Source organism: Helicobacter burdigaliensis, assembly GCF_003670295.1.
Taxonomy (GTDB): Bacteria; Campylobacterota; Campylobacteria; order Campylobacterales; family Helicobacteraceae; genus Helicobacter_D; species Helicobacter_D burdigaliensis.
On the sequence record NZ_QXJG01000003.1, the window covers coordinates 1 to 57,671 of the forward strand.

At 33.0% G+C, this 57,671-nt stretch carries 52 protein-coding genes and 1 tRNA gene (1 of these 53 running past the window's edge); 20 read left to right on the top strand and 33 right to left on the bottom strand.

Annotation, left to right across the window (positions count from 1 at the left end):
• Positions 1–584: 584 nt before the first annotated feature.
• Both groL and groES read right to left on the bottom strand, forming a co-directional pair.
• Entirely contained in the window at positions 585–2,225 is a 1,641-nt protein-coding gene (gene groL / locus EBF09_RS02260) for a chaperonin GroEL (protein WP_121763529.1), read from the bottom strand.
• A gap of 16 nt (positions 2,226–2,241) precedes the next feature.
• On the bottom strand, positions 2,242–2,502 hold the full coding sequence (groES, locus tag EBF09_RS02265) for a co-chaperone GroES (protein WP_121763530.1): 261 nt from the start codon (positions 2,500–2,502) through the stop codon (positions 2,242–2,244).
• 265 nt (positions 2,503–2,767) lie between these two features.
• On the opposite strand from groES, the gene EBF09_RS02270 reads away from it, so the two are divergent.
• Entirely contained in the window at positions 2,768–3,928 is a 1,161-nt protein-coding gene (locus tag EBF09_RS02270; RefSeq protein WP_121763531.1) for a pyridoxal phosphate-dependent aminotransferase, read from the top strand.
• Between the two features lie 64 nt (positions 3,929–3,992).
• Positions 3,993–4,493, top strand: coding sequence for a hypothetical protein (locus tag EBF09_RS02275; RefSeq protein WP_121763532.1), 501 nt, complete (start codon positions 3,993–3,995; stop codon positions 4,491–4,493).
• A 640-nt stretch (positions 4,494–5,133) separates the two neighbouring features.
• Here the strand turns inward: EBF09_RS02275 and EBF09_RS02280 are convergent.
• The 4 genes from EBF09_RS02280 to EBF09_RS02295 are packed head-to-tail and all read right to left on the bottom strand — an operon-like array spanning position 5,134 to position 8,169.
• Positions 5,134–5,889 (bottom strand): SDR family NAD(P)-dependent oxidoreductase, encoded by a 756-nt coding sequence (locus tag EBF09_RS02280; protein WP_121763533.1) that lies wholly within the window; start codon positions 5,887–5,889, stop codon positions 5,134–5,136.
• Between the two features lie 12 nt (positions 5,890–5,901).
• Entirely contained in the window at positions 5,902–7,239 is a 1,338-nt protein-coding gene (locus EBF09_RS02285; protein ID WP_121763534.1) for a tetratricopeptide repeat protein, read from the bottom strand.
• Positions 7,208–7,588 (bottom strand): YkgJ family cysteine cluster protein, encoded by a 381-nt coding sequence (locus EBF09_RS02290; protein WP_121763535.1) that lies wholly within the window; start codon positions 7,586–7,588, stop codon positions 7,208–7,210. The genes EBF09_RS02285 and EBF09_RS02290 overlap by 32 nt, the downstream gene beginning before the upstream one ends.
• Positions 7,582–8,169 (bottom strand): tRNA1(Val) (adenine(37)-N6)-methyltransferase, encoded by a 588-nt coding sequence (locus EBF09_RS02295; RefSeq protein WP_232817625.1) that lies wholly within the window; start codon positions 8,167–8,169, stop codon positions 7,582–7,584. Before EBF09_RS02295 ends, EBF09_RS02290 begins: the two co-directional genes overlap by 7 nt.
• A 239-nt stretch (positions 8,170–8,408) precedes the next feature.
• Between EBF09_RS02295 and EBF09_RS02300 the strand changes: the two genes are divergently transcribed.
• The 9 genes from EBF09_RS02300 to EBF09_RS02340 all read left to right on the top strand — a co-directional run bounded on the left by EBF09_RS02300 (position 8,409) and on the right by EBF09_RS02340 (position 20,226).
• The gene (locus tag EBF09_RS02300) at positions 8,409–9,863 is read left to right on the top strand and encodes a hypothetical protein (protein ID WP_121763536.1); all 1,455 of its coding nucleotides are present in this window, start codon (positions 8,409–8,411) and stop codon (positions 9,861–9,863) included.
• A gap of 68 nt (positions 9,864–9,931) precedes the next feature.
• On the top strand, positions 9,932–11,029 hold the full coding sequence (gene hisC / locus EBF09_RS02305; RefSeq protein WP_121763537.1) for a histidinol-phosphate transaminase: 1,098 nt from the start codon (positions 9,932–9,934) through the stop codon (positions 11,027–11,029).
• 12 nt (positions 11,030–11,041) lie between these two features.
• Complete coding sequence (fliF, locus tag EBF09_RS02310; RefSeq protein ID WP_121763538.1) at positions 11,042–12,766, top strand: flagellar basal-body MS-ring/collar protein FliF; 1,725 nt, start codon at positions 11,042–11,044, stop codon at positions 12,764–12,766.
• A complete protein-coding gene (gene fliG / locus EBF09_RS02315) occupies positions 12,766–13,800 on the top strand; it encodes a flagellar motor switch protein FliG (protein WP_111230457.1) in 1,035 nt (344 codons plus the stop codon). Before fliF ends, fliG begins: the two co-directional genes overlap by 1 nt.
• The gene (gene fliH / locus EBF09_RS02320) at positions 13,793–14,659 is read left to right on the top strand and encodes a flagellar assembly protein FliH (protein ID WP_121763539.1); all 867 of its coding nucleotides are present in this window, start codon (positions 13,793–13,795) and stop codon (positions 14,657–14,659) included. Before fliG ends, fliH begins: the two co-directional genes overlap by 8 nt.
• A 1-nt stretch (position 14,660) precedes the next feature.
• Positions 14,661–16,526, top strand: a complete 1,866-nt coding sequence (gene dxs / locus EBF09_RS02325; RefSeq protein ID WP_121763540.1) for a 1-deoxy-D-xylulose-5-phosphate synthase — start codon at positions 14,661–14,663, stop codon at positions 16,524–16,526.
• Positions 16,526–17,218: an MlaA family lipoprotein gene (locus EBF09_RS02330; protein WP_121763541.1), complete on the top strand. Its 693-nt coding sequence runs from the start codon at positions 16,526–16,528 to the stop codon at positions 17,216–17,218. Before dxs ends, EBF09_RS02330 begins: the two co-directional genes overlap by 1 nt.
• 1 nt (position 17,219) lies before the next feature.
• The gene (locus EBF09_RS02335; protein WP_121763542.1) at positions 17,220–17,801 is read left to right on the top strand and encodes an MlaC/ttg2D family ABC transporter substrate-binding protein; all 582 of its coding nucleotides are present in this window, start codon (positions 17,220–17,222) and stop codon (positions 17,799–17,801) included.
• Complete coding sequence (locus EBF09_RS02340; RefSeq protein WP_121763543.1) at positions 17,770–20,226, top strand: efflux RND transporter permease subunit; 2,457 nt, start codon at positions 17,770–17,772, stop codon at positions 20,224–20,226. Before EBF09_RS02335 ends, EBF09_RS02340 begins: the two co-directional genes overlap by 32 nt.
• A 132-nt stretch (positions 20,227–20,358) precedes the next feature.
• On the opposite strand, the gene pdxA is transcribed toward EBF09_RS02340, so the two are convergent.
• The 15 genes from pdxA to EBF09_RS02415 all read right to left on the bottom strand — a co-directional run bounded on the left by pdxA (position 20,359) and on the right by EBF09_RS02415 (position 35,653).
• The gene (gene pdxA, locus EBF09_RS02345; protein WP_121763544.1) at positions 20,359–21,291 is read right to left on the bottom strand and encodes a 4-hydroxythreonine-4-phosphate dehydrogenase; all 933 of its coding nucleotides are present in this window, start codon (positions 21,289–21,291) and stop codon (positions 20,359–20,361) included.
• The gene (locus EBF09_RS02350; protein WP_121763545.1) at positions 21,288–21,827 is read right to left on the bottom strand and encodes a DUF2393 family protein; all 540 of its coding nucleotides are present in this window, start codon (positions 21,825–21,827) and stop codon (positions 21,288–21,290) included. The genes pdxA and EBF09_RS02350 overlap by 4 nt, the downstream gene beginning before the upstream one ends.
• 11 nt (positions 21,828–21,838) lie before the next feature.
• On the bottom strand, positions 21,839–22,531 hold the full coding sequence (hisIE, locus tag EBF09_RS02355) for a bifunctional phosphoribosyl-AMP cyclohydrolase/phosphoribosyl-ATP diphosphatase HisIE (protein WP_121763546.1): 693 nt from the start codon (positions 22,529–22,531) through the stop codon (positions 21,839–21,841).
• Positions 22,531–23,598, bottom strand: a complete 1,068-nt coding sequence (locus EBF09_RS02360; RefSeq protein ID WP_121763547.1) for a prohibitin family protein — start codon at positions 23,596–23,598, stop codon at positions 22,531–22,533. Before EBF09_RS02360 ends, hisIE begins: the two co-directional genes overlap by 1 nt.
• 22 nt (positions 23,599–23,620) lie before the next feature.
• Positions 23,621–24,538, bottom strand: coding sequence for a branched-chain amino acid transaminase (locus tag EBF09_RS02365; protein ID WP_121763548.1), 918 nt, complete (start codon positions 24,536–24,538; stop codon positions 23,621–23,623).
• 55 nt (positions 24,539–24,593) lie between these two features.
• A complete protein-coding gene (locus tag EBF09_RS02370) occupies positions 24,594–25,439 on the bottom strand; it encodes an RluA family pseudouridine synthase (protein ID WP_121763549.1) in 846 nt (281 codons plus the stop codon).
• An 11-nt stretch (positions 25,440–25,450) separates the two neighbouring features.
• Positions 25,451–26,659: a lipid IV(A) 3-deoxy-D-manno-octulosonic acid transferase gene (gene waaA / locus EBF09_RS02375; protein ID WP_121763550.1), complete on the bottom strand. Its 1,209-nt coding sequence runs from the start codon at positions 26,657–26,659 to the stop codon at positions 25,451–25,453.
• Positions 26,660–26,664: 5 nt separating this feature from the next.
• A complete protein-coding gene (locus tag EBF09_RS02380; RefSeq protein WP_121763551.1) occupies positions 26,665–27,378 on the bottom strand; it encodes a zinc ribbon domain-containing protein in 714 nt (237 codons plus the stop codon).
• A 20-nt stretch (positions 27,379–27,398) separates the two neighbouring features.
• Complete coding sequence (locus EBF09_RS02385) at positions 27,399–28,145, bottom strand: Nif3-like dinuclear metal center hexameric protein (protein WP_121763552.1); 747 nt, start codon at positions 28,143–28,145, stop codon at positions 27,399–27,401.
• The gene (gene glyQ, locus EBF09_RS02390) at positions 28,126–29,010 is read right to left on the bottom strand and encodes a glycine--tRNA ligase subunit alpha (RefSeq protein WP_121763553.1); all 885 of its coding nucleotides are present in this window, start codon (positions 29,008–29,010) and stop codon (positions 28,126–28,128) included. The genes EBF09_RS02385 and glyQ overlap by 20 nt, the downstream gene beginning before the upstream one ends.
• The gene (gene thrC / locus EBF09_RS02395) at positions 29,011–30,486 is read right to left on the bottom strand and encodes a threonine synthase (protein ID WP_121763554.1); all 1,476 of its coding nucleotides are present in this window, start codon (positions 30,484–30,486) and stop codon (positions 29,011–29,013) included.
• A gap of 57 nt (positions 30,487–30,543) precedes the next feature.
• A complete protein-coding gene (flgH, locus tag EBF09_RS02400) occupies positions 30,544–31,242 on the bottom strand; it encodes a flagellar basal body L-ring protein FlgH (RefSeq protein ID WP_121763612.1) in 699 nt (232 codons plus the stop codon).
• Between the two features lie 140 nt (positions 31,243–31,382).
• Positions 31,383–32,798 carry a C4-dicarboxylate transporter DcuC gene (gene dcuC / locus EBF09_RS02405; protein ID WP_121763555.1) on the bottom strand — a complete coding sequence of 472 codons (1,416 nt, stop codon included), beginning with the start codon at positions 32,796–32,798 and terminating at the stop codon, positions 31,383–31,385.
• Positions 32,799–32,895: 97 nt separating this feature from the next.
• A complete protein-coding gene (nrdG, locus tag EBF09_RS02410; protein WP_121763556.1) occupies positions 32,896–33,402 on the bottom strand; it encodes an anaerobic ribonucleoside-triphosphate reductase activating protein in 507 nt (168 codons plus the stop codon).
• A complete protein-coding gene (locus EBF09_RS02415; RefSeq protein WP_121763557.1) occupies positions 33,374–35,653 on the bottom strand; it encodes an anaerobic ribonucleoside triphosphate reductase in 2,280 nt (759 codons plus the stop codon). Before EBF09_RS02415 ends, nrdG begins: the two co-directional genes overlap by 29 nt.
• A gap of 307 nt (positions 35,654–35,960) precedes the next feature.
• Here EBF09_RS02415 and EBF09_RS02420 point away from each other — a divergent pair, with 307 nt between their 5' ends.
• Positions 35,961–36,644, top strand: a complete 684-nt coding sequence (locus tag EBF09_RS02420) for a metallophosphoesterase (protein ID WP_121763558.1) — start codon at positions 35,961–35,963, stop codon at positions 36,642–36,644.
• An 11-nt stretch (positions 36,645–36,655) separates the two neighbouring features.
• On the opposite strand, the gene polA is transcribed toward EBF09_RS02420, so the two are convergent.
• The 8 genes from polA to purD form a co-directional block, all read right to left on the bottom strand.
• Complete coding sequence (gene polA, locus EBF09_RS02425) at positions 36,656–39,328, bottom strand: DNA polymerase I (protein WP_121763559.1); 2,673 nt, start codon at positions 39,326–39,328, stop codon at positions 36,656–36,658.
• A 2-nt stretch (positions 39,329–39,330) separates the two neighbouring features.
• Positions 39,331–40,077, bottom strand: a complete 747-nt coding sequence (locus EBF09_RS02430; protein WP_121763560.1) for a TerC family protein — start codon at positions 40,075–40,077, stop codon at positions 39,331–39,333.
• A 224-nt stretch (positions 40,078–40,301) separates the two neighbouring features.
• Positions 40,302–40,796, bottom strand: a complete 495-nt coding sequence (locus tag EBF09_RS02435; protein ID WP_121763561.1) for a c-type cytochrome — start codon at positions 40,794–40,796, stop codon at positions 40,302–40,304.
• A gap of 57 nt (positions 40,797–40,853) precedes the next feature.
• Complete coding sequence (locus tag EBF09_RS02440) at positions 40,854–43,031, bottom strand: polyribonucleotide nucleotidyltransferase (RefSeq protein WP_121763562.1); 2,178 nt, start codon at positions 43,029–43,031, stop codon at positions 40,854–40,856.
• Between the two features lie 9 nt (positions 43,032–43,040).
• Complete coding sequence (locus EBF09_RS02445) at positions 43,041–43,727, bottom strand: phosphoribosyltransferase (RefSeq protein ID WP_232817626.1); 687 nt, start codon at positions 43,725–43,727, stop codon at positions 43,041–43,043.
• 8 nt (positions 43,728–43,735) lie between these two features.
• A complete protein-coding gene (locus EBF09_RS02450) occupies positions 43,736–45,889 on the bottom strand; it encodes an LPS-assembly protein LptD (protein WP_232817627.1) in 2,154 nt (717 codons plus the stop codon).
• Positions 45,873–46,340 (bottom strand): RDD family protein, encoded by a 468-nt coding sequence (locus EBF09_RS02455; protein ID WP_121763563.1) that lies wholly within the window; start codon positions 46,338–46,340, stop codon positions 45,873–45,875. Before EBF09_RS02455 ends, EBF09_RS02450 begins: the two co-directional genes overlap by 17 nt.
• Positions 46,337–47,608 (bottom strand): phosphoribosylamine--glycine ligase, encoded by a 1,272-nt coding sequence (gene purD / locus EBF09_RS02460; protein ID WP_121763564.1) that lies wholly within the window; start codon positions 47,606–47,608, stop codon positions 46,337–46,339. The genes EBF09_RS02455 and purD overlap by 4 nt, the downstream gene beginning before the upstream one ends.
• A gap of 462 nt (positions 47,609–48,070) precedes the next feature.
• Here purD and EBF09_RS02465 point away from each other — a divergent pair, with 462 nt between their 5' ends.
• From EBF09_RS02465 to EBF09_RS09050, 3 genes are all read left to right on the top strand, one after another.
• On the top strand, positions 48,071–48,400 hold the full coding sequence (locus EBF09_RS02465; protein ID WP_121763615.1) for a F0F1 ATP synthase subunit C: 330 nt from the start codon (positions 48,071–48,073) through the stop codon (positions 48,398–48,400).
• Between the two features lie 46 nt (positions 48,401–48,446).
• Positions 48,447–48,530, top strand: a tRNA-Leu gene (locus EBF09_RS02470).
• Between the two features lie 403 nt (positions 48,531–48,933).
• Positions 48,934–49,203, top strand: coding sequence for a hypothetical protein (locus EBF09_RS09050; RefSeq protein ID WP_157978158.1), 270 nt, complete (start codon positions 48,934–48,936; stop codon positions 49,201–49,203).
• Between the two features lie 240 nt (positions 49,204–49,443).
• On the opposite strand, the gene EBF09_RS02475 is transcribed toward EBF09_RS09050, so the two are convergent.
• Genes EBF09_RS02475 through dnaJ form a run of 3 tightly spaced genes read right to left on the bottom strand, consistent with a single transcriptional unit; the run spans position 49,444 to position 52,368 of the window.
• The gene (locus EBF09_RS02475; protein ID WP_232817628.1) at positions 49,444–49,899 is read right to left on the bottom strand and encodes a methylated-DNA--[protein]-cysteine S-methyltransferase; all 456 of its coding nucleotides are present in this window, start codon (positions 49,897–49,899) and stop codon (positions 49,444–49,446) included.
• A gap of 8 nt (positions 49,900–49,907) precedes the next feature.
• The gene (locus EBF09_RS02480) at positions 49,908–51,254 is read right to left on the bottom strand and encodes an SLC13 family permease (protein ID WP_121763565.1); all 1,347 of its coding nucleotides are present in this window, start codon (positions 51,252–51,254) and stop codon (positions 49,908–49,910) included.
• Position 51,255: 1 nt separating this feature from the next.
• Entirely contained in the window at positions 51,256–52,368 is a 1,113-nt protein-coding gene (dnaJ, locus tag EBF09_RS02485) for a molecular chaperone DnaJ (RefSeq protein WP_121763566.1), read from the bottom strand.
• 80 nt (positions 52,369–52,448) lie between these two features.
• Between dnaJ and recR the strand changes: the two genes are divergently transcribed.
• The 5 genes from recR (at position 52,449) to EBF09_RS02510 (ending at position 56,472) form a co-directional block, all read left to right on the top strand.
• The gene (gene recR, locus EBF09_RS02490; RefSeq protein ID WP_198672516.1) at positions 52,449–53,030 is read left to right on the top strand and encodes a recombination mediator RecR; all 582 of its coding nucleotides are present in this window, start codon (positions 52,449–52,451) and stop codon (positions 53,028–53,030) included.
• Between the two features lie 62 nt (positions 53,031–53,092).
• A complete protein-coding gene (locus EBF09_RS02495; protein ID WP_232817629.1) occupies positions 53,093–53,932 on the top strand; it encodes a hypothetical protein in 840 nt (279 codons plus the stop codon).
• The gene (locus EBF09_RS02500) at positions 53,910–54,677 is read left to right on the top strand and encodes a TIGR02757 family protein (RefSeq protein WP_232817630.1); all 768 of its coding nucleotides are present in this window, start codon (positions 53,910–53,912) and stop codon (positions 54,675–54,677) included. Before EBF09_RS02495 ends, EBF09_RS02500 begins: the two co-directional genes overlap by 23 nt.
• Before the next feature lie 120 nt (positions 54,678–54,797).
• On the top strand, positions 54,798–55,526 hold the full coding sequence (locus EBF09_RS02505) for a hypothetical protein (protein ID WP_121763568.1): 729 nt from the start codon (positions 54,798–54,800) through the stop codon (positions 55,524–55,526).
• A gap of 4 nt (positions 55,527–55,530) precedes the next feature.
• A complete protein-coding gene (locus EBF09_RS02510) occupies positions 55,531–56,472 on the top strand; it encodes a hypothetical protein (RefSeq protein ID WP_121763569.1) in 942 nt (313 codons plus the stop codon).
• A gap of 51 nt (positions 56,473–56,523) precedes the next feature.
• Here EBF09_RS02510 and flgK read toward each other — a convergent pair whose 3' ends face one another.
• Positions 56,524–57,671, bottom strand: partial view of a flagellar hook-associated protein FlgK gene (flgK, locus tag EBF09_RS02515; RefSeq protein ID WP_121763570.1) — the 3' portion only. 670 nt of this gene lie beyond the right edge of the window; 1,148 of the gene's 1,818 nt are visible here — the last part of the coding sequence; its start codon lies beyond the right edge, outside the window; its stop codon occupies positions 56,524–56,526.

Below are 57,671 nucleotides of genomic sequence, written 5' to 3' on the forward strand. Positions count from 1 at the left end.
TCTTAATGGTTTTTTTTTAAAAAATTAAAAAACATTAAAAATAAAAATTAATTTAAATTTTTTTTTTTTTGTTTCATTTTTACCCCCCCGTTTGTTTTTTAAACTTAAAACCCCCCCCCCCCCCGCACCTAAAATAGTTCCGAGTTAGGTTAGATAAATTGTAGTATTAGTATATAACTCCTAGCTTTAAAATAATATAAGATATGAACTATTTTTATATAAAATATAATTTAAATACTAAAAACTTATATAATTTTTATAATTTTAGATATTTTAAAACAATAAGATTCTTTCTTTAAAACTTATATATTAAGATTTATCATAGAAACTACCCTATTTTTCAAAACTTTATCCATTGCTAAAATATTACAATAATCAGTAAAACTAAAATTTATTTTTAAGTAGCTACATATGAATAAATAAAATTTGAATCAATTTCTATCTTATACAAATTTGCCTAAATAATTCTAGAAACAAAAGGATAATTTATTGTAAAAGTATAATGGATAAAATTTTAAGAGATTAATTTGCTTAACAGCTTTAAGAAAGATAAAAAAAGAAAAAGGCAAAAGCGGGAGGGGGAATTACATCATTCCACCCATACCGCCCATTCCACCCATACCGCTCATATCTGGCATAGCTGGTTTATCTTCTTTAATTTCATGCACTGTTGCTTCTGTGGTTAGAAGTAGGCTTGAAACAGATACTGCATTTTGCAATGCGATTCTTGCTACTTTTAGTGGATCAATAATTCCTGCTTCAAACATATCTACATAATTTCCACTTGAAGCGTCAAATCCATTATTTGCATTTGAATCTTTTTCTACATTATTTACCACTACACCATCATCAAATCCTGCATTTGTAGCAATTTGCTTAATAGGAGCTTTGATTGCTCTTTTGATGATTTCATATCCAATTTTCTCATCACCGCTTAAGTCTAAATTCACCTTAGCAGCCGCTCTAATTAATGCAGCTCCACCACCGATGATAATTCCTTCTTCAACAGCAGCTTTTGTAGCTGAGAGTGCATCATCTACTCTATCTTTTTTCTCTTTCATCTCTACTTCACTTGCAGCACCTACTTTGATAACTGCTACACCACCGCTTAGCTTTGCTAATCTCTCTTGTAGCTTTTCTTTATCATAATCGCTTGTTGTGCTTTCAATTTGAGTTTTGATTTGTGCAATTCTAGCTTCTACTGCACTTTTCTCACCCGCACCATCTACGATAGTTGTGTTATCTTTGTCAATTACAATTCTTGCAGCTTGTCCTAGATCTTCAATGCTTGCATTTTCTAGCGTTTTGCCAAGTTCTTCGCTAATTACTTCACCACCTGTTAAAGTAGCAATATCTTTTAGCATTTCTTTTCTTCTATCACCAAATCCTGGAGCTTTAACCGCTGCTACATTTAGCACACCTCTTAGTTTATTTACTACTAAAGTTGTTAATGCCTCTCCTTCAATATCTTCTGCGATGATTAAAAGTGGCTTACCACTTTTCATTGTAGATTCTAAAAGTGGAAGAATATCTTTCATAGAAGTGATTTTCTTATCTGTCAAAAGAATATAAGGGTGCTCTAATTCTGCTTCCATTTTATCACTATTTGTAACAAAATAAGGACTTAAATAACCTCTATCAAATTGCATTCCTTCCACAACGCTTAATTCATCATTAATACCCTTAGCTTCTTCAACAGTGATAACACCATCTTTACCTACTTTTTCCATAGCTTCAGCGATTAAATCACCTACTTTAACATCAGAGTTTGCAGAGATTGAAGCAACTTGTGCAATTTCTTTTTTACCTGAAACTGGTTTTGACATTTTCTTTAGCTCTTCTGTGATAGCTTCAGCTGCTTTATCCATACCTCTTTTAACTTCTACTGGATTTGCACCTGCAGTGATATTTCTTAAACCTTCTTTAAAAATGCTATATGCTAGAACTGTTGCAGTTGTAGTTCCATCACCTGCCGCATCTGCAGTTTTACTTGCTACTTCTTTTACAAGTTGTGCTCCCATATTTGCAATAGGATCTGCTAATTCGATTTCTTTAGCAACTGATACACCATCTTTTGTGATACTTGGAGCACCAAAGCTTTTTTGGATTAGTACATTTCTTCCTCTTGGCCCCATTGTTACTTTAACAGCATCACTTAATTGTTTTACACCTTCATATAATCTATTTCTTGCGTTATCTGAAAAATTAATTTCTTTACTTGCCATATTTTACTCCTTAAAATTAAGCTAAAACACCTAAAACATCTTCTAATTTTAAAATCAAATACTCTTTTCCATCTAGTTTTACTTCTGTTCCAGAATATTTTCCAAATACAATTTTATCATTTACATTTACTTCTTTTACTTCACTTCCGATAGCTTTTACTACACCCATTAGTGGCTTTTCTTTAGCGTTATCAGGAATGATAATTCCAGAAGCAGTTTTTGTATCTTCTTCAAGTCTTTCTACTAAGACTCTTTCTCCAAGTGGTTTGAAATTCATAGGATTCCTCCATAAAAATTTATTTTGTTAAAACGCTTGAAATTATAGTTAGTTTTTTTTCTTTTGTCAATACTCTAAGTAAAAAAATTCATTATATCTTAGTCTAAATGACTAAAGTTTCATAAGCTTAATAAGCTAATATTAGAAACTACTCACTTTTTAAATGTTTATTTAAAAGAGTTGCGTATTATTTTTATTTTTAATAAATAAAAAAGTAAAAAAGGATTATATTTTCAATATTTTAAGTATATTTTTGGAGTTTTCTATGTATTCAAAACGCGTTAGCAATCTATCTTCATCTATTACCATAGCCATTAGCACACTAGCCCGTGAGCTAAAAGCACAAGGCAGGGATATTTTATCTTTTTCAGCGGGTGAGCCTGACTTTGACACACCACAAGTCATTAAAGATGCTGCTATAAAAGCCTTGCAAGAGGGTTTTACAAAATACACAGCAGTCGCTGGAATCCCAGAACTTTTAGATGCGATTAGAGAAAAGTTACAAAGAGAAAACAATCTTAGCTACTCTAATGATGAGATTATAGTAAATAATGGTGCTAAACATTCCCTCTTTAATGTCTTTCAAGCTTTAATTGATGAGGGTGATGAAGTGATTATCCCCTCTCCTTATTGGGTAACTTATCCTGAACTTGTTACTTATAGTGGAGGTAAAAATGTCTTTATCCATACCAAAGAAGAAAATAAATTCAAAATCACAAAAGAGGAGTTAAAAGACGCAATCACTCCTAAAACAAAAATACTTGTTTTAACTACCCCATCAAATCCTACGGGTATGGTTTATTCTAAAGAGGAGCTTTTAGAGTTAGCAGAAGTGCTAAAAGGAACTAATATTTGGGTAGTAAGTGATGAGATTTATGAAAAGCTAGTCTATGATGGTGAATTTACTTCAAGTGCGAGTGTAAGTTCTGATATGCTAGAGAGAACTATCACTATCAATGGCTTAAGTAAAGCAGTAGCAATGACAGGTTGGCGTATAGGCTATCTAGCTACAAAAGATAAAAAATTACGCTCATTCATCAATAATCTTCAAAGCCAAAGCATTTCTAATATCAACTCCATCACTCAAAAAGCCTCTATTTTAGGACTTAATGGAAGTGCAGATTCTGATATTGAAAAAATGAGAATCGCTTTTAAACAAAGACGGGATATTGCAGCAAAAAAATTCAATGCAATTAGCGGACTTAATGTAATTGTGCCTGATGGTGCTTTTTATCTTTTTGTAAATTGTTCTAAAATAGAACAAGATTCTATGAAGTTTTGTAAAGAGCTTTTAGAAAAAGAAGGGGTTGCGGTAGTTCCTGGCATTGGCTTTGGTATGGAAGGATATTTAAGATTCTCTTTTGCTACGGATTTAGCAAGCATAGAAAAAGGGATTGAAAGAATTGCAAATTTCTGCTCCCATTAAAATTTAAATTTTGGAATACATTTTGCTTATCTTGTAACAACAAACCAAAACAAGGTAGGCAAAAATGAATGTAAATAACCAAAAAGGAATGTTTGGACTTCTTAGCCAAGCATATGACAATCAATACAACAATAAAGACAATAATATTTCAGGCTACCCTAAGCAAAATAGCAACTCTGCTTTTAATATAGAAGAAGCCTCTAATGTTAGCGAAACTTCAAGTCTCTTCTCTACAAATGGAACCTTTTTTAACCCAAGCCTTATTCAAGATAGCTTTGAAAGTAGCAATGAGCTTTCAAAAATTCAAAGTTTTGCTTCTAGCTTTGATGAAGAAATTAAAGATTTAGGGAGTGCTAAAAAGCTCGGTGAGGCTATGTATGACAATGGCATTTTAAACCAACAAGAAAAAATGGGATTTGACTTACTGGCTAAACTCAATCCTACTTTAGATTCTAATATTACTAACAATCTCATTCAAAACTCAAATCTAAGTAGTGAAAATGCAAAACTTCTTAGCAATGTAGATAAAAAGATTGGTGCAGTAAGATATTTTGGTGGATTTTAACCTTATATTATTTAAATAGCTAAAATTTACATATTGCCACTTATCTTCACAAAGCAAGCTTATCTATTCTATGGCAATCTAAAAAAGGTTGCTATAGATTTACACACACTTTATTTACACCAAAAAAATCGGCTACTTTAGCAGTAAGATAAAAGGCTTTACCCATAAACTAGGCAAACATTACATTTTATTCACGATAACAAATACAAAAAATATAAGTTTTACAATGATATAAAGACAAGAAGTATTCTTTATTGTAAAAAATTCTCGTGGCATAAGACAAAATGCTTGCAGTTTTAGAGTTTCCCATTTATCATCTAAATTTACTTAAAAACAAAGAGCTTAAAGGAGTATTTATTTTACACTCACAAAAAGCAATAAAACTTTATATAAAAAGATTTTGTGCGTGGCAATAAAGCTTCAAGCAAACTCTTAAGAGAGCACTCTTAAAATACTTTTTTATGAAGCAAAGATAAAAAGATTTTGCAATGATTCTATAAATAGTTTAAATTTGTTGGCAATTTTTTCTTAGATTTACGCTGCACTTGTTGGACAACAAAAAGCTTTCAACAACACATAGAGCTAACTAATTTTATTCATACAAACAAGATTACAAACCTTGCAAAGCTCATCATAAATCTTACCCTCTAAAAACCGCCAAAGGAGAAAAGCTTTGAGAAGTTGGCATCATTTCTAGCATATTTATATTCACATGCTTTGGTAAGTTTGCAACCCAAAATACAGCCTTAGCGACATCTTTTGGTTTTAGTGCATTAGAATCTTTATAAAGCTCTTCTACTTTTTTACCATCCCCTTTAAAACGTACATAAGAAAACTCGCTATCGCTCACAAGCCCTGGTTCAATATCACACACCCTCACATTGCTTCCTGCTAAATCTGCCCTCAAATTTAAAGAAAACTGCCTAGTAAATGCCTTCGTCGCACCATATACATTTCCACCCGGATAAGGATAACGCCCAGCAATTGAACCCATATTTATAATATGCCCCTCTTTTCTTTTTACCATTTGAGGCAAAATAAGATTTGTTAGAAAGCACAATGCACTAACATTTACATCAATCATTCTTTGCCAATCATTAAAATCACATTCATTTGCACTCTCTAATCCTAAAGCCAATCCTGCATTATTAACCAACACATCAATATTTGCAAACTCTTTAGGTAAAGCTTCTATTTCTTGTTTAATTTTCTCATAATCAGCAATATCACACGCAATAATATGGCATAAAATCCCTTTTGCATTCAATTCTTGTTTTAATGCTTCTAATCTCTCTTTGCGTCTTGCAATAGCGATAATTTTATTTCCTTCTTTTGCAAACTCTCTTGCAATCTCTAAACCAATTCCTGATGAAGCACCACTAATGCAAATAACCATCTTTAACCTTTCTTATATTTTGCATTTTGAAATCACTTCATAGTGATCTTTAATCTCTTGTTCTTTTTGGCGTTCATCTTTTGGAATCTTCTCCATAATCTCTTTTGCATTTTGACAATCTTTCATTTTATAAAAACCCCAAGCTAGAGAATCCAAATAATAAATATTATTAGGTTCTATCTTTAAAGCTCTTTGCACATAATTTATCCCGCTTTTAATATCTAAAGAATGATCAATTAACAGATAACCAAGATAATTTGCATACAAAGCATTATCAAGATGCTTTAAAGAAGTTTTTAGTTTTTGGCTAATAATTTCTAAAGATTTTTTATCCTTTTTACCACTTTCATAAAGATAGATTGCCTCTTGTGCCAGATAATCATAATTACCTGTTTTTGCAAAAAGCTTTTGCAACATTGCAATTGCCTTTTGATGATCCTTTTGATAACGATAAATATCCAATAACATCTCTTCTTGCTTTGGCATATTAGGATATTTTTCTATAAATTTTTGTGCTAAATTAATATCTTTTAGCTCAAAATAAATTTGCAAAACAGCCCGAATATACTCTTCTTTATTTGTCTTGACATAGCTCATCTCATAAACTTTAGCGGCTAATTTATATTGTTTTTGCTCCAAATACAAAATAGCTAAGCGTTTTGCTGCTCCCTCATCATATCCCCTCATTTTTAAATGTGCTTCATAATAACCCACTGCTTTTTGTCTATCATTTAAAAACAACACATAAATAGAAGCGAGCCTATCCAAAAGTTCCACACTATAAGTTTTATGATAAGCTTTTTTCAAAAATTTAACAGCATTTTCATAATCTTTTTGCAAAAAATATACAGAAGAAACAATTTCAAAATTTTGCGCTGAAGGGCTTTGCGCAATCAGTCTTTTAGCAACTCCTAATGCATTTTTAAAATCTTTTTGACTAGAATAAATACCAATAAGTGCTTGTTGCATATCCTCATCTTTGGGATATTTCTTAAGATATTTTAATGCCACTTCTTTAGCATTTGTATAATCTTTTTGTAGCACCATAATCCCTACAATTTCTTTGAGATATTTATAATCACTACTAATTTTAAAAGCCCCTTTAAAGCCCTCTTTAGCACCCTCTAAATCTTTATTATCCAACGCATTATATGCTTGAAAAATAAAAACATCTTCTAGTTGATTTAAAACCGCCTTTTGCTTACTTTTTTCCGTATTAGTCTTTACTTGTTTAGCTCCACTTTGAAGCTCTTTAGCAGAGAAACAACCCACAAATGTAAAAAACGCCAATAAACCAAAACTCACAAAAATAAATCTTTTATATCGCATCAACAATTCCCATACATTCATTTTTTAACTCACTATAATCTTGCTTAAATCCCTTCCAGAATGGAAATGTCCTACACTGCCATGGACGCACTTTATAAATTTCACATTCTCCTTTTTCTTCATCTAAGAAAATACAAGCATACCCTTTACCCTCTTTCTCCTTTTTCTCTAGTAAAGAATATCCATCCACTACTTTTCTAATGTATTTTTGCGTAAATTCCACAAAGTCCATCCCTAAAAAATCTGCAATGTTTTGCATCTCTTCTAACCTAAGATATACATATCCACTCTCACCCTTACAGCACTTTCCACCACATTCTTTACATTTACTCTCATCAAATGAGAATTTAAAACCCTCTTGTTTTAGCATTTGATACTATAAGTTCCTCCCTTTTTATAAATTTCTTGCACTTCTTTGCTAAACTCTCCATTAATATGTGTAAATAATGGAGGTAAAATTTGCGTTTGGCTTTTAGAATCCTTTTTAGCTCTACACAAAAATAGCGTAGAATCCTTTAAATCATTAGGATGCACAAACCGCACACAAAGGGGACGCATTTTACAAGCATAAAGCATACCAAAAATTTTATGAAATTGTTTAGAATCATAACAAAAAATAAATTCCCCTTGTGGTTTTAACACCTTATAAACTTTTTTTAAAAAAGCTTCAAAGGGTAAATTTTCTTCATATCTAGCACAAAAAATATCATAATTTTTACTTTTTATCACACCCTCATAATAAAAAGGAGGATTACTAAGCACAATATCAAACCCCCCTTCTATAAAGGAAGTTTCTAAAAAATCTCCCAAAATAACATTAGATTTAATTTGATTAATTTTAGAATTAATCAAACTTAATTCTGCCATTTTAGGATTCTTCTCTACCATAGTTAAATCAATCTGAAAATCTCTTGCACACAGCAATCCTAAAATCCCACTTCCTGAACCCACTTCTAAAACCTTTTTTTTTAGATCTTAGAAATTTTGTGCAAAAATCATATAAAAATAATGTATCGCTATTATAACAATATCCATCTTTTGGCTGATAAATCTGCAATTTCTCTCAACTTTACTATAAAAATTTATATCCATTATAACAAGTTTATTTTAACTCTTGATTATAAATAAAGTGCAAACTTATAAACTTTTGCTATAATTTATACTTATTATATAAAGTAAATGGGAATGAAATGTTTGGATTTTTGATAGGTTTAAATGCTAAAACAAAAAAGGGTTTGATTGAACAAGCTCACAATAAACGCCATTTTGAATTTGACCTTACAAAATGGGAAGGAAGCTTAAAAGAATTACAGCCCAACTTAGAAGTGGAGTTTGAACTCTCTTCTTCTAAGGAAGTAATTTCAGTAAAAGCAAAGCCAATGCCCAAAACTGGAGATTTCAAAATCCATCAAACACGAAGCATTAAAGAATGTATTTATAATTATTTTGGCAGTGTAGAAAACCTAATCACTCAATATCAAGATTCCATAAAATCCGATAAAAAACTAGATTTTTTAAGGATTAAACGCTTTTTATTTACAGCCTATAATGATCTTTTTGAACTTGATAGCACCATTCCTAATATGGCATTAAGCAATTTAAAATCCGAAATTATAGCCCTTGATAAAGAGTTTGAAAGCTTTAGCAAAAAATCTTCTTATCCACCTGAAAACTCTTATGAAAAAATCTTTCTTGCACGCCAAATAGAATTTGTCAAAAATGAAGAACTCATAGAAACAACACGCTCTATTATAAAAAGTGCCTCCATACAACAAGCCTCTATGGGTTCTACACTAAAAAATATGGAAGAAAACTTTTTAAAACGCCAAGACAAAGGAAGCCTAAACTATCTACAAGCTCAAACACAACTTAAGCATTTTAGAAAACGCTATGTAGATTTACTCCACTATCTTTCCTTGCAAAAAGAAAAACTTGCAAAAATCACAAAAGCTGGAGAAGATTTTGAGGAGGAATTTTTTGAACCTTTTTTAAAAAGCTATATTCCTTTAATCAAAGAATTAAAAAGAGATTTTATAGAGCTTTTAAACACCAAAGCTTATGATCTTGATAAACTTTTATGGCAGAGGGCAAAAAGAAGTCTAAGTGTGCGAAGATTTTTCATAGAAGCAGGAATTACAGGAACTTATAGCTCCAAAACTTTTTTAAAATATTTTCTAAGAAGCCTTGATACAACAAAAATCCGCAAAGACACTAAAGAACTCTTTGATCTTTTGCATTATTTAGAGAGCTTTTCTAAAAAGAATATTCTTTTAATCCAGCAATCCTTAAATGACTTAAAGCATTATAGAGAATATCTTAGTAATTTTGATAATGATCTAGTCGTAAGCATTTCTAACAATCCAACAGAATGCATTATCAATAAAAGTGCTTCCCTTAATGAAAATAAAACTGATATGTGTTTTAATGTTATCATTATGGAATGGCAAGTAAGTCAAATGAATATTTTAGAATTCAAACAAAAATATACAGAAATTGACAAAACCAAAGAAACAGAATTTTGTGCAATTATAGATAAAAGTATCTCTAAGCAAAATATTCAAGAAGCTAAAGATTTAGGCATTAAACACTTCATACCCAAAAACGAACCTGAGCAATTTATAGATATGATGCGCTTAATTTTATAAGACTTATTGAAATTTTTGCTATAATATGCACCATAACTTTAATATACCACCTAAGGATAGGGCGTTTTATGAAATTTAATCCTATTTTAGATACATTGCAAACCTATGAAGCAGGAAAGCCTATTGAGCTTGTAGTGCGTGATTTTGGACTAAGTGCTGATAGTATTATCAAATTAGCTTCTAATGAGAATCCTCTTGGAGCAAGCAAAAAAGTTATTCAAGCTCTAAAAGATAACGCACATTTAGTACATCTTTATCCTGATGATTCTTATTATGCTTTAAAAGAGGCTCTTTGCTATCATTATAGTATCTTAGCTCAGGAGATTATCATAGGAGCTGGAAGTGATCAGATTATAGAATTTTGTATTCACGCTAAAGCTCCTAGCAAAGTTTTAATGGCTAAAACTACTTTTGCTATGTATGAAATTTATTCTAAAAGTATAGGTGCTAAGATTTTAAAAACAAAAAGCGATTCCCATAATCTTAGTGAATTTTTAGAACTCTATAAACTCCACAATCCCGAGGTCATCTTCTTATGTATTCCTAATAATCCTTTGGGGGAATGCCTAGATAAAAAAGAGGTTTTTAGCTTTTTAAAGCAAATCTCTAAAAATACTTTAGTAATCGTTGATGGGGCTTATCAAGAGTATGCAGCCTTTAAAGATGGAAACAAAGAAATAAAACCCAAAGAGCTAATAGAGCAATTTCCAAACTGCATTTATCTAGGAACTTTTTCCAAAGCTTATGGACTTGGGGGAATGCGTGTGGGATATGGTATTGCAAAAGAGGAAATCATCTCTCATCTTTTAAAAATTCGCCCTCCTTTTAATATCACCACCCTTTCTTTATGTGCTGCAACAATAGCTTTAAAGGATAAGGAACACATTCAAAAGACTTTACAAAACAATTTTTCGCAAATGCAAAGCTATGAGGAATTTGCTAAGCAAAACAAAATAGATTTTATCCCCTCTTTTACAAACTTTATTACTTTTCTTTTAGAGAGAATAGATTCTAATGCTCTTGCAGATTTTCTTTTAAAAAGAGGTATTATTATTAGAAACCTAAAAAGCTATGGCTTAAATGCTGTGCGTATCACAATAGGTACTAAAGAACAAAATCAAAAGCTTTTTAAAGCATTTGAAGAATTTTTAAAAGCATCAGTATAAGGATAGGAAAATTTGGATTTAAAAGCACTTTTTGAACAAATTAGAAATCTTTACAAAAGACTAAACAAGAAGCAAAAAATTGTTATTTTAGCAACAATCGTTGCTATTGTTGGCTTTATTTCTGCACTCATTGTTTGGAATTCTATTAACAATAAAGGTAGCGGAATATATCCGGGTTATGCAGTGCTTTTTGAAAATGTTAGCGGAGAAGATGGAGCACTTATTATCCAACAACTCCAACAAGATAAAATCCCCTATAAAATTCCAAAAGACAATACTATTTTAATCCCACAAGAGTTTGTTTATGAACAAAGGATGAAGCTTGCTAGCAATGGAATCCCAAAAAGTAGCAAGGTAGGCTTTGAAATTTTTGATATTAAAGATTTTGGTGCAACAAGTTTTCAAGAAAAAATCAAACTCTTAAGGGCATTAGAAGGAGAATTAGCAAGAACCATTGAAAGTCTTGCTCCCATAGAAAAAGCTATCGTGCATATTGCCATGCCAGAAAAAACCGTCTTTGTAAGCGAACAAGAGCCTTCTACTGCCTCTGTTACCCTTTCTATAAAACCTGGACAAACACTCACTCCAAAACAAGTTTTGGGGGTAAAAAATATCGTAATTTCTGCAGTTCCTGGACTTTCTATACAAAATGTTACGATTGCAAATAGCAATGGAGAACCATTAAGCGAGTTAGATGAATTAGGAGGTGCTAGAGAATTAGCCTTAGCACAACTCCGCTATAAAGAAAACTTTGAAAAAGCATTAGAAGAAAAAATCGTCAATATCCTAGCCCCTATTGCAGGAGGAAGCGAGGGTGTAGTAGCAAAGGTTACTGCAGAATTTGACTTTGCTCAAAAAGAAAGCACACAAGAATACTATGATCCAAACAATGTCGTAAGAAGTGAGCAAAACCTAGAAGAAAAAAGAGAAGGATTCCCACCAAAAGAAATTGGTGGAGTTCCAGGAGTAGTTAGCAATATTGGTCCCACACAAGGTTTAAATGATGAGGGCGCTAAAGAAAAATATGAAAAATCCCAAACTACAACCAATTATGAAATTAGCAAAACTATCTCTAATATAAAAGGAGAATTTGCTACAATCCGCAAAATTTCAGCGGCTGTCGTGGTAGATGGTAAGTATAAAAAAACTATTGATGAAGCAGGAGTAGAACAGCTTGAGTATATCCCTCTTAGCGAAGAAGCTATGCAAAATATTACCTCTCTTGTAAGAGGATCCATTGGCTACACTCAAGCAAGGGGTGATGAAGTTTCTGTAAGCAATTTCCAACTCAATGGACAACTCTCTGGCTTTAAAGCTAGAACCCCACTAGAACGCTTTTTGGCTTCCACTAAGGAACTCTTAGAACCTTTTATGCCACTTTTAAAATATGTGATTGTGGGAATTATCCTTTATTTCTTCTACAAAAAGGTTATCTTGCCCTTTAGTGAGCGAATGCTTGAGGCAAAACCTGATGAAGAAGAAGAGATTGAATCTTTATTAAAAATTGATGAAGATGAAGAAGAAAATGATGATCGCCTCAATGAAATGCGAAGACGCATTGAAGATCAACTTGGCTTTAGTGGTTCTAATGAAGATGAGATTAAATATAATGTTCTATTAGAAAAAATCAAAGAAGTCGCCACAGAAAAACCGGAAGAATTAGCAAGTCTTTTCCAAACTCTTGTCCATGATGAGCTTGGAATTGATGGTTTTAGCTCACAAAAAGGGAGAAATTAATGCCTTCAATTTCTTTAAATCCAAAGCAACAAGCACAATATGATGAATTTTCAATGGCAGAGAAAATTGCCATTTTACTCATTCAACTTGGAGATGAGATTACAGGAGAAATTTTCTCACATTTAGATTTAGATTCTATTACAGAAATCTCAAAATACATCGCACAAAACTCCGGAATTGACAAAGCGGTTGCGGGTGCAGTTTTAGAAGAATTTTATGCGATTTTTCAATCTAATCAATACATCTCTACAGGTGGTTTTGAATATGCTAAAGAGCTATTATACCGCACACTAGGTCCAGAAGCCGCTAAAAAAGTTTTAGACAAGCTTGCAAAATCTATGCAAAGCTCCCAAAACTTTGCCTATCTATCGCGTGTGCGTCCCCAACAGCTTTCAGACTTCATTATCCATGAGCACCCACAAACAATTGCTTTAATCCTAGCACATATGGATCCTACAAATGCAGCTGAAACGCTAAACTTCTTCTCTGATGATTTAAGGGCAGAGATTGCTATCCGTATGGCAAATCTAGGAGATATTTCTCCAAATGTTGTAAAACGTGTTTCCACAGTGCTAGAAAACAAGCTAGAATCTCTTACAAGCTATAAAGTAGAAGTAGGAGGCATTAGAGCAGTGGCTGAAGTATTTAACCGCCTTGGACAAAAGGCAGCAAAGGCAACCATTGCTTATATTGAGCAAATTGATGATCAACTAGCCGCCGCAATTAAAGAAATGATGTTTACTTTTGAAGATATTGAAAAGCTTGATAATAACGCTATTAGAGAAATTTTAAAAATAGTGGATAAAAAAGATTTGATTTTAGCTTTAAAAGCCTCTCCTGAAGAGCTAAAACAAAAATTTATGTCTAATATGAGTCAAAGAGCGGGAGAGCAATTTTTAGAAGAAATGCAATTTTTAGGTGCTGTGAAAGTCAAAGATGTAGAAGCAGCCCAAAGACGCATCGTTGAAAGTGTGCAATCACTCTCTGAACAAGGCGTAATTCAAATTGGCGAACAAGAGGATACCATTGAATAATATAAACGAACACGAAAATGTAATTACTGGCGAACACAAAAATAGGCACGATATTAAAAAGTATAATTTTCGCAATATGGAAGTTTCTAAAAATACACAAAATGCCCCCCAAAGCTCTACTTCTAGCAATACACAAAGCATTATTGAAGAAGCCCCTATTGCCAAAGAGCAACCTTTAGAAGCTACCCCTCTTCCAGTAGAAACCCCCGCTGCTCCACAGCCTATGATAGATGCTCCTGCTTTAAAACTTTTTGAAGCAGAAGTTGTGGATAAAATTTTACAAAAAAGTGATGTTTTAGCACAATCTTTGCAAAAGCTTCAAGAGCAATTTGACAAGCAAGAACAAGAAATCGCAAGCAAAGTAGCTAATGCAGAAAATAAAGCGAAAGAAGCAGGATTTAGCGAAGGCTATTCTAAAGCAAAAGAAGAACTAGAAGCTTCTATTAATGCGCAAAAAGAACTTTATGCCTTAAGCATTACGCGTTTAAATCAAAATATTGAAGATTCTAAAAACCATATTTTAAAATTAGAAAAAGAATTAAGCTCCATTGCACTAGATATAGCAAAAGAAGTAATTTTAAGCGAGGTTAGCTCTAATAGCTCTAAAATCGCTTCTTCTTTAGCTAGAGCACTTCTTAGCAATGTCGCACAAAACTCAAATATTACCCTAAAAGTTTTTCCCGGAGATTTTGAAAGCTTAAAAGAAACCTTGCAAGATTTAACCCATATTAAAATAGAAGCCGATAAAGCAATTGCTAAGGGTGGCGTAGTTATTATGAGTAATGAGGGCAACATTGATGGAGATTTGCACTTGCGTTTTGAAACTTTGAAAAAATCCATTCTTGAAAACAAGGATTAATATGCCATTACCGCAAATTTATTTGGATATTTTAGCCAAAAGAGATTTTAATGAAGAATCTCTTTTAAAACTCAATGAATTAGCTACTTTAATCCGCTCTAGAATCTTAGAAGTCGTTTCTAAAAATGGGGGACATTTAAGCTCTACTTTAGGTGCTGTGGAGCTTATTATTGGAATGCATGCTGTATTTAATAGCCCAAAAGATCCTTTTATTTTTGATGTTTCTCATCAAGCATATGCACATAAACTCTTAACAGGGCGTTGGGATTCTTTTGCCAGCTTGCGACAAAGCGGTGGGATTAGCGGTTTTACAAAGCCAGATGAAAGTGAGCATGATTATTTTATCGCAGGACATAGCTCCACTTCTATCTCTCTTGGTGTGGGAGTAGCTAAGGCAATCTCACTTAATAATGAGGATAAGATTCCTGTTGTATTAATCGGCGATGGTGCTATGAGTGCAGGTTTAGCTTATGAAGCATTAAACGAGCTAGGCGATAGAAAATATCCTATGGTAATTATCCTCAATGATAATGAAATGAGTATTGCTGAACCCATTGGTGCAATTAGCAAATATCTCTCTCAAGCAATTGCTGGAAAATTCGTCCAAAGCATTAAAAACAAGCTTGGTAATATTATAAGCAATGCCCCAAATGCAACCTATTTAGCTAAGCGTTTTGAAGAATCTATAAAACTCATTACCCCGGGTATGCTTTTTGAAGAGCTTGGCTTAGAATACATAGGACCTATTGATGGACATAATATTAAAGAAATCATCAATGCCTTAAAAATTGCAAAAAATATTAAAAAACCTATCGTAATCCACGCCCAAACCCTAAAAGGCAAAGGATACTCCCCAGCTGAAGGGCATTTAGAGGCTTGGCATGGAGTAAGCCCTTTTGATATGAAAATAGGCAAAACAATCTCTAAAGCAAGCACCCCCTCCCCTACACAGGTTTTTGCAAACACTCTTTTAGAAATTGCTAAAGAAGATTCTAAAGTCGTAGGAATTACTGCTGCTATGCCTAGTGGAACAGGACTAGATTTACTCATTAAAGAAATGCCAAATCGCTTTTGGGATGTGGCAATCGCAGAACAACACGCAGTAACACAAAGCTCCTCTTTGGCAAAAGAAGGTTTTAAGCCCTTTGTAGCAATTTATTCTACCTTTTTACAAAGAGGATATGATCAAATCATTCACGATGTAGGCATTTTAAAAACCCCTGTGAAATTTGCTATTGATAGAGCAGGAATCGTAGGTGAAGATGGGGAAACACATCAAGGAGTATTTGATATTAGCTTTTTAAAACCTATCCCAAATTTTACAATTTTTGCACCGCGTGATAATGCTACACTAAAAGAAGCAATCCATTTTGCAAACTCTTACAATGAAGGTCCCTGTGCTTTTAGATACCCACGAAAATCTTTTAAACTAAAAGAAAATATTTTCACACCCACCCCCTTTAAGCTTGGCAAACTAGAAGAACTACAAAAAGGAGAAAAAGTCTTGCTTATCGGTTTTGGCAATGGAGTGGGAAAAGCATATGAATGTGCTAATGCCTTAAAAGAAATTGCCAAATTAGAATGTGGTATTATTGATTTACGCTTTATTAAGCCATTAGATACAGAAAACTTAGCTAAAATTGGCACAAACTACCCTTATTGGTTTGTTTTTAGCGATAGTGTAAAAATTGGAGGAGTTGGGGAGAGCCTTTGTGCTTTTGTAAATGAATCTAATTTAGATGTAAAGGTGCATTCTTTTGAATTTAGAGATGAGTTTATCCCCCATGGAAAAACTGAAGAAATTGAAGAAAAGCTAGGTTATAGCAACCACGCACAAACTATTTTAAATTTACTAAAGGTTAAATAATGAGATTTTTACTAGCATTTATTTTATGCTTTACACTCACACAAGCAGAAGAAATTGACTATTTAGAGTTTGAAGAAGAATTTCAAACTCCTATCATCAAAGACCCTTTTGAAAGTTATAATCGGGCTATGACAAATTTTAATTGGAAAGTTTATGATTATGTGCTTAGCCCCACCTTAAATGCATATAACACAATAACGCCAAAAGGCTTAAGACTTGGAGTAAATAACTTTTTTGACAATCTTGGCGCTCCGCTTCGTTTTGTTACGCATTTATTACAACTAAGAGTTAAAAATGCTTTTGATGAGCTTGGAAGATTCGCACTTAACTCTACCTTTGGACTTGGAGGAGTGCTAGATATTGCTACTCCAAATGGATTGTATTTAAAAGAATCTGATTTTGGTGTTATGCTTAATACTTGGGGTGTTGATGGAGGCTTTCATATCGTATTACCCTTTCTTGGACCAAAAAACTTTAGAGATGTTTTGACAATGCCTCTTAATGCTCTTGCCTATCCTGTAAGCTATGTAGAGCCTTTCTGGGCTTCTTTTGGAATCTATACCTATAAAGAACTAAATTATATAGCAATTCACAAAAAAACTATTGAAACTTTTAGAAATGATAGTTTAGATTCCTATATTCTTTTGCGTAATAGCTATGAGCAAAATAGAAATTCACTCTCAAAGGATTAATATGCGTTTATTTTTACTTTTTTTATGCTGTTTAGGTTTTAGCTTTGCTTTACCCTTTAACCAAATTGATACACAAATGACACAAAGGATTGATAAAACTATCCAGCTCTTGCAAAATTCAGAAAATAAAGTGGCTGTATCTAGCGAGATTTTCAAACTCTTTGATGAAATTTTTGATTATCCTTTAATGGCAAAACTTTCATTATCCAAAGAATTTAAGAAGCTAAATACCAAAGAAAAAGAGGAATTTATTAAAATATTTGAAGAAAATCTCAAAAAAAGTTTTGCAAGCAAATTACGCCTTTACAAAGATGAGAAAATGCTTGTTTTGGGAGGAGATTTAATTAAAGAAAATCGTTACAACCTAAAAACTTCACTGATTTATGATGGCAAAGAAAATTACATTATTTTTAAATTTCATAAACTCAATAATGACTGGAAAATTTATGATGTGGATATTCTAGGAATCAGCGTTATTCAAACTTATAGAAATCAATTTTTAGATATTTTAACAAAAAGCAATTTTGAAACTCTAATCCAAAAACTCCAAAATGAAATTACCTTTGATACCAAACAAAAATAGCCTTATTTTTCATTTATTTAAGGCTATCATTAATTCCCCTTTTTATTTTTTGGGGATACTTTTTGCATTTTTTGTCTTTTTTGCATTTTTTGCTTTAAAACTGCCTATTAATGCGAGTGCAGATAGCTTCATTTTAGAAAATGATAAAGATTTACAAACTTACCAAAGGATAGCAAAAGATTTCAAGAGTGAAGATTTTTTACTTCTTGCATTTGTGCCTAATGATGGTGATATTTTCTCCAAAAGCTCATTAGAAACACTCCAAAATATCACAAAAGATTTAGAAAAAATTCCAAATATCAAACAAGTAATTAGTATTTTAAATGTTCCCCTTTTAAAAAGCACCAAAGGTTTAGAGCTTAAAGAGATTTTAGATAAAAATCTAACTTTACTTAGCAAAGAAGTTGATTTAAATTTAGCAAAATTAGAACTTATCCATCACCCTTTTTATAAAGAAAATCTACTCTCTTTAGATGCCAAAATTGCAGGGATTTTAATCTATTTGCAAGAAGATAAAACTCTCATTGCTTTAAAAGAACAAAAAAAGCTTGCCAAAGATGACAAACAAAAAGAACTTCTCTCTTTGCAAATACAAGAACAACAAAGCAAGGCTCAAGAATTAACAAGCAAAACCATTCAATCCATAAAGGATTTAAAAAACAACTATCAAGATAAGCTCTATCTTGGCGGCATGAGCATGATAGCCTCTGATATGATTTCTTATGTGAAATCCGATATTATCACTTATGGAGGAATGCTAGCTTTTATTTTGTGCCTTATGCTGTGGTTTTTCTTTAGGGTTTATAGGTTTATTCTTTTAACCTTTATTGCCTGCCTTAGCACACTCATCATTAGTAGTGGGATTTTTGCATTTTTTGGATATGAAATCACGGTGGTTTCTTCTAATTATGTTTCACTCTTGTTGATTATTAATATTTCTTTGCTTATCCATTTACTCACTACCTATTTAGAAAATCTCAAAAAATTCCCAAACTCAAAATCTAAAAACATACTTCTAGCAACCATGCTCTCTAAAGCCACTCCAAGCTTTTATGCAGTTTTGACAACTATTATTGGCTTTTTAAGCTTAGTTTTTTCAAACATAGAGCCTATTATTAAGCTTGGCATTATTATGAGTATAGGTGTTAGCATTTCACTTTTTTCTACTTTTATTGTTTTTGGTGCTTTTAACTCTCTTTTTCCTCTCAAACATTTTCCCAAAAATATGCCAAACTGGAATATATTATGGCTAAAAACTTGCGCAAAAATAGCAATCTTTCATAGAAAAAAAATCTATTTTATTTCCTTTTTAGTGATTGTATTTGCCCTTATAGGGATTTTTAATCTAAGAGTAGAAAATAGTTTTGTGAATTATTTTAAAGATAGTAGTGATATTAAACAAGGACTTTTAGTGATTGATAACAATCTAGGTGGAACAGTGCCTTTAGAGATTATACTCACCTTTAAAGAAAAGCCCTCTAACACGCAACAAGATGAACTTAGCGAATTTGAAGAAGAATTTGAAGAACTCTCTCAAAACGAAATCTATTGGTTTGACACCCAAAAACTAAGAATCGCAAAAAGCGTCCATCAATACTTAGAAAAATTAGAAAATGTAGGAGCCATCTTAAGCCTAAATAGCCTCTTAGAACTCACAAATGGATTAAAAATAGATAGTAACGAATTTCTTATTCCTTTCTTATATCAAAATTCTAATGAAACCTTAAAATCGCAGCTTTTCTCACCCTATGTAAATATACAAAATAATGAACTTAGATTTGTTTTAAGAACAATTGATTCAAGTCCAAACTTGCATCGCAATGCTTTTATTAAAACACTAGAAAAAGACCTAAATACACTCTTAAAAGATGAAAATGTAAGCATTACAATCAATGGTGCTATGGTGCTTTACAATAATCTCTTGCAAACTCTAATAAGCTCTCAAGTAGATACTTTAAGTCTTGTAGTTTTTGTAATATTTTTAGTCTTTTTGATAGTTTTTAAAAATCTGCGCTATTCTTTTATTGCTCTTTTTAGCAATCTCATTCCACTTGGGATTATTTTTGGGATTATTGGGGTGGCTAAAATCCCTTTAGATTTAATGGGAGTAACTATCGCTGCAATCTCCCTTGGTATAGGAGTTGATAGTGCTATCCACTACATTCATAGATTTAAAGAAGAAATAAAATATAAAAACAAAAAAGAAGCTATTATTGCTACACACATCTCTATTGGCAGTGCAATTTATTACACCACTTTAATGATTGTTGTTGGCTTTTGTGCTATGATGAGTAGCAACTTCATTCCCACAATCTATTTTGGCTTTCTAACAACACTTGTAATGCTTTGTATGTTAGCCTCTTCACTCTTTTTGCTACCTAGTTTGCTACTCACCTTCTATAAAAACCCAAAAGAAAGGCTATAAATTTTCCCAAATGGGTCAATTTATGCTCCTACTTTACTTATATTGCATGAATGCAAAAAAGCTTATAATATTTAATTTAAGTAGTTAATAAACATAACTTTAGCTTTTAAAAAAAATCTTGCAAATATAAAGTTATTTTATTTTTGTTGCTTTTGAAAGCTTGCAAGCGACTTTTATAGCACATAAATAGCTTTTTATCTTAGCTTTATTTTGATAAGCAATATCAAAAGCACTTCCGTGATCCACAGAAGTTCTTATTATAGGAAGATTTAAAGAAATATTAATGCTTTTATCAAAATACAAAGTTTTAAGCGGGATTAATCCTTGATCATGATACATCGCTACATAATATTTTAAATGCTTACCGATAAATGCCACATCTGGCACCAAAGCACCCTTATAAATTGCCTTGCCTAAAATTTTATTTGCTTCTTGCAAGGCTTTATTAATAATAACTTCCTCATCGCCTAAAACCCCAAAATCCCCAGCATGCGGATTAAGCCCCAAGACTCCACAAGGGGGCTTTTTAATAAAAGCAGCAAGATTTAAAAAAAACTCTAAAAGATTCTCATAGTTTATAGCTTGTGGAACATCCTTTAATCTAACATGATCACTAAAGAGTGCAACATACATTTTAGGCGATCCTAGCACCATAATGGTATCTTTTTTAAACATATCCCTTAAAGCCTCTGTGTGCCCTGCATAAGAAATTCCTGCTAATTGCCATGCTTTTTTATGAATAGGCAAAGTAACAAGAGCTTTTGTTTCTTTATTCTGCGTCAAAAAAACAGCGCTCTTAAAACTCTCATAGCTATATGCTCCACTTTCTTTACAAATAGTTCCAGATGAAATCTTTGGAATCTCTAAATTTTTATTAAGATTTTTAGGAGAATATAACTCTAAATTTTTAGGCAACTTTCTTTTTAGTTTATCTGAAGCTTCCTCCAAAAGCTCTCTATCTACGCAATAAATTGGGGTGCAAAATTGCTTTATTTTCTTATGAGATTTTAACAATATCTCTAATCCAACACCATTAATATCCCCAACACTTACTGCAATCTTCAATAGCACATTCCCCTAGTTTTCAAATTATATTCTTTTTCTTTATCAAAATTATCAATAATAATTTTAAACTCTAATTCTCCCTCTCTGCTTAATGGAGTTTCATAAACTTTTTTATATGTATAAAAAGGCTTTAAAGTATATTTTAATTCTTTTATGGGTGAGAGATTTTGAGGGAGAAAATCTACACTAATAATGCAACCCCTTATCTTAAGCAGTCCCATATTTTTGATTGTCCCTTCTACATAATAAGAAGTATCAAATTTAAGCTTTCCATTATGGCTTAATTGCATTTGTGTTTTTTTTAGATAATTTTCCATAATTGCTTGATACAAAAAAGGCGATAAGCCTAGCAAAACCATACTGCAAAGAAACATAAATACACTCAATAATGCCCTATAACGCAATGCAACAGCAAGCAAGAAAAAAAGCACAACAGCCAAAAACAATACAACCAAAACCAAATAATCTGCTAAGGATAAATAGTTAAAAATCGTGCTAAATTTAGAGAGATATTCTTTTAATAATTCCGCACTCAATTCATCCGCCTTTAATCTTTAGCCCTTGAATTTTTTTCTACAATCCCACTTACATTAAAACGTCTAAACAACTCTTGCCTTATCCTATCAGGAGAAATATTTTTATATGCTAACCCCACAAGCGCATGATAAAGCAAATCTGCCGCTTCATAAATAATCTCTTCTTCTTTACCATCTTTTAGGGCAAAAGTAAGCTCTGCTGCCTCCTCTACTATCTTTTTCCCTATTGTGTTTTCACCCTTTTTAAACAAAGTTGCCGTATAGGAGCTTGCACTATCTGCACTTTTACGCTCTTGTAAGGTATGATAGAGTGTATCTACCACTCCATAAACAACACCCATATCTTTCACTTCGCCCTTTAGCTCTACTCCACTAGCTTTGCCCTTACCAAAACTTTGAAAAAAACAAGTAGGATTCCCACTATGGCATGCCACACCCTTTTGCTTCACTCTAATAAGTAAAGTATCCTTATCACAATCAAGCAAAATTTCTTTAATTTCTTGTGTATGTCCGCTTTGCTCGCCTTTCTTCCAAATGCGTTGTTTAGATCTTGAATAATAATGCACAAAACCACTTTGAATACTTAAAGCCAAAGCCTCTTTATTGGTAAAACCAAGCATTAAAACTTCATTACTTTTTTCATCTTGCACGATAAGGGGAACAAGCCCCTTACTCCAATCAATGCTTTCTAACAAACTTGCCATTACTCACCCACAACACTAGAGCGTCTAGCATCTTTTGTATCTAGCCAAATATTTGGTGTAGATCCCCCCGGAGTTAAGAAAATCTTTGCATCTTTATTCACTTGTAAGGCTTCATTAAATTTACTTTGCACTTCAATTTGTCTAAGTTGCAACAATCCATTAGAAAGACTTTGAGAAATCAAGCGATTTGCTTTAGCTTGTGCATCCGCTTCAATAATCGTAGCATCTGCCACACCCTTAGCTAAAGCTGCTTTTTTCTCTGCTTCTTGCTTAGCGCGCTCCACTTCATATCTTGCACGCTCTGCCTCTTGTCTTGCTACTTGCACTCTTTCAATTTGTTCCTTAATAGCAGGAGGAAGCACTATCTCTGTAAGCTGAATGGACACTAGCTTTACTGGACGATTATCTAACTTTTCAATATAATCTCTAAAACGCTCATCAATAAGCGTTGCAATTTCATTACGCTTTGTGGGTAACTCTTCTGCTGTGAAACTTCCCACGACATTTCTCACAATCTCTCTAATTACGGGAGTAATGATTCTCTCTTCCCAATTTTGTCCCCATACTGAAATAGTTTGTGGCACTTTTAAAGAATCAAGACTATATTGCACTGCAAGTTCCACCGATACAGATAATCCTCTAGAATCCAAAACATTAATCGCAGCATTTTTTAAGCTTCCCTCATCGCGTCTTCTTAGATTCATTGATTCAGAATTTGTAAAATCTGCAATCCTTACTTTAGTATTTACTGCAATGATTTGTTGCAATCCAGGTATAAAAAAATGAAGTCCTGGTTGCAAGGCTACTGGATCAAATTCACCCGTATTAATCTTCACACCCACTTCACCACTATTAATAATCTTAAAAGGACGCACAAGCAAGAAGATAACAACCACCAAAACAATCACAGCAAGAATTATCAAGCTTTTATTGTTTGGCATTGAAGGCATTTTAGGATAATTCTGAAAACTTCTATTGTTGTTGTTGCTTCCATTATTGCTATTATTATCGCTTTGGCGTGGAGCTTTGTTCTTTTGTCTTAAATGTTCGTTTAAATCAATAGGCATACTCTAAACTTCTCCTTAAAAATTAATCAATATAAGTTAGCCAATGGCTATATTTTGGATTTTTACCATATACAACATCAAAATAAGCTTCTTGAAGTTTTTTTGTAATTTCGCCTCTAGCACCCTTTCCAATAATGCGTTTATCAAGAGAGCTAATAGGCGTAACCTCTGCGGCTGTCCCTGTAAAAAACGCTTCATCGGCAATATAAACTTCATCTCTTGTAATGTTGCGTCTTTGCACTTCATAACCTAAATCTTTAGCGATTTTAATCACAGAATCTTGGGTTATAGATTCTAAAGAAACATCATTAGGAGGAGTAATAATCACACCCTCTCTTACGATAAAAAAGCATTCTCCACTTCCCTCTGCTATCATACCATTTTCATCTAAAAGCAAAGCCTCTTCATAACCACACGAAATTGCTTCATATTTTGCCATTTGTGAATTTAGGTAATTTCCACATGCTTTTGCCTTGCCAAATAGAGATTTAGCTGGATTTCTAACAAAAGAAGAAGTTTTTACTGCAATCCCTTTTTCTAGTCCTTCTTCGCCCAAATACGCACCCCATTCCCACGCAGCAATAGCTACTCTAACGGGAGCATTTTTATGATACACACCCATAGCACCATATCCTAAATACACTAAAGGACGCACATAAGCGTTATTTTTAAAGGTATTATCTTTTATAACTTCAATTTGCGCTTTTTCTAACTCTTCTTTTGAGTAAGGCACATCGATTGCGACGATTTTAGCAGAATTTAGAAGTCTTTTTGTGTGTTCTTCTAGTCTAAAAATCGCCATTCCCTTAGGCGTCTTATAAGCCCTCATACCCTCAAACACACCATTGCCATAATGCAAAGTATGGGTTAAAATATGAACATTTGCTTCTTGCCATGGCACTAATTTGCCATCCATCCAAATTGATTTTGCTTCAACCATTTTAAACTAACTCCATAAAAAATAAGTTAGAATATACCCTAAGCTTTCTTAAAAGCTAATTTGCCAAATCTATAAAAGTAAATTCTTTGGGTAAATTTGCACTAAATTCATAATCAAAAATTTTAATTTTATGTGCATGGAGCATTATTCTTTTAGATTCCTTACCTCCATAGAGAGTATCCCCTACAATAGGATGATTTATAGAAGCTAAATGCACGCGTATTTGATGGGTTTTACCTGTTTTAATGATTACTTTTAATTTTGTTTTTTTACCACTAATCTCTAAAGGCTCTATAAAAGTAACAGCCCTTACTCCCTCATCTTTTTTAGATACACTTACCCTAGCAAAATTTCCTTTTTTAATCAGCAAGGGAGTGTTAATCTCTCTCCCTTCTTCTACAATTCCTTGCACAATAGCGATATATTCTTTATAAACACGCTCTTTTTTAAACTCCTCTTTTGCCTTTTTTTCAAACTCACTTCCTTCTTTTACAAAAAGTAAAACCCCGCTTGTTTCTTTGTCCAAACGATGCAATAAAACCCATTCTTTAAATTCCTCTGCCACCTCATTAGAATTCATAAAGCTTGGCTTATCCACTGCTAAAATATTTGCATCACTAAATAAAACTTTAGGTTTTAATCTTTGCTCTACCTTAAAATGTGTGCTTGGATTCATCAAAGCTCTTGCAATTTTAATCTTTCTGTTATTAACACTTACAAGCCCTCTATCAATCAAATCTTTAGCTTCATTGTTAGAAATTTTTTCTTGCAAAGCAAGAAGTTTATAAGCTTTTTGAGCATTAGGGGATAATTTTAACTGGGGCGTTTCTTTAGTCTTATTGGGTAGATTTTTATTTTTTTTAGGCTTTTTTTCTTGATTTTTTTTCTTATCTTTTATCATAAAAACTTCTTTTAATAATTTTTTAAAATTGTATCTAAATTTTGTTTATTTTTAATGATAGCATTAGGAATATTTTCCCAATTTTGCAAAACAACCTTTAAATCCTCTATTTTACAAATCACATAACCCTGCAAATTAGAAAATAAAGTTTTTTGGTTAAAAATATAAGCTCCACTAATAATTCTAGCGCCAAAATAAGCAGGTTCTATTGGGTTATGCCCTCCTATTCCCTGCAAGAAACTTCCACACAAAATCACTAAATCACTGATTGCATAGTAGTTATTCAATTCCCCTAAACAATCTAGCAAATAAAATTCCCTTTCACTTTGCAAATCCTCTTTTGAAAGTTTTGCAATCTTTTCTTTATTTGCTTCTTGTAAAATTATATTTAATTTATTTTCTACTTCTAAAAACCGCTCTGGGTGGCGTGGTGCAAAGATGATAGAAAATCTTTCTTTGTTATCTGGATTTAGTTCTTGCCATTTTAAAATCTCTTTTAAAACCTCTTCTTCTTCGCTTTTATTGTCTTTTGCGTGTGAGCTTGCCACTATAATGATACTCTTGCTAGGTTTTGGATATTCTTTGGTAACATTTGGGCGCTCCATAGCTTTTAAATTACCAAAAACCTCTATTTTTGTAGCACCCAATGCCAAAAGCCTTTTTTTATCCATCAAACTTTGTGCATAAATAATGTCCAAAAGAGAAAACAATTTATGATAGAAAAATTTAAAACGCAAATATTTAGGATAAGATCGTAAGGAGATTCTTGCATTCAATAGATAAGTTTTAGCCCCTATTTTTTTTGCATAATATAAGAGCATAAGCCATAATTCTGCCTCAAAAAGAGTGAGTGTTTTTATCTTTAATCTTCCAACAAAGAAAGGAATAAAACTTTCAAATGGCAGGTATCTCACACATCTCTTATCAAACAATTCTAATGCTAATTTATAACCTGTTTGTGTAGTTGTAGTTAGCAAAATCTCACAATCTTTATGCTTTTGAAGTTTTAAAATCACATTACTAAGCGCTCTCACTTCTCCAAAAGAACAAGCGTGAAACCAATGCACTTCTTTTTTGCTTTTAAAGGCTTCTGGGATAAAAAATCGCCTCTTTAAAGAATTTTTATATTTTTCTTTAAAAGAAAGAACAAAAAGAAAAGGTATGCCAAGCAAATGCACTAAGCACACCAAAATATAGTAAGTTAAGACAAAAAGTCTCATATCTTTTAGGCATTTTCCTCTAAGTTAAATAAGATTCTTCCACAATGTGGGCAAGTAATAATATCATCAGAGCGGATAATATCAGAATACACCTTGTCATTAATTCTCATAAAACAACCACCGCATGCCTGTCTTGTTACACTAACTACTGCACTATCTTTAGCCCATTTTCTAATTTTTTCATAAAAAGAAATAATCTTTTGATCCATTTTAGATACAAGCTCATCTTTCTTAGCAAAAACAATTTTTTGCTCACTTTTTACTGCCTCTACTTGAGATTCCACTTTTTCTTGAACTTTTTGCATTTCCTCCTGCAAAGCACTTAAATCATTGTTTAATTTCTTTAATGCTTCTTCACGCCCTTTAATCAGATTATTTAGCCTAGCAATCTCCTCATTAGCAAAAGTAATTTGTTCTTTGGCTAACTCTTCTTCTAAGCTTAAAGATTTACTCTCTTTTTCCGTCTTAATAAGTTTTGCTTTTTTTGCAATTTCTTCTAGTTTATTTGACAAATCTGCCAAATGATTTTCATTTTTTTGCACAGAAAGAGAAAGATCTTTAATAATAGCTTTATTCTCCTCAATCTCTGCTAAAAGGCTTTCTTCCTGCTTTGTTAGCACCTCCAAATCCTTTTTAGCTTCTTTAATACGAGGCTCAAAAGAACCAATTTCTTTATCAAGGTTTGCAATCTCAATCAACTGACTTAAATGCTTATTCATTAACAACTCCAAAAAAATATTTATACAAAATTAAAAGGATTTTGTGAATCCAAAATTATAGCTTTATAGCCATAATTTGTCAAAATTGGCTTTAAAATCTCACCAAAATAACGCTCTAACTCAAAATGACCCACATCTATCAAATTCATTCCATAGCTTAAAGCCTCCATTGCTTCATGGTATTTAAAATCCCCACTAATAAAACAATCTACATCTTCTGTTAAGCTTCTCATAAGACTAGCACCACTTCCTGTTACTAGGGCTACTTTTTTAATTTTAGAATGCGTTTTTGTAGTTTTTAAAGTTTTTACATCCAATCTTTTTTTAATTAACTCACAAAGCTTATCAAATTCCCCATTAAAATCCACATAAACAATAAAATCTTCTTGAAAAATCTCCGCTTTTTCTCCAAAAATCTTTCTTGCTACAAAGCTACCAAAATGTGTTTTGTCAAAATTTGTATGCATAGCAATAAGACTAATTTTTTTAGCAATTGCTAAATTTAGTAAATTTGTAGGATATATTTCATCTACAAACCTCTTAAAAGGAGAAAAAATTAAAGGGTGATGCGAGATAATCACACTCCCCTCTTTAACCTCTTTTAAAATATTTTGATCCACTTCTAAAGAAAGATAAATTTCACTAAATTCCCTATATTTTCCACCCAAAATTAATCCTGAATTATCCCAAGATTCTTGCAATGAAAAAGGGCTAATAGTATCTAAAACTTCTAAAAGAGAAGAAATTTTATTGCTTTTTTGTAGCATTAGCTAATCGCTCCTCTCTTTGTTTTTCTTGCTCCTTATACACAAGCGCACAACCTTTAGCTAACTCTCTAATTTTTAAAATATAGTTTTGTCGCTCAGTAGCAGAAATCGCCTTTCTTGCATCTAACACATTAAAGATATGTGAAGCAAGCATAGCACAATCATACGCAGGCAATGGTAAAAGTGCTTCTAATGCTCTTTTCCCTTCATCTTGCATTTTTGCAAAAAATTCAAAAAGCATTTTTGTATCTGCTATTTCAAAATTATATTTTGAAAACTCATATTCGCCTTCAAAATGCACATCTGCATAGCTATAATTTTCATTCCAAGCTATTTCAAAAACACTCTCCACCCCTTGCAAATACATAGCAAGCCTTTCAGTCCCATAAGTAATCTCCACAGCCACCGGCTCACAAGGGATACCACCCACTTGTTGAAAATAAGTAAATTGCGTAACTTCCATACCATCAAGCCACACTTCCCAACCAAGCCCCCAAGCCCCCAAAGTTGGAGATTCCCAATTATCTTCTACAAATCTTACATCATGATTTTTTAAATCAAGCCCTAAATATTCCAAACTTCTTAAATAAAGTTCTTGGATATTATCAGGGCTTGGCTTAATAAGCACTTGAAATTGATAATAACTCCCTAAACGATTTGGATTCTCCCCATATCTACCATCTGTTGGACGGCGTGAGGGTGCTACATAAGCCACACTCCATGGCTTAGAATCTAAACTTCTTAAAAGTGTAGCAGGATGAAATGTCCCCGCGCCTGCTGGAATATCATAAGGCTGGATAATAAGACAACCTTGCTCTCTCCAAAATTGCTGTAATTTTAATAAAAGATCCGAAAAATAAAGCATCTATTCTCCTTTTAACCACTTTAACATATTAACTTTGACTTCTTCTTTTTGCAAACTTTGTGTATGCACTTCTTTTTTATTAAAAAGCAAAGAAATTTGTGCTGGAATTTGCACGCCATAGTTTTGTGCAATTTTTTCTAATGCTTCTTTATCTCCTAGCTCCCCAAAACCAAAAGCTCTCGCTAAAGTAGGTGCAAATTTTGTCCATTCTGCTGTGGAACATAAAATCATAGGATTTTCCTCTTTGCTTTCTTTAAGCTCCAAATATGCTTTAATCCCACAAGCTGTGTGAGGATCTATGATGATTTTTTTATTTGCATATTCTTTTAAAATTTCTAAACAAACCTCATCTTCACAGAAAGTTGCACTAAAATATTTTTGGATTTTTCCTAGCTCTTCTTGTGTGATTTTATAAACCCTATCCCTATCTAAATCTTCCATAAGCTCTTTTGTTCTTTTTGCACCTAGTAGAGCAAAAAGCACACGCTCCACATTTGAGCTTTTTAAAATATCCATAGCAGGTGAATAAGTCTTTTGCAAAGTCTTATTAGAAATATCATAAACCCCTGTTTGAATAAATTCTGTTAGGATATTATTTTTATTAGAAGCAATAACTATTTTTTTAATAGGGAATCCCATCATTTTTGCATAAAACGCCCCTAAAGCATTTCCAAAATTCCCACTAGGGACGATAATCACAACTTCTTTTTGCTTCTCTTTATATACTTTCAAACTTGCATAAATGTGATAAATCATCTGGAAAGCAATACGCCCAAAATTTACAGAATTTGCAGCACTTAAAGCAATATTTTGCTCTTTGAGTGATTTTTGAAAATCCTCTTCTTTTAGAAGCTCTTTTAGCACACTCTGTGCCATATCAAAATCTCCATCAATGCCAAAAACTTTCACATTTTCTGCATCATTTGTGCTCATTTGCAATCTTTGCACATCACTTGTGCCACTTTTTGGATACAAACAAATCACTTTGATATTTTTTCTATTTGCAAAGCTTTCTAAAGTTGCTGGTCCTGTATCTCCGCTTGTCGCTACTAAAATCAAATATTGCTCTTTGCTACCTTCTATAAAAGAGCTAAAAATCTCTCCAAAAGGCTGTAATGCCATATCTTTAAAAGCTCTTGTTGGACCACAATAAAGTTTTTGCAAACTCAAATCTTCTTCTATTTGCTCCAAAGGTGCAGGACTTTCTATCTCATCAAACCCATCATAAAGAGCTAATGCCTTATCTAGCAACTCATTATCAATTCCTAAATTTAAACACGCAAAAATACCACGCGCTAATTCCTTATAGTTTAGTGTTGCAAATTTTTCTATTTCTTCTTGTGAGAATCTTGGAAGCTTATTAAGCGTATAAAGCCCACCAAATGGGGCATTTGGGTTTAAAACAACCTCTTGAAAACTTTTTAACTCATCTTCACTCTTAGCACCTCTTGTGCCACAAAAACACTTAAATTGCACGCAAATCCTTCATAAATAAATTTGCTAATTGTAACCTATGAGTTCATAAATTAGGCTTTAAAAAGGCCAAATTGATTGAATAAGTTTTGTTCCCCAGCCTTTTTCGGTAGTTCTTTTTAACTCCCCTTGTGTATCATACATAATCTTCGCATCCGCAATATATTGCGATTCGATTGTATTATTTCTTGCAATATCTGTTGGACGCACTACCCCACTTAAATGGATTACTTGCTTTTCACCATTAATTAAAACCTCACGACTTCCTTCAATGAAATAATTTCCATTTTGCAAAACTTTAATAATTCTTGCAGCGATTGTTGTAGTAAAGGTTTCTTGGCGGTTTTGCGTGCCTGTACCTGCAAATGTAGAAGTGTTATTGCCTGTATTGATCCCAAAAGCTGTTAAATTGTTAAATCCATTTACAATCCCATTAATCCCGCTACTATTTCCTCCATAAGTAAGAGAAGGTGCCATTACTGAACCACTAGAAGTTTCATTGAGATTCCTATTAGCACTTGAGCTTGCTTGAGCTGTTTGGTTAATAATCACAGTTACCAAATCATTAAGCTGCATAGCACGCCTATCTGAAAAAAGTAGATTATCCCCTTGCCCAAAAATACTTCCTGGATTCCCAAAATTATCTTCTTCTTCTTTAGGTGGCAATTCCTCCACATAAGCAGGTGGTTTAAAAGAAATTTGAGGCTCTGTGGTAGCACAACCATTTATCATCATTGATAAACCCAAAGCACTTACCATATAGGAAAAACTTAAAAAATGTTTTATTTTTAGAGATTTCATAGCACATCCTTATGCAAATTTAAATCTCTTAAAGCAATTTTGATTCCACTTTTAGTTCTCTCTTTATATAAATACAATATGCCTTAATATCTATTTTTCTAACCCCCTAAACTACTTTGTGCGAAATAAAAAGCCACTGCGATATTAATTACCATAGCAATAAGCAAAAGCGGTGTGGTGCGCTTTATAATATCCATAGGATTTACTTTTGCAAAACCTGCCAAAGCTAAAATTCCACCCGAAATCGGACTTGCAGCACGCCCTAAACAAGAAGCAATTTCTATAGGCAAAACAAAACTTATAGGCGCAACGCCAAGCTTTGTAGCAATATCAGGTGCTAATTTACCAAAAGCATTAAAAGCAGCTATCCCACTACCCATAATCACACTAGCAAAATACACCAAAAAGCTTAAAATTACGATACAAGCAAGCACCGCTACCCACGCAAATGAGCTATCATTTCCAAAATTTTTCATCGCATCCACTAAAACGCCAATGCCACCTAAGGATTCTATACCCTTAGCAAAAACACTTGCAGCAATTAATATACTCACCACGCTTACAAAAATTTCAGCCATACCCTTTAAAATCACAACCACATCTTCGCCAAGTTTTTTAGCATCTTTGTGTCTTATAAATTCTATGATAAAAACTATTGTAATACTTAAAAAATTTGCACTCACAACATCTAGTTTTATACCTAAAAAATAAGTCACAAACAAAAATACCACAGGAAGCCATGGAAAGAAAATATAAATTGTGGGGCAGTTTGGATTTATAATCTCTAATTTTTCGCCCTCATCATTTAAAATACCTTTAATTTTGTCTTTTTTGTCTATCCAAGCAAAATAAAAAGGGATTAAAATCGCAATGATTAGCACATAAAAAATCACGCTATATATTTGATAATTTAAAAAAAGTCCCACGACATTATCACTTTGTCCTACCATATTTGCCATAGTTATGGAATTTGCATCTTTTGGACCATAATCAAGTGCAATGAGTGAAAGCACACAAACAGCTGTGATAGGACGAATTTTTAAAGAAATTAAAACCGGATATATACAAGCTAAAAGTAAAAGCAAAAGTCCCGTATAACTTGAAATAACGATTTTTAAAGCCATACCTACTACAAAAACTCCGCTTAAAATCAAATATTTATTTTTAATTTTTCCTAGCGGTTTGTTAGCTAAAAATGCGAGCTTTGCTGAAGCATTGATGTGTTTCATATAAGCTGCAAAACCCGCCACACTCATAATGATAAGCCCTGTGCCACTAAGCTGCTCTTTAAAGGTAGCCACTATAAAAGCATAACTATCTAGCAATACACTTAAAACACTTGTATGCTCTCTACTAGGAACCTTAGGGAGTGGCACATTAAAAACATAATATGCAAAAATAAGCAAAATAAGCCCTGAAAATAAAAATACAAAAATAGGATTGTATTTTTTAAGCACATAATAAGCCACAATCACAACCGCTAAAAGCGTAGAAAAGATCATAAAAATTGGCATAACTCCTCCTTGTCAATTTTTAAAGTTCATTTTATTATAAATTTGATAAAACTTGTAAATTTTAAAGTAAATTTTTTACATTTTATTTATATAATCCCTAACTAAACTCTACTATTTTATCTAAGCTTAGCGTCTTTTGCACATCTATAAGACGCTGGTTTGTGCTTCCTCTAAAACGCAAAGACAAATCCTTTTTTTCTAAAATAAAACGCCCATCAATCAAAACATCACACAACTCTAACAATTCATAATAATCTTGCTTTTTTACAAGCTCTTCAAAAGTAAATCCGCTATAAATAGTCAAATCAAGCCCAAAACTTTTAATCTCTTTAGCCAAAACTGCTAAATTTTTGCTTTGCAAAAAGGGCTCTCCGCCACTAAATGTAACACCTTTTAGCAAAGGATTTTTTCTTAATTCTTCTAAAATTTCTACACTATCTTTTAGATAGCCCCCATTTAAATCGTGTGTATGAGGGTTTTGACAACCTTTGCACTTATGAAGACAACCTTGGGTAAAAATCACATATCGCAAACCAAAACCATCTACGATAGATTCTTCTACAATTCCTGCTAGCTTAAGAAAAATTGTGTTTTTTTCTATCATTTACTTCAGCCTTTTTTGCATCATTAAATCTATCAAGTGTGCCTACTAAATAACCCGTAATTCTTCTAATGCGTTCAAACTTCACACCCTCTTCGCTTCTGCCACATTTAGGACAAAGCTCATCAATCACACCACTATACCCACAAAGTGGATCTCTATCAAGAGGAAAATTAATAGAGCCATAGCCTATATTATTTTCCCTCATACATTGGATAATTTTTTCAAAACTTTCTAAATTTTTAGAAACATCTCCATCTAATTCTACATAAGTGATATGCCCTCCGTTATTTAATGCATGATAGGGGGCTTCAATTTTGATTTTTTCAAAAATGCTAATTTTAAAACCCACTGGAATATGAAAAGAATTTGTATAATAATCCTTATCTGTAATCCCCTCTAAGATTCCATATTTTTCTCTATCAAGCCTTAAAAATCTACCACTTAAGCCCTCTGCTGGAGTGGCTATTAAAGAGAAATTTAGCTTATCTTGCATAGCCTTTTTATCTACAAATTCCCTCATAAATCCTATAATCTCTAAGCCTAGCCTTCTAGCCTCCTCACTCTCTCCATGATGAACGCCTATAAGAGCTTTAAGCGTCTCTGCAAGTCCTATATAGCCTATGGTTAAAGTCCCATGTGCTATCACTTTATCTAAAGTATCTTCAAAGCCTAACTTCTCACTATCAAGCCAAATATGCTCCCCCATTAAAAAAGGAAAATTTTTCACTCTTTTTTGGCTTTGTATCTTATAGCGGTGCAATAACTGCTCATATACAAGCTCTAATTTCTCTTCTAAAAACTTATAAAAAAGCTCCAAATTCCCTTTAGCTTCTATCCCAAGTCGCACAAGATTAATACTGCTAAAACTTAGATTCCCTCTACCTGCTGTGATTTCTTTAGTTTTATCAAAAACATTTGCCATTACCCTAGTCCTACAACCCATATAAGCTACTTCACTCTTATAATCCCCCTCTTTATAATACTGCTTATTAAAAGGTGCATCTAAAAAGCTAAAATTTGGAAAAAGCCTCTTTGAAGCACATTCCATCGCAAGCTTAAAAAGATCATAATTTTTATCCCCCTTTTTATAATTTATCCCCTCTTTTAATTTAAAAATTTGCACTGGAAAAATAGGAGTTTCTCCATTCCCTAGCCCCTTTAAAGTCGCTTTTAGTAGATTTTCAATCACCATTCTACCCTCAAAGCTTGTGTCAGTTCCATAATTTAGCGTACTAAAAGGCACTTGTGCGCCTGCTCTTGAATTCATTGTGTTAAGATTGTGTATTAATGCCTCCATTGCTTGAAAAGTGGCTTTTTGGGTTTCTTCTAATGCTCTTTTATAAGCATAAGAATTTGCATTTTGTAAGTCCTGCTCTTTATAATCTTTTATCGTATCTATAAGTATTTTTAAACAACTCTCTTTGCTTGAAGCTTCAAAAACACTTTCTAAAAACAAATCTTCTTTTAAAGTTTTCCCAAAAGAAATTTCAAAAAATGCTCCAAGTGCTTTTAAATACTCCTTTTTAAAAGTCTTTTTTACTCCCATAGCCATAGCAAAATCAAAATTAGGTATAGACTGCCCCCCATGCATTTCATTTTGATTTGCTTGCAGGGCAATACAAGCCAAAGACGCATAAGAACCTATGCTATTTGGCTCTCTTAAACTCCCATGTCCTGTGCTAAAACCACCCCTAAAAAGCTTTATCAAATCAATCTGACAACAAGTTTGCGTTAGCATATAAAAATCTTTATCATGTATGTGTATATCACCGCTCTTATGTGCTTTGGCTATATGAGGGGGCAAAATACACTCATCTACATAATACTTTGCACTTTCAGAACCATATTTTAACATCATACCCATAGCGGTATCTGAATTTATATTTGCATTTTCTCTTTTCAAATCCACATCTTTAGTGCTTTTAAAAGTTAATTCATTAAGTAGTCGCAATAATTCATCATCAGCACTTCTAATATTTGCCCTTTTTTGCCTATAAAGTATATAAGATTTTGCACTGCTTTTAAAAGAATTTTGCATAAGCACTTCTTCTATAATGTTTTGTAATTCTTCAATTTCTATTATTTCACTTTTTATATTTAAAATAACTTCTTTATATATTTCTTCTAATTTTTCTTGACTTAATTTTTCATCATTAGAATTGTGATTTGCCTTTAAAATAGCATTTTTTATTTTCAAACCCTCAAATACAGCTTTACTTTTATCTCTTTTAATAATAAATTTTATTTGCATGAAATTTTTCCTAAATAATAAGCTATAAATACTAAAAAATAGCATTTTTAAACCTATAAAGTTTAGCCTAGCAACTTAACAAAAAGCTTAAAAATATTTAAATTTTTCCTTATTATTTTAAAATAATTCAAAATTTCAAGTAGTTTTTAACATTAAAATTATTCTATAAATCCATTGCTTAAACGATAGAATATTAACCCCACACGACAAATTTTAAGATAAAAGTTTAGATTATCAAAGATCAAAAGAGAACCTAAAGTTTTTTTGTATAAAATTCTTAAAAACCCAAGTTAAGGATTTTAAAAAAATGCAAAAAGAGCCTTTATATATAATTGGCGATGTGCATGGTTGTTTTGATACACTTTGTGCTTTAGTTGAAAAGCTTCCTAAAAAATGGGATTCTAAACTAATCTTTGTAGGAGATTTGATAGATAGGGGTCCAAAATCTTGTGAAGTTATTGATTTGCTTATCCAAAAAAATTATGCTTGTGTGCTTGGAAATCATGAAGAATTAATGCTTGAATACTACCATGCTATTCCCTCACTTGGCTATAATAAAATATGGATTAGTAATGGAGGTTATGAAACTATGGAAAGCTACAAAGATAAGGGAGGCTTATACAAAATCCATGAACATTTAGAATGGCTTTTAACCTTGCCTCGCTTTTTACTTTTGGATTATCCTTGCAAGGAGGGTTTAAACCCATTTATTACACATGGTTTTGGATTACCCTTTTTCAAAGAAAGAGAAGAAAAACAAGCCACTATCACTTGGAATAGGCTCAAAATGCATAATTTAGAAAAAGAAAGTAAGAAAAATTATGGGATATTTAACATTTTTGGGCATGATGTGCAAAATAAAGTATTGCTCATGGATAATTTTGCCGCTATTGATACAGGTTGTGTCTATCACAAAAAACTAGAAAATGCTTCTTTAAGTGCGATAGAATGGCCTAGCAAAAAAATATACTCTCAAAAATACTGCGGTTAGCTAAAAGAGAATTATTTTAATTCTCCCCAATGCTTCCCAACGCTCAAAGAGCATTTTAAAGGAACTCTAAGCTGTGCTACTCCTTCCATAATCGCACTAATTTCTTTGGCTTCTTTTTCTAGTTTTTCTTCTTGCACCTCAAAAATGAGTTCATCATGCACTTGCAAAAGTAGTTTAGATTCTAGCTTACTTTCTACTATTTTTTTCATCGCTTTTTTGATAATATCTGCTGCACTTCCTTGAAAAATTGCATTAATTCCTTCTCTTAAAAATGCTGCCTTTTGGTATTCTTGCACCCCATTAAAATCAAAACTACGCTTCCTACCAAAAAGAGTCTTAGAATATCCATACTCCAAAATAAAATCTTCTTGATTTTTCAAAAAATCCTTAACCGTTGGAAAGCTTTGGAAGTAGTTTTGAATATAAGTTTTTGCTTCTTGAAAAGTGATATTAAGCGTTTCAGAAAGCTTTTTAGGTCCCATTCCATAAATAAGCCCAAAATTAATACTTTTTGCAATATTTCTCTTTTCCTTTGCCACATCATCGCCAAAAATCTTTTTAGCAGTTTCTAGGTGAATATCCTCATCTTGCATAAAAGCTTGAATCATCGCAGAATCTTGTGAAAAATGAGCCAAAAGCCTTAATTCAATCTGCGAATAATCCAAACTAAAAAGCACACAACCACGACTTGCTATAAAACCCTCCCTTATTTTTCTTCCTTGCATTGTTTTAACGGGAATATTTTGTAAATTAGGATTTTTAGAGCTAAGACGCCCTGTGCTAGTTCCCGTCTGCATAAAAGACGCATATACCCTATGTTCTTTGTTGCTTAGTGCATATTGCAAAAGTGGTTCAATATAAGTGCTAAAAAGCTTAAAAATCTCTCTATACTCTAAAATCTTAGGAATAATAGGATGTGCTTCATACAAAGACTGCAAAACCGCTTCTTTTGTGCTAAAGCCTGATTTTGTTTTTTTGGTGGTTGTTAGCTTTAAATCCCCATAAAGAACTTCTGCTAATTGTTGAGGAGAATTAATATTAAAAGTGCGTTCTGCAAGAGTATAAATCTCATGAGAGAGCATTGCAAGCTTATCTCTAAACTCTATTTTCAAGCTTTTTAAATGTGAAACATCAAGTGTGATTCCATTAAGCTCCATTTCAATGAGAGTTTGGACAAAAGGAAATTCCAAAGTATAAGCCAAGTTTAAAAGATTCTCATCATCAATTAATTTTTCTAATTTACAATATAATTGATAACAAGCAGCGGCATCTTCACTGGCATATTTTGCTGCTCTTGATATTTGAATTTGTGAAAAATTTTCATTTTTTAAAACCACATCTTCATAAGCAATCATTTGATGATTAAAATATTTTTTCATCAAAGGATCTAGTCCGCACAAACCATCGCTTTGTAAAAGCCACCCAAGTAGCATACTATCGCCAATTTTTGAATAATCCTCCAATACAAAATTAAAATTTGTCCTTAAAATCTCTAAATCGTATTTTAAATTATGCCCTATCACTCTTTTGGCTTTTAGAAAAATTGCTTGAATAAATTTTAAAGCACATTCATAACTTATCTGCTCCTCTACTCCTAAATAATTATGTGCCATAGGAGCATAATAGGCTTCTTTTCCATCAAAGCTAAAAGAAAATCCCACAATCTTAGCCTCTCTAACATCTAAAGAAGTCGTCTCACTATCATAAGAAACTATGCTCTCTTCAGTAATCTCATCTATTAGCTTTAAAAGCTCTACATCTGTATTTACAAGTTTTGTAGTGTAGCTAAAACTGCTTAATGTATTTTCTTTTTTAATAATTTGTGTTTTTTTGTTTAATTTTAAAGATTTTAAGATTTGATGCAGCTCACACTCTTCAAGCTCTTTGACGATTTTATACAAAGGAGATTCTTTTGGCATTTGACAATTTTCTAAATTAAAATCTTCTAGCAAATCCCGTCTTAATCTAACAAGCTCTCTTGAACGATATGCTTCCTCTTTAGACGCCTCTAAAAGCATTTTTGTTCTAGGAGGAGTAATCTTGTCAAGATTTTCATAAATCCCATCAAGACTATCATAAGTTAATAGCAAATTCATAGCTCCTTTAGCACCTATTCCTTTAACTCCTGGGACATTATCCGCACTATCCCCCACAATGCTTTGATAATCTATAAATTGTCTAGGCAAAATCCCATATTTTTCTTTACATTCTTCTTCTCTAATCTCTTTTTTACTTTTAGGATCAAATAAAAAAGTATCCCCATCAATGAGCTGATACAAATCCTTATCATGGCTAATGATTCTTACATTAATATTCATTTTATTAGCTTTTTCGTTGATAGAAGCTATCACATCATCAGCCTCATAACCGCTAATTTTAATATTTCTAAATCCCATAAGTTCCACCCATTTAATAGCAACTCCTAATTGGAGTTTCAAATCTTCTGGAGCTTCTGGGCGATTTGCTTTATAGTTTGGATCAATCTTTTTTCTAAAATTCTCTCCACCACTATCTAATGCAAACACCAAATAATCCTCTGGATATTCTCTATGAAGCTGTGCTATAAGCTTAGCAAATCCAAAAAGTAATCCCGTTGGGAATCCTGCACTATTTTTCAAAGGTGGAAGTGCAAAATAGCTCCTAAATAAAAATCCAAAAGTATCAATAATAGTAAGTGTTTTCAAATCTAATTCCTATCTTTTGCTTTTTTAAGATGTTGTTTTTTAATATAAATATTAATCGATTCCACGCCTAAAGAAAATGCCATAGCAAAATAAATATAACCTTTTGAAATATGAAATTCTAAACCCTCTGCAACTAAGGTAACCCCAACCAAAATCAAAAACGCTAATGCTAAAATCTTAATGGTAGGATTATTTTCTACAAACTCTGAAATACTCTTACTTGCAAGCATCATAACCCCTACTGCTACAATCACAGCGATAATCATAATCTCAATATTACTTACCATACCCACAGCAGTGATAACAGAATCTAAAGAAAAAACGATATCCAAAATTGCAATTTGAATAAGCACTGCAAAAAATCCTCGCTTAGCCCCCTCTTTTAGGACATCTTCATCGCTTTTCTCACCTGCATTATCAATATCATGGTGGATTTCAAGAGTAGATTTTGCAATCAAAAACAATCCTCCTAAAATCAAAATAATATCACGCCCTGAAATTTCTTGACTAAAAATACTAAATAATGGCTGTGTAAGCTTCATAATCCAAAAGAGTGAAAGCAATAATAAAATCCTCGTTGCCATTGCCAAACCAAGCCCAAAAATTCTAGCCTTTTGCCTTTTTTCTTTGGGTAATCTACCCACTAAAATCGCAATAAAAATGATATTATCAATCCCTAAAACTATCTCTAAAGCTATCAAAGTAGCCAAAGCTACCCACATTTCTGGACTCACTATCCATTCAAACATTTTTGTCCTTTAGCAAAAAAAATAAAGACTAATTGTAGGGATTTTTTTCTTAAAAGATAATCTATAAGTTTTCAAAAAATATTTTTTATATATAAAATTCAAATTTACATTATAAAGTTGCAAATAAGAGATTATAAAAACCCAAAATACATATTATCAAAATATTCTTGCATTTTCAAAAAGCTTTTATTAAACCCCTTCTTATAGGGTTTAATTTTTAAAAATTATTTTAGAGTTTCAATATAATGCCCAATATCTAGCATATCTTTTTTAGTGTAGCGTTGTGAAATTTGATTTTTAACAAATCTTGATTGCCCTTCAAAAGTTTGGTTTTGATAGGTTTTAATCTCATCAGTAATATCTTGAGCTTTCCAAGTGTTGATAGGAGCTTTTTTAGCCACAGATACCTCTCCTTTTGCTCCATGGCAGCTTGCACAATCCCTCTCATATTTCTTTTTGCCATTTTCTAAATCATAAGCTGGATCATTACTAGCAACATTTCCAGTCCCTAAAAGGCTATCTATAAAGCTCTTCTCTTGCACGCTCAAATCCGCATCTTCTCTCACAACCTTAATATCTTTAGAACCTAGATTTTTAGAATACTTTTGCAAAATTGCCTTAATTTCCTCTCCAAATTCTCCTTCTAACTCAAAGCAAACGCATTCTTTTGCATAAAGTGCACCCAAAAAAAATAAACCTGCTAAAAGAATTTTTTTCATTCTTCTCCCTTTGTATAATTTTTCTATATTCTGCCTAATTTTTCTTTAATTCTCTATTTAAAGCAAAATTAGCTCTACTTTATTTTTATTTAAAGATAAAACCTCAACCTTAACAACCTGCCCTACTTGCAAATAATCTTCTATTTTTGCATCACGATTTTTAACAATTTTAGAAATATGCAAAAGCCCATCATAACCATTTGGAAGCTCCACAAAAGCACCAAATTCTAAGATTTTTTTAACCTTACCTTCATACACATCGCCTACCTTATAAAGCTCATAAATGTTTGGTTTTGCCTCTTTTGAAGAAGCAATATTTATAATATGCTCTCTTGCTAAATCCACTTTGGCTTTATTGCCACTTACCTTGACTTCGCCATTTTCTTTGTTTAAATCAATGGCAACTTCAAATTTTTCTATAATTTCTTTAATCGTTTTACCTGCTTGTCCTATAATCTCTACAATCTTACTTGGATGAATGGAGAAAATTTGTGAATTTGGCAATACAGATTCATTAAAAACAATCTTCTCTTTTGCTCCTTCCATAATGTTTAAAATATGGATTCTCGCTTCTTTTGCTTGCATAAGAGCTTCTCTTAAGATTTCTAAATTCAATCCTCCAAGCTTAATATCCATCTGCATTGCAGTAATACCCTCTTTAGAACCCGCTACTTTAAAATCCATATCTCCATCATGATCTTCTAAACCCATAATATCCGTTAAAATCGCATAAGAATCCCCCTCGCTCACTAACCCCATAGCAACTCCAGCAATCAAACTTGTGCATTCCACTCTAGCAGCAGCCAGTGCAAGAGAACCTCCACAAACAGTTGCCATAGAAGAAGAACCATTGGATTCTAAAATCTCTGAAACCAATCTTATGGTTTGCATTTGAGGATTAATAAGACTTGCCTCTAAAGCTCTCTTAGCCAAATTTCCATGTCCTAGCTCTCTGCGTCCAGGTGCTGAGATAGGACTTGCCTCACCCACACAAAAGGGGGGGAAATTATAATGCACCATAAAACGCTCTTTTTGTGAGCCTTTATCTGTCAATAACTCATAACTTTGTGCATCCATATCATTTCCTAAAGTCGCTACTACTAAAGCTTGGGTTTGTCCGCGTGTAAAAAGAATGCTTGAATGTGCCATGGGTAAGAAATTTGTATCAATACTAATAGGACGCACCTCTTTTAAGCCCCTACCATCAGCCCTTTTTTTCTCTTTTAAAATCATACCCCTTATAATCTCGCGTTTAATTTCTAAAACACTTTCCATAACTTTTTTATCAAGATTTTCATTCTCATTTGGATTTTTTTCCAACCAAATTTTCTCGCATTTTTTAGCAAATGCGATAAGCTCACTATTGCGCTCACTCTTTGAAAGCACTTCAATAATATTTCTTAATTCTCCCAAATGTTCATTTTTAATAAATTCCTTAATCTCACTAGAACTAAATTTTTCTCGTTTTTGGCTAAATTTGAGAGGTTTTTTCATAAAAGAGGCAAAACTCTCTTGCATCTCTTTACTTTTCTCTTGAATGGCATTTTTAGCAAACTCCAAAGCCAAAATTAATTCCTCTTCATCTAGCTCATTAGCACTAAAACTTGCATTTTCTGCATCAAAATTTTGAATTAAGCTTAAATTTTGGCTCTTAGAAACTTTCAAACCTCCAAAACTTCTCATCTCAATCATTAAAAGTTCTTCATCCACACCACTTACATATAAATCTAATGTGCTTTCATCAAAATCACTCATCTTAGGATTTAATACAAACTCTCCATTAATCTTACCTATTCTCACGCCATTAACAGGTTTATTAATAGGAATCTCAGAAACAAAAAGTGCCGCACTTGCAGCATTGAGTGCTAAAACTTGCAAATCTACATCACTAGAAGCACTTAGCACCATAATTGTAATTTGCGTAGAATAACAATAATCTTTAGGAAAAAGAGGACGCAATGATCTATCCACAATCCTAGCACTCAAAGTTTCAAAATCTCCAGGTTTTGCTTCTCTCTTCACATAACCACCTGGAATCTTACCTGCTGCATAAGATTTTTCAATATATTGCACCGTAAGTGGTAAGAAATCCTCTTCTACAACTTCTTGAGTATCCACACTCACAGTCGCCAAAAGGACATTATCTCCTTGTTGCAAATACACACTTCCACTGCTTTGTTTTGCAAACTTATCAAAGATATATTTCTCTCCATTTCTTAAGACTATTTCGCCCATATTTTCTCCTTATTTATTAATATTTCCAAAGATTTTTTCAATTGTTTCTAAATCCACTTCAGGATAATCTTGATAATAATATCCAATATCTACAAAACTTTTATCTTGGTAAAGACAAAAAACTCCATCTGTGTTTTCTTCAATAATTTGAACCACATCTAAAGGTGCAACGGGTGCTGCAAAATAAATTGTTTTTGCTTGAAGTGTAATCACTGATTTAATAGCAGCAAGTGCTGTTAAACCACTATCAATCCCTTCATCTACAAGTAAAACGCGTTTATTTTTTAAAGAAATAAATCTATCGCCTTTTCTATATTGATAGATTAAAGGCAACATTTTATCCTCATACTGACGCTGTGCCTCTCCATAGATATAATCCAAACTTATTTCAAAAGATCGCACCAAAGCTTCATTAATCACAATATCATGCGTTTCTGTGCTCATTGCAATCTCACATTCTGGATTATTAGGAGCTAAAATAGGCGCAGAAAACAAAAAATCCAAAGGTGCTTTAATGGTTTGCGCCAACTGATGCGCAAATAAAATCCCCGCAAAAGAGATTCCAACCACTACACAATCTTGTTTTTCAAAAAAATTTAAAGGCATATTAGACAAAAGCTTACTTAAGGCATCTTCTCTATTTTTAAAATACACCTTACGACGCGCTGAATGCTGGGAAACTCCTAAAAAATCCAAGCTAATCCTTAATTTCCAATTTTCAAATCACTGCTTAAAAGCGGAATAAATTTTATCTCAAAAAGAATATATTTATCATCTCTTGCTTCTGCTCCTCTTGTGGTTAAAGTAGGATAAATCTCACTCACATATCTCACGCCAAAAGAAAAGCAACGAATGCTAGTATCCACTCCAACTTGCCAAGTTTTAAAGTAGTTTTCTTTATAATCATAGCCTATTTTTGCATAAATATTAAAATAATCAAACTCTTTAGAAAAACCTGCATTGATATAACTAGCCTCTCCAAATCTCCCTCTATACAAATCTTGATGTGCAAAATCTTCTCTAAAATAATGCCCAAAAAAGAAATTAATAAGTTCATCATGATAGTTTATTTGATGTGTAGCTTCTGAAATTTTATTTTCTTGATGTGAATAATAAATACTGCTTAAAAAATCCCAATGATAATCATAAAAATATTGTATTTCATTTTCTATTTCTCCATATTTCTCTTTTGCATCATCCATATAAATATGCTGGCGAATCTTATGGGATAACACTAAATCATCTTGTGCATTATAAAAAAATTGTTTAACACCCAATTTAAGTTGTTTTCTATCTCCAGGAAGGTCAAAAAAGCTTGTAAAATCACCCTCTTTATGTTTAGCAGCTGGCAAAATAAATTCACTCTCTAAACTAAGCGTATGTGAAAAATCTCCATAATTTTTCAACAAATCTGAATTTAACTTAAAATCATAATAATGGTTTAAATAATTTCCATCCTCTAATCTTAAGCCTCTATCTACATTACTATATTGCACGCTAGAAGCATAGACTATGGGAGATACACTTAAATTTAAATAATCATCCACAAGGGGTTGAGAAAAAGTTAAAGGCAAAGAAACTTCTTGTTGCACAGCCCTATAACCACTAGGACGCGTATGGTTTTTTATTTGATAATCTAAAGAATAATAAAGATTATCTAAAAAAATGCTCTCTGTTTGCCTATGGTATTGTAAAGCTGGAAGTGTTTGCATGGTTTTTGCATTACTTACTAGCTCTAAATCTGTATAATAACGCCCATAAACACCTATATAATCTTGATTGCTTTTTAAAAAATAGTTCAATCTTGAAGCTAGCAAACTTCCCTGTAAATCTGCACGATTTTCTGCCCTATCGTTTTCTTGAAGTCTAAAATAATCAATATCATTAATTTGAGAAATATTTGCATACAAGCCATCTTCTTTGAAATAACTCTCTTCTTTGGGTTCTATGAGTAAGTTTTTTGTTTGATATTCAAGTTGGAATCCAAAATGTTCCTTATTTTCTAAGTTATATTCATTCTGATAGCTCTTAGAATCTCCAAAGATACCAAAATTTGCCCACAAAATCTCATCTTTTTTATCAATCATTCTAAATTCATTAAAAAATCCACCTCCACGCTGTGTACGGATTTGTGGAGAAAAAGTCATATCCCAATTATCCTTGGGTGCAACAAAAATGGGTTGTGAATAAATAAAGCCATCATCTCTTGAGTTTCCTACTACTGGATAGAGCAAACCACTTTTACGCTTATAACCTAACGAAAAGGAAAGATAGGGAAAATACATCACTGGCATATCATAAATACAAAATCTAGGATGCCAAACACTAAGCCACTCATCATTGACATCATACTCACCCTCTGCTACTTTTAGTTTCCAAATAGGATTATTCACACTACAAGTAGAAATACTTGATTCATCTAATTTATAAACATTATCATCAAATTGTGCTTCTTCTGCACTAATCCACAACCCACTTTGTGAATCTTGCAAATAAAATGGTTTTAAGAAAGAATAATCCTCTTTTAGCTTAATCTTTACATTTTCTGCCTTTAAAAAAAGAGAATTCCCCTTATAGGCATTCACATTACCCATTAATGTAATTTCAGAGGTTTTTGTATTATAGATTGCCTTATTTGCAGTTACATAATAATCTGCATTAATTACTGTTGCATAACCCTTTCCAATCACCTCCTCTTTATTATATTCCATATCATCGGCTAAAAATTCAAAAATAGCTTGTTGGTTTTTATCATAATGCTTAATACTAGGCTTTGCCTCCAAAGTAGCAAGGCTTAAAGCTGCAACAAAACTAAATTTTAAAGTATTTTTAAAAATTTTATTAATAACTTTTTGCAAGATTAACCACCAAAGTCTTTGCCACTCTATCGTGCAAAGTTTTTCTTAAAGGATTTTCAAACGCAAGCAAAAAGGGCAACCACAACAACATTTTACTAAGAGCTTTAAAAAGTGCCCTCAAGAAAGCTTGTTGCCAGCTTGGCTTATCTAAAAGCCCACCTTCAATTACCCTTATTTTCACAACCATATGTCCTATATTTGCACCATAAAGAGCTATAAAGATTGTATTATAAGCAATTAAAATAATATACCAAATCATTGTTACAGAAGAAAGCAATGATATAAAAGCTTCTTGATTACCCTTTATCGCTTGAAATTCTTCCCAATAAATTCCCAAAAAAATTAATGTTATTAAAAAATCATCCACCAAATATGCAAGCACTCTTTTATATAAGGGTGCAACTTGTATTTCCTCTCGCTCTAAAGTTTCTTCAATACTTTCTTTTCTCATTCATTCTCTTCTAGTCTTAATGCTTGATAAGCAATATCTTTTCTAAATTGCATTCCATAAAACTCTATACCCTTAAGTGCCTCATAAGCTTTATTTGTAGCTTCTTTTACGCTTCTTCCTTTACCCACTGCTACTAATATACGCCCACCACTTGCATAAAGCTCTTCTCCTTCTTTAATTACCCCTGCATAAGAAATATGAGAATCCTCACTGCCTTGTTTTTCTATATGGATTAACTCTTTTTTACAAGATTTATAAGGATAATCTTTTGAAGCAGCTACTACTCCCACACAATAACCCTCTTCTAGCTCATAATCTACACCTTTTAAATCTTGCTTTGCACAGCCCAAAAGACAATCCAATAAACCTCTTTTAAAAAGAGGCATCAATACCTCACATTCTGGATCGCCAAATCTAACATTAAATTCTAATAAATAAGGCTCATCTTTTACTACCATAATCCCACAAAATAAAACCCCCACAAAAGGATTCCCATCTTTTTCCATACCCTCCAATGTGGGCTTAATAATATTGCTTTTAACCTTTTCTATTAACATCTCATTTGCCAAAGGAGAAGGTGCATAAGCTCCCATTCCTCCTGTATTTGGACCTTTATCACCCTCTTGAAGTCTTTTGTGATCTTGTGCAGGAGGCAACACTATAAAATCTTTTCCATCACACATTGCAAATACAGAAAGTTCAAACCCTTCTAAAAATTCTTCAACAACGATTTTCTTTCCTGCTTCCCCAAAACTCTTTCCACTTAACATTTCTTTAGCACTAAGCTTTGCTTCTTCATAGCTTTGTGCTATCACCACCCCTTTACCTGCACACAAACCATCTGCTTTAACAACAATAGGCAAATTTAAATCTTCTATAAAATTAACCGCTTCTGCATAATCTTGTGTTTGAATAAAACGCGCAGTAGGAATATCATAACGCTTAGCAAAATCTTTCATATAAGCCTTAGAACCCTCTAGTCTTGCAGCTTTTGCACTAGGACCAAAAGTTAAAATACCATTCTCCCTTAAAGAATCTGCCAACCCCTCTACTAAAGGAGCTTCTGGACCAATAATAACCAATCCTATATTTTCCTGAATAGCAAAATCCACAAACTCCCTATCATTAGAAAAATTAATATTCTTACCAAGCTTTGAAGTTGCACCATTTCCAGGATAAAAATAAATCCCATCTATTCTGCATTCTTTTTGTAAAGCAAGTCCGATAGAATGCTCCCTAGCACCACTTCCTACAATTACAATTTCCATAAACTTACAACCTTTTATCTTTAAAAATCAAATATATTTAATTTTCAAAACTTTTATTTTACAAGCATTCAATAAAAACTTCAAAAATTAAAAAACCCAAGTGAGCGTCTCTTTTAACCTATGGCCCCAAAAAAGCCAAAAATTCCAGCCATAAGCTCCCTCTTAGGGGCAGACTCTCATCTTTTTAAGACTAATAGCGAGAATGCCAAAACACACAAAGGAGACTATACAACCAGCCATACTTAAGTGTTGGACCTCTAATGTTTATTAAGATATCTCGCATCACTCAGGAACTAAAATTATAAAATACTCTAGCTAAAGGAGTGATAAATTTTAAAAATTATTTTTGATTTTATGGAATTTTTAGCAAAGAGATTTTATAATCTCGCTTCCAACAGAGTGTTTAGTAGGGGACAGATCCGAAAAGACTTTGGAGAAATCAAAATTTTATGGAGTTTAGTTATGAAAAAATTACTCTTAGTTTTTTTAGCACTAGCTGGTGTTGCATTCGCTGCTGAAAGTGGAGCTGGAGAGACTTTATTGTCTTATTCTGCAATTGCTGCGGGTATTGGTTTAGGTATTGCTGCTTTAGGTGGTGCTATTGGTATGGGAAGCACAGCTGCTGCTACAATTTCAGGTATGGCTAGAAATCCAGGTGTTGGCGGAAAGCTAATGACAACTATGTTTATTGCTCTAGCTATGATTGAAGCTCAAGTTATTTATACACTTGTTGTTGCTTTGATTTTACTTTATGCAAACCCATTCCTAAAAATCTTAGGACTAGGAGCTTAATAACTCCTTTATTATTCTCAAAAGCCTTAGGGTTTTTGGGGACTAAGCGCTGGTGGTGGAATGGTAGACACACCATCTTGAGGGGGTGGCGGGGCGACCCGTGCGAGTTCAAGTCTCGCTCAGCGCACCATTTACTTATAAATCATTTTTTAAATCCATTTAAAGCTTTTCTTACATACTATCTCATTTGATTTAAAGTTTTATATTCTTCTACAAAGCTCATCACCTGCTACTATTTCATTTCATAAAGCTATCTAAAAATCACTAAGCAAACTTATTACCATAACAATTTCAAAAAGGCGTTAGTAATATACTTTTATTACCACAAAAGCATAAGAGTGTAGTAATCTATAAAATATCAAAGATACACTACTTGTTACTGCAAAGCTTTATGGGAAGCCGTGATAATCTAAAGAGTTTGCCTTTAAGAGTTGCTCTTTTAGATTTGCACTTCGCTGTTGCTCGTGGATAGCTTGATCTGTATGCTTTAGCACAATGCGCTTCGCAATGACAAAGAAAAGAAATACTCTTTATTGCAAAAGAATTCTCGTGGCGTAAGGGAAGAAACTGCTTGTCAGTTTCAGGTATCCTGCTCTCGCCTAAGAGAATTATTTTTGAATAAAGAGTTTTTAGGTTTGCATTTGTTTGTAACAATAGTTAGATTGCTTCGGCACAATGTGCCTCGCAATGACAGGTGGGGCTATAAGACTTTATATAAAAAGTATTTTAGGAGTGGCTTCTTAAAAGTTTGCTTGCAAACTAAGGGAATCCCACCACCACAAACAAAATTACTTTTTGCATAAAGTGTATTTTGATTCTTTGGAGATAGTTTAAATTTTTTGGTTGCTCTTTTTGGATTGCTACGATTTGCTCTCGCAAATCTCGCAATGACACACTAACTCTTTAGATTTGCACTGCATTTTATTTACACATTTTATCGCTTCACTCCTTGCAATGAAACTACCCTTTTATCAACAAGTAAGGCAAAGCTTTGCGTGATGATCTAGTGTCAGTGATTACAGACTTATCTTTAAATAAAATCTTTACTTTCTTTCTAGATTTAGAAGTTTAATCTTTTTATCTAACCCCCCATTATAGCCACCCATTCCACCTTTTGCTACCACCCTATGACAAGGGATTAAAATTGCAATTTTATTTTTACCATTTGCATTACCCACAGCCCTAAAAGCCTTTGGCTTATTGATATTTTGTGCAACTTGTGCATAAGTCCTAACCTCACCATAAGGTATTTTTAAAAGCTCCCTATAAACCGCCCTCTCAAACTCACTTCCCAAGATTCTAAGTGGCAAATCAAATTTTTCTCTTTTGCCTAAAAAATACTCTTCTAATTGCCTTTTGCATTCTCTAATAAGGGTGTTTTCTCTAACTTCTATCTCCTCCCCTTTTTCCACAAAATCCACACAAAGAATCTCATTTTGAGTTGCAAAGATTTTTAATCCCCCAATAAGACTTTCCATTACACCACAAAAAATCTCCAAAATTCCTCCTAACCCCAAATAAAATATGCAAAAAATGTTATAGCACACATACCAAATAAATTCACTAGTCCCCCATATTTTATCATTTCAATCTGTTTAATATAACCTGTACCATATACAATCGCATTAGGAGGAGTAGCCACAGGAAGCATAAAAGCACACCCAGCACCCATTGCAACCACTAAAGGCAAGACTTCTTTAGGCAATCCAAGTGCTTCTCCTGCCACCAAAAAAATAGGAAGTAAAAGTGCCGCACTTGCTGTATTGCTTGTAAATTCAGTAAGCAAAATCACAAAAAAGGCTACCACCAAAATCACAAGCACTGCACTGCTATCTCCCAAAACATTAACAATTTCATTTGCAATCAACGCACTCGCGCCCGTATCTTTTAAAATTGCATTTAAGGTTAGCCCCCCTCCAAACAAGAATAAAACCCCAAAATCTGTATTTTTTTGAATATCTTTCCAACTAGCCACACCACTAATCCCAATAGCCCCTACAGCACATATTGCTATGAAAGTATCCATTTCTTCAATTCCACCAAAAAGCTCCGAAATCTTAGAGCTAAAAATCCAAGCTAATGCCGTGAGTGCAAAGATTACTAAAGTAGTGATTTTTTGCATATTCCATATAAATTCTTCACGCTTAATTTCAAAATCTTCATGTAATTTTGGCTTCAAAAGCTGCCACAAAATAAAAATACAAACAGGCAACATCACAAGCATAAAAGGAACTCCAACAACCATCCATTCTAAAAAATCCATATCCAAAAATCTAGCCGCCATTGCATTAGGAGGGCTACCCACTAGCGTCCCAAATCCACCAATCCCTGCACTATATGCAATCCCAAGTAAGACAAAGACAAAAGTATTGCGATCTTTACTAGAATCTAAATTTGACAAAACCCCAAGCCCAAGAGGCAACATAATCGCCGCTGTTGCTGTGTTGCTAATCCACATTGAAATCAATGCACTTAGCACAAAAAGCATTAAAAATGCAAATTTTATATTGCCTTTTGCTAATAGCATCAAACGATTTGCAATCCATCTATCAATCCCTTGAATATGCAAAGCACAAGCTAAAGCAAAACCACCAAAAAATAAAAAAATTGTAGGATTTGCAAACTCTCTAAAAGCTCCCACCACATCACTAAGCCCAAAAATAATCGCAAGAAGTGGCACTAAAAGTGCGGTAAAAGCCGTATGAATAGCCTCGCTAATCCATAAAATCGCAGAAAAAACCAAAATACAAATCCCAATATTTGCATCTCTTTCAAAAGGAAGCAAGTTATAAAGCAGTGCAAAAACAATAATATCTACAAAAACAATCCCTAAAGTTTTACCCAATCCACCCATATTATTTAAACCATTTCTTAATTTTATCCATTATTCCTTCACAAGCACTAATGGGCTTTGAAGATTCATAGCCAAAAGAATTGTGTAATTCTTCTAATAGTTTTTGTTGATTTTCATCAAGCTTTTGTGGATAAACAATCTTAACCACTGCTATAAAATTCCCTTTTTTAGAGCCATTGACACTCTTAATCCCCTCTCCATGAAATACAAATTGTTGCTTATCTTTCACACCTTGTGGAATTTTCAAATCCAATTCTTTAGTAAGTGAGGGAATCTTAATCACACCTCCAAGCATTACAAGCGTAAAAAATACAGGAACTTCTAAATATACATCATTATGATGCCTTATAAAATGCTCATCTTCTTGCACTTCTATTTCAAGATACAAATCCCCTCTTGTGCCATCTTCTAGTGTATTTCCTCTTTTGCTAATGCGGATTTGATTCCCATTATCCACACCCTCTGGGATATTTACTTCAAACTTTTCTTTTTGATGGCTATACCCCTTGCCTTGACAAGTAGGACATTTCTCACTTACCTCTTCCCCACTTCCGTGGCATTTAGAGCAAGTTTGTGCAAAAGTCATAAAGCCTTGAGAAAAGGTTTCTCTACCGCTTCCTTTACAAGTTTTACAAGTTGTAGTTTTACCCCCTTTAGCTCCACTTCCCTTGCAATCTTTACAAGCAACCTTATAGGTAATTTCAATCTCTTTTTTACAACCAAAAACAGCCTCATGGAAGCTAAGCTCTAATTCTTGTGCTAAATCCTTTGTATATTTACTTTGTTTGCCCTGCTTTCTGCCTCCACCAAAGCCTCCAAAACCTCCACCAAAAAAGGAATTAAACACATCAAAAATATCTTCCATTCCACCGCTTGAAAATCCGCTACTTTCTAAACCTCTTTTGCCATATCTATCATAAATTTGTCTTTTTTCATTATCACTTAAAACTTGATAGGCTTCATTTACCTTTTTAAACATCTCTTCTGAATCTTTATCATCAGGATTCCTATCTGGGTGGTATTTCAATGCCATTTTGCGATAAGCTTTTTTAATCGTATCGCCATCGGCATTTCTTTCTACTTGTAAAATCTCATAATAATCAAACTCTTCCAAGAAAAGCTCCTTTAATATTTTAAAAATGTAAATTCTAGCTAAAATTAGTTTTATGAGATATTAAACGACTTTAACATAAAATTCATTTTATGAAATCTTATCCACATTATTTTGCAAAATTAGTCGAATCATTAGAAAAGTTACCAAGCATAGGTAAAAAATCCGCTATGCGTTTAGCGTATTTTTTAGCCTATGAAGATAAATTTAGCGCCTTGCAAATTGCTCATAATATTGAAACTTGTGTGCAAAATTTAAGAACTTGTGAGAGTTGCAATGGGATTAGCGAGGGGCATTATTGTGAGATTTGCCTTGATGAATTAAGGGATAATGGCGAACTTTGTATTGTGGCAAATCCTAGAGATATTTTTCTAATTGAAGAAGGGGGCGAATTTAGAGGAAAATATTTTGTAATTAAAGATATAGAATCACTCAATCTAAAAGCTTTGGAGCAAAAAATCCTTCAAGAAAAAATAGTAGAAATCATTTTTGCACTTAGCCCCTCTTTAGGAAGTGATAGCCTTATTTTATTTTTAGAAGACAAACTCGCACATTTAGGATTACAATTTAGCAAAATCGCTCAAGGAGTCCCAACAGGAGTAAGCTTAGAAAACATCGATCAACTCTCACTCCTTAGAGCCTTACAATCAAGAATAAAAATATAATTTAGATTATAAATAAAATTTTGCTATAATTTAGAAAAATTTTGCTATTTTTAGGAGTGCAAATGACTAGATGCCTCTTTAGCCTTGTTTTGTTATCGTCTTTTATCTATGCAGAACCCATAGAGCCAAGCACGCCAAGTGGAGCTGTGGATAGCTTTAATGCTTATTATGGCATTACCCCTAGCACAAATTCCACAAAACCAGATTCTAGCCAAAACCATACCCCTAACCAAGAAACAACAACGCAAGAAAATCCTATTGCAGAATCTCAAAAATCCCCCCAACAAACTAAAGAAGCTTCTATGCAAAGCTCACAAAATCATCCCTTACTAGAACAACGCAAAAAAAGGCTTCTAGGAGTTTATGGTATGGGAAATATCGTAGAATCGGATGCAAAATTAAGCATTGAAGGTTTTGCTACACAAAAGCACGATTTAGAAGAACGCCCTTTGGGTTTTGGTTTGCAAGCAGGTTATCTATTGAGCGAAAATCACAGAATCCTTTTAGGCTATGAAAAATCCTTAAAGAAAAATGGCTTTGCCTATACAAGTGCCACACTAGGCTATGCTTTCACCCCACGCCTCCCAAACACTTCGCGTTGGCGTGCATTGCTAGGAGCAAATGCTGGACTTGCTTTTGGGAAATTTGATAGAGGTAGCTTTGTGGTAAATAATAGTGCTATGGATGAGCTAAGCTATACTGGAATCACTTATGGTGTGAGGCTTGGGGCTATATATGAAAGCAACTATGGAGAGCTAGAGTTTGGTGTGCAATCTAAAAGGCTTGATTTTGGTGAGGAGGCTAGCAATGTGTTAATCAACGATACAAGGACAGGCACAAAGCTAGATTTAAGCGAAACTTCAAGCACGGGATTCTTCTTTGGTTATAACTACCTCTTCTAGCCCTATAAAACTTCCCAAAAAGCCTTCATTTAACTTTATTTACAATCTTTTAGAAGAGCAATACAATCTTTTTAACCAAGAGCTAAGCACAAACTCCCACCCCGATCCCATTATGGTAGCAAAGGAGCTTTTAAACCATAAGAAGCGGGATAAACTCATTTTATTTTGTGCGCTTTTCTCCTATGGAAATGCCAAAGCGATTGTGAATTTTCTAAACTCTTGCAATCTTAAAGCCCAAGCTCCAAGCTTCCTAAAGCCCTACCGCTTCCAAAATACAGAGGATATAAATAACTTTTTTAACACACTTTTAAAAGTCCCTATTTATGAAATTTTCTTAGAATCTTATAAGCAAGAAAATTCCGTGCTTTATGGCATAGAGGCTTTGCAAAATGCACTTTTAAAGACATTAAAAACCCCTTTAAGTGAAGGATTAAAATTCCTAATAGGCATTCCAAATAGCCACTCCCCACTCAAGCGGTGGAATATGTTTTTACGCTGGATGGCACGAAGCGATAGGCTTGATTTTGGATTATGGAGGGAGGTGGATAAAAGCACTCTTATTTTACCCCTTGATACCCACACTTTTAAAATTTCGCACAAACTTGGCTTATTAAAGCGCAAAAGCTATGATTTAAAAGCCGCCTTAGAAATCACTCAAAATCTAAAAAGACTAGATCCACAAGATCCCATAAAATACGACTTTGCACTCTATCGTATCGGACAGCTTGGTTTGCTAGATGGATGATTTTGTGTAACTTTTACAAAAAAATTTAAAAAATTTTATTTTCTCTTTAGTTTTTTAAAAAATTACCGATATGTTATTATATTTTAAAAATAAAATAAAAGTTTTAAAAAGTGAGGATAAATGCAAACTATAAATATAAATAACTATTATGGTGGGAAAGTATTTGCACCTAGTGCAGAAAAATATCAAGAAATATTAAAAAAAGAAGCAGAAAGAAAAGCTCAAGATTTTATAAAAAATCTTGAGCCAAATAAGAGTGGCTTTAATTTTTGGGAACCCAACTCTTATTCTTATACTGGTTATAATCTTGGATTTTCTAAATTTTATAGTTATATTAATTCTAGCGATTCTAATCTTAATAATCATATACCCTATAATCTTTTACAATACAATACCAAAGGAGAAGGAAGCACTCTTAAAACTGCACTAGGAGAGGTTGAAGTCTTTTTGGATTTTTTCAATGATGAATCTATGCTAGAAGCAGGTAAAATCAACAGAATGGGAGATTTATTTAAGTTTGATAGCAATCAAGATGGATTTTTAAACAAAGAAGATGAGCTATTCTCAAAGCTAAAGATTAAAACCTCTAGTGGCAAAACACTAAATTTAAGCGATGTGGTAGGCACACTTGATTTATATTCCTTCGTGCAAGGGGTGGATAGGACAAGTGCTAAAGAAGTCAAAGAGTGGATAGAAAATAACAAAAATGGCAGTATAGACTATGCAAATCGCTCTTTAAATGGACATATTTATATGAGCCACACCGATATTCGTATGTATCAAGATGATATTATGAAGCTTTTCCCACCCGAACAACGCTACAAACCCATTAAAAAAAGAAGAAATTAGAGAGATGTTTGATGCACTAGCTGATGAAGATGGCTGGGTAAATCTAAGAGATCCTAAGGTAAATGAAGCACTTTTTGCAAGTGGGGAATTTATCACAAACTTTGCTTACAAAAAGAAAAATCTAGCAGGAGTGGAGGTTTTAGAAGAGTTTAATATCGTTGGCAGTTTAGATGATGGCAAAAGGATACCTCGCTATAAAGATACAAATATAAGAGAATATGAAGATATTTTACGCACAAAATATGGCGATAAAGAAAGCTATGAGTCTCACTATACAGAACTCTTTAATAGCTTTTATGAAGAATATAAAGAAGCACAAGAAGACTTTGAGGCTAAAAAAGAAGCGATTTTAAACGATACACAAATTAGCGAAGATAGAAAAGAGCAAGTAGCCTCCATAGACAAATCAAATATTATGATAGCTTTAGAGCAAGAATTCACAAATATTACTGGGCTAGAGTTTAGCAAAGAAAAGCTAGAAGAGATAAAAGAAGCGCTAAACAATCCCACTAAGCAAAAAGAAATCATAGCTAAAATGAGCGATTTAGATTCAGTAACTTCTATGAAGCTAGAAGATGATGGGTTTATCACTTTGCATTTTAGCTCTGGAAGAGAGATAAAAGTAGATGCACTCTATAATGACACAGGCACACTCCACATCACAAAAGAGGGAGATAGAGCTGCTATCAACCTAAAAGCCCAAAGCTTAGAAGATGAGGAGCTAAATGAGCTTGATTTTAAAGAAGTGGGGATTAAACAAGGGGAAAATATTGTAAGTTTGCAAGATATTGGTGCGAAGATGATAGAAAAAATAATAGGCGAAAATGGAAAATTTCTAGGTTTTGCAATCACAACTGCTAATGATACGCTTTTTGTAAATGCACTCTATAACATTTATACACTCGATGGATTAAATAAAAATCGTGAATTTAGCGTTGAAGTATAACTAGCACATTTTAAAAAGGCGTTCATAAAGAACTGCCTTAATTTTTATTTATTATTTCATTCCTAAAATTGTATTTATCATCTCATCTATTGCCGTTACCATCTTTGCATTTGCACTATAACCACTTTGATAACGGATAAGATTTACAAGCTCATCATCTACTGAAACTTCTGAAATAGCCTTATATTCTTGCTTTATAGATACATATACTACCTCTTTTGTTTCTCTTGTGGCATTGGTTGCCTCTGCATCACTTGCCACTTTTGAAGAAAGGAATCTAAAAAATCCACTAATTGTTTCTTGGTGTTCTGTGCCATCAGGGCTAAAGAAAGAAATTTTTTGATTTTGCAATTCTTGCATTAAGTTTGCCATTTCAAAATTCCCCTCTACTGGCTCTCTATAAGCTTGAATCAAAGTAGGATCATCACGATATTTTAAAGCAAGATTCATATCTAGCGCACTATTTCCCTCAAAAAGCCTATTAATTCCTAAAGCACCCGCAAAATTTGTGCCTTTATCTTGAAAGGAGATATAAATCTCCTCGCTTGGATTTTTAGAAGTAATTGAGAAAGTTTTTGTATCATTGTTAAAAGTAGCTACAAACCTATCATCAAAGTCATTACTTGCATTTCCATCGCCATTATCATCAATATTTGCATTAAGCTGATTGACAATATCCTGCATAGTAGTTCTACTATTAATAGTTACGGTTCTTGTGCCTATGGGCTCACCCTCTTTATTATACATCACAACATCAAAACTACCCTCTTTTACATTATACCCACTGCCTACTAATGAATCTTGAGTCCCTATCTTTAATACATCAGAATTAGCCCCTGTCTGTGCAGTTTGCGCATAAATATTATTCGTAGCTTCAATCATACCTTGTGCAAAGGTATCCAAATCATTAATATATTGTTGCAATTTACCGATATTTCCATTGCACCCTAGCACATCATCGGTTCTAATCAAATCTAAAATAGCACCTACCTTACCGCTATTAAGACTATTTGTAAGATCATATACCTTATGATCGCTTCTTTGGTATTTGATTTCATAAATTCCACTTGCATTTTGTGAATTATCCAAAACCAAAGGGTGAAAAGAAGCTCCATCTACTAATGCCATGCCACCCACTGTTAGCGTATAGCTCTCTTCAAAATCCGCTATTTGGTCATCACCACTCCCTTTAATCCCAT

Bases quoted from the DNA above. Each gene is read 5' to 3' on its own strand.
- dcuC (WP_121763555.1), bottom strand. From the start codon at position 32,798: ATGCCAATTTTTATGATCTTTTCTACGCTTTTAGCGGTTGTGATTGTG.
- EBF09_RS02480 (WP_121763565.1), bottom strand. From the start codon at position 51,254: ATGGGTGGATTGGGTAAAACTTTAGGGATTGTTTTTGTAGATATTATT.
- EBF09_RS02365 (WP_121763548.1), bottom strand. From the start codon at position 24,538: ATGGTTGAAGCAAAATCAATTTGGATGGATGGCAAATTAGTGCCATGG.
- EBF09_RS02370 (WP_121763549.1), bottom strand. From the start codon at position 25,439: ATGATAAAAGATAAGAAAAAAAATCAAGAAAAAAAGCCTAAAAAAAAT.
- dxs (WP_121763540.1), top strand. From the start codon at position 14,661: ATGCCATTACCGCAAATTTATTTGGATATTTTAGCCAAAAGAGATTTT.
- EBF09_RS02510 (WP_121763569.1), top strand. From the start codon at position 55,531: ATGTTTGATGCACTAGCTGATGAAGATGGCTGGGTAAATCTAAGAGAT.
- EBF09_RS02280 (WP_121763533.1), bottom strand. From the start codon at position 5,889: ATGGTTATTTGCATTAGTGGTGCTTCATCAGGAATTGGTTTAGAGATT.
- groES (WP_121763530.1), bottom strand. From the start codon at position 2,502: ATGAATTTCAAACCACTTGGAGAAAGAGTCTTAGTAGAAAGACTTGAA.
- glyQ (WP_121763553.1), bottom strand. From the start codon at position 29,010: ATGCTTTATTTTTCGGATCTTTTATTAAAATTACAGCAATTTTGGAGA.
- hisC (WP_121763537.1), top strand. From the start codon at position 9,932: ATGAAATTTAATCCTATTTTAGATACATTGCAAACCTATGAAGCAGGA.
- hisIE (WP_121763546.1), bottom strand. From the start codon at position 22,531: ATGGCAAGTTTGTTAGAAAGCATTGATTGGAGTAAGGGGCTTGTTCCC.
- EBF09_RS02385 (WP_121763552.1), bottom strand. From the start codon at position 28,145: ATGCTACAAAAAAGCAATAAAATTTCTTCTCTTTTAGAAGTTTTAGAT.
- EBF09_RS02435 (WP_121763561.1), bottom strand. From the start codon at position 40,796: ATGAAAAAAATTCTTTTAGCAGGTTTATTTTTTTTGGGTGCACTTTAT.
- EBF09_RS02505 (WP_121763568.1), top strand. From the start codon at position 54,798: ATGCAAACTATAAATATAAATAACTATTATGGTGGGAAAGTATTTGCA.
- EBF09_RS02415 (WP_121763557.1), bottom strand. From the start codon at position 35,653: ATGCAAATAAAATTTATTATTAAAAGAGATAAAAGTAAAGCTGTATTT.
- flgH (WP_121763612.1), bottom strand. From the start codon at position 31,242: ATGGTAAGTGCTTTGGGTTTATCAATGATGATAAATGGTTGTGCTACC.
- EBF09_RS02335 (WP_121763542.1), top strand. From the start codon at position 17,220: ATGCGTTTATTTTTACTTTTTTTATGCTGTTTAGGTTTTAGCTTTGCT.
- EBF09_RS02495 (WP_232817629.1), top strand. From the start codon at position 53,093: ATGACTAGATGCCTCTTTAGCCTTGTTTTGTTATCGTCTTTTATCTAT.
- purD (WP_121763564.1), bottom strand. From the start codon at position 47,608: ATGGAAATTGTAATTGTAGGAAGTGGTGCTAGGGAGCATTCTATCGGA.
- EBF09_RS02455 (WP_121763563.1), bottom strand. From the start codon at position 46,340: ATGAGAAAAGAAAGTATTGAAGAAACTTTAGAGCGAGAGGAAATACAA.
- EBF09_RS02270 (WP_121763531.1), top strand. From the start codon at position 2,768: ATGTATTCAAAACGCGTTAGCAATCTATCTTCATCTATTACCATAGCC.
- EBF09_RS02440 (WP_121763562.1), bottom strand. From the start codon at position 43,031: ATGGGCGAAATAGTCTTAAGAAATGGAGAGAAATATATCTTTGATAAG.
- EBF09_RS02300 (WP_121763536.1), top strand. From the start codon at position 8,409: ATGTTTGGATTTTTGATAGGTTTAAATGCTAAAACAAAAAAGGGTTTG.
- EBF09_RS02465 (WP_121763615.1), top strand. From the start codon at position 48,071: ATGAAAAAATTACTCTTAGTTTTTTTAGCACTAGCTGGTGTTGCATTC.
- groL (WP_121763529.1), bottom strand. From the start codon at position 2,225: ATGGCAAGTAAAGAAATTAATTTTTCAGATAACGCAAGAAATAGATTA.
- EBF09_RS02290 (WP_121763535.1), bottom strand. From the start codon at position 7,588: ATGCTAAAACAAGAGGGTTTTAAATTCTCATTTGATGAGAGTAAATGT.
- EBF09_RS02420 (WP_121763558.1), top strand. From the start codon at position 35,961: ATGCAAAAAGAGCCTTTATATATAATTGGCGATGTGCATGGTTGTTTT.
- EBF09_RS02360 (WP_121763547.1), bottom strand. From the start codon at position 23,598: ATGCCTATTGATTTAAACGAACATTTAAGACAAAAGAACAAAGCTCCA.
- EBF09_RS02330 (WP_121763541.1), top strand. From the start codon at position 16,526: ATGAGATTTTTACTAGCATTTATTTTATGCTTTACACTCACACAAGCA.
- EBF09_RS02430 (WP_121763560.1), bottom strand. From the start codon at position 40,077: ATGTTTGAATGGATAGTGAGTCCAGAAATGTGGGTAGCTTTGGCTACT.
- EBF09_RS02340 (WP_121763543.1), top strand. From the start codon at position 17,770: ATGAAATTACCTTTGATACCAAACAAAAATAGCCTTATTTTTCATTTA.
- EBF09_RS02285 (WP_121763534.1), bottom strand. From the start codon at position 7,239: ATGAATGTATGGGAATTGTTGATGCGATATAAAAGATTTATTTTTGTG.
- nrdG (WP_121763556.1), bottom strand. From the start codon at position 33,402: ATGATAGAAAAAAACACAATTTTTCTTAAGCTAGCAGGAATTGTAGAA.
- fliG (WP_111230457.1), top strand. From the start codon at position 12,766: ATGCCTTCAATTTCTTTAAATCCAAAGCAACAAGCACAATATGATGAA.
- EBF09_RS02275 (WP_121763532.1), top strand. From the start codon at position 3,993: ATGAATGTAAATAACCAAAAAGGAATGTTTGGACTTCTTAGCCAAGCA.
- waaA (WP_121763550.1), bottom strand. From the start codon at position 26,659: ATGAGACTTTTTGTCTTAACTTACTATATTTTGGTGTGCTTAGTGCAT.
- EBF09_RS02380 (WP_121763551.1), bottom strand. From the start codon at position 27,378: ATGAATAAGCATTTAAGTCAGTTGATTGAGATTGCAAACCTTGATAAA.